The sequence below is a fragment of the Streptosporangium sp. NPDC003464 genome (assembly GCF_053588315.1).
In genome coordinates, this window is sequence record NZ_JBSFPS010000021.1 from 1 (window position 1) to 57,341 (window position 57,341).

Consider the following 57,341-nt stretch of genomic DNA (forward strand, 5'->3'; position numbering starts at 1 on the left):
CAGGGTGAACGGGGGCTCGGGGGCGCAGGGACGGAAGTCCGCGACCCGGTTGAGCGCGCGGGCGGCGGCCTCGCGGATGCGGGCCTGGGCGACGGCCGGCGGCAGGAGCTCGGCGGAGAACTTGTCGACGCCCTTCTTGACCGCGACGGTCTCGACGTCGCCGAGCAGCTCGCGGGCCTCCTCGCAGACGGCCTCGTCCCCCGTCACCAGGGCCACCGGCACGCCGAGCGACCCGGCGAACGACGCCACCAGCCGGGTCTCGCCGCAGACCTCGCCGTTGAGGTAGACGTTCTGGATCTCCTTGCCCATCCAGGTGTGGTTGAGGACTCCGTGCTGGACCCCGGCCCGCGCGTGGTAGCCGGCGAAGCAGGCCGCCCGGTAGCTCGCGTCGAGCCCCTGTCCCATCCGCAGCGGCTTGCCCGGCCCCCGGATCAGCGTGGCCCGCTCGTCGAGCAGGTCGATCCGGAGGTTCTTGACCGACCCGTGCGCGTCGTTGACGCGCACGGCCTCGGCCCCGGCGTCGAAGGCGCCCTGGATGACCGCGTTGGCGTCGCCGGTCATCAGCTCGCAGCCGCGCTCGTAGCCCCGGCCTCCGGCGTGCATCTCCTCGGGGTCCGTCAACCCCGTGACGCCTTCCATGTCCACCGAGAGGTAGACCTTCACGACATCCCCCATGTCTCGACGCGGCGTGCCTCGTCGTCGCTCATGAACCCGACCTCTTCGGCGATGAAGTCACGGACCTGTTCTCGCCACGGCTCGGGGATCTCCTCGATCGCGGGCGGGTAACAGCGCTCCAGCCAGGACGTCGACGCCTCGGTCGCGCCCAGGAACTCCGCGGCCCTGCCGAAGACCGTGTCCTCGACGCCGGGCACCCGCGCGCAGCCGTACTCGATCATCTCCTGCCCGCCGTACGGCGGGGGCTCCTGCCACTTGCGCGCGACCGGGCGGCCCGGGGTGACGGTGGTGCGCAGCGGGCGGCGTTCGACGGCGGCCTGGATGAGCTCCTTGTACAGGCACTTGCCGCAGGTGCCGCAGGGACCGTCCACCCCGCGCAGGCACCAGCGGACCTGCTCGCGCAGGTCCGACTCCAGGGCCAGGCGCATGGTGACGGCCTCGCTCACCCCGCCCACCGGGAGCACGATGTGCACGCCCGCCGCGGCGAAGGCCCGGCCCCAGGCGCCGTGCGGGGACCACATCGGGTTGTCGGGGGTGTAGCGGAGCAGGTAGCGGTCCCCGCCCAGCCAGCGCGAGCCCAGCTCGTAGCCGAAGGCCAGCCCGCCCAGGTCGAGCTCGTCGGCCAGCAGCAGCGCCCCGGCGGCCACCGCGTGGTGCTCGGGGTAGCCGGGCCGGGGCTCGGCGAGCGTGAATTCCAGGTCGGAACGGACGACGGTGAGCTCGCGGCCGGTCCGCGCCGCCAGCGAGGCCAGGACGTCGGCGCGGTAGTGGGTCCAGCGGTTGGGCACGCGCGGGTGGGAGACCCGCTGGAAGTGGACGAACGGCGCGTCGGGCAGCATCGCGGCCACCGCCGCGGAGTCGGCGCCGCCGCTGTAGGAGATCGCCAGTCTGCCGCCGGAGCGCGCCGCCCCGCCGACGGGCCCCGCCTCGATCCCCCAGCCCGACCGGATCGCCGCGGCGAACTCCGGCGAGACCGGCCGGTCGAAGACGATCGCGCGCCGGGTCCACGGCGCGACGACGGTCCACGCGGCCAGGGCCGACAGATCGGGGTGGACGTCGTACGGCTCGCGCGGCAGCTCGACCCGGAAGGAGTTGGTGGCCAGCTTCAGCGGCTGGCCGTCGGCGCAGAACCCGGTGATGGCGTCCTCGGGATCGAGCCGGAAGGTGAGATGCCAGACGCCGCCGTCCGCGGCCCAGGTCGCCCTCATGCGCCGCTCCCGGAGGACCGGTCCGCACGGCTCCCGGAGGACCGGTCCGCGCCGGTCCCGGCGAGGCGGTCCACGGCCTGCCAGAGCAGCACCTCGTTCTGGAGCAGCCGGTCCATCGCGACCGCGGTCTCCTGGGCCAGCCGGTGAGCGTCGTCCCAGCGGCGGGCCCGGGCCTCCTCGACCCCCGCCTTGGCCACCTGCGCCCGGAGCCTGTCGATCTCGGCCCGCAGCGCGGTCACCTCCCGGCTCAGCGTCTGGACCTCCCAGAGCGCGTCCCTGATGTCCTGGCGATGATCGGCCAGGGAGATGTATCGGGAGTCGAACCAGCCGCGCACCGCGCGCCGTAGGCGGGCAGGCACCAGAGCGTGCTTCACTGACCGAACCATAGTCTGGAACGATACCGGCAAAGCCTGATCTACCCGGAGGGTCCTGCCGACATCGGCACCGCCCGGACCGGTGCCCGCGCCGTCCCGCCCGGGAACGCCTCAGCGGCCGGTGAACTTGGCCTGGGACTTCTCCGCGAAGGCGCGCATGCCGGCCTTGGCGTCATCGGTGGCGAACAGGGCCGAGAACTGCAGGCGCTCGATCTCCAGGCCGCTGTCCAGGTCGACCTCCAGGCCGCGGTCGACGGCCTGCTTGGCGGCGCGCAGGGCCAGGGCGGGGCCGCCGGCGAACCTGGCGGCGTAGGCCAGCGCCTCGGTGTAGACGTCGGCGTCGGGGACGACCCTGTCGACCAGCCCGATCTCCAGCGCCTCGGCGGCGGGCACGTGGCGGCCGGTGAAGATGAGGTCCTTGGCCCTGGCGGGGCCGACCAGGCGGGGCAGCCGCTGGGTGCCGCCCGCCCCGGGGATGATGCCCAGCAGGATCTCCGGCTGGCCGAGCTTGGCCGACTCGCCGGCGATCCGGATGTCGGCGCACAGGGCCAGCTCGCAGCCGCCGCCCAGGGCGTAGCCGGTCACGGCGGCGATGACCGGCTTGCCGATCTCCGCCACGGCGGTGAAGCAGCTCTGCAGCACCGCGGAGTGCGCCGACATGTCCGCGTAGGACATGTCGGCCATCTCCTTGATGTCGGCGCCCGCCGCGAAGACCCGCTCCCCGCCGTAGAGGACGACGGCGTAGACGCCGGGGTCGGCGTCCACCTGCCGGGCGCAGGCCGCGATCTCCTCCTGCACCTGCCGGTTGAGCGCGTTCATCTTCGGCCGGTCCAGCCTGATCGTCGCGATCCCCTCGGCCGTCTCCACCCGCACGAACTCACCCATGGCCGTCCCTCCGCCGAAAATTCCGTCACCCCAACATAGAGGCGCGGCCTAGTTGGCGGGCAGTGCCAGGCTCATGGGCTCCTCCGCGGGGCCGGCGGGGCCGGCGATCACCCGGCGATAGACCTTCTCGTACTCCTCCGTCATCACCTCGACGTCGAAGCGGCCCGCGACGTGGGCCCGGCAGGCGTGCGGATCGAGCCCGCCGGCCGCCTCGACGGCCTCGGGCAGCTCCCCGGCGTCGCCGCGGACGAACCCGGTGACCCCGTCCACCACCACCTCGGGAACGGCCCCCCGGCCGAGCGCGACCACGGGCGTCCCGCAGGCCATGGCCTCGATCATGACCATGCCGAACGGCTCCTCCCACAGGACCGGGAAGAGCAGGCAGCGGGCCGCCGCCAGCAGCTCGCGCTTGCCGACGGCGTCGGCCTCGCCGATGTATTCGGCGTCGGCGCCGAGCCGGGGCCTGACCTGCTCCTCGAAGTAGTGGTGCTCCACCTGCTCGGTGAGCTTGCCGGCCAGCAGGATGCGCCGCCCGGCCGCGCGGGCGGCGTCGATGGCCAGGTGCGCGCCCTTGTCCCCGTTGAACCGGCCGAGCCACAGCACCCAGTCCTCCTTGTCCTCCCGGAAGGGGAATGAGGACGTCTCGACGGCGTTGTGGACGGTCCCGGCCCAGTTCAGGTCCGGGGCGGACCGCCGCTGGGCATCGGAGATGCCGACCATCGACACGGTCTCGCCGAGCGCCCGGTAATACTCGCCGAACTCGCCCTCCACGTCGTAGTGGCAGGTCACCACGGTCGGCACGGGCCGCGTGTCGGCGGTCAGCGGCCCCGCCAGCGAGTGGTCGTGGACGATGTCGGCGTCGAGCCCGGCGACGAGGGCCTGCGCCCTGGCCGCGTGCAGCACCTCGGGCATCGCCTCGCCGATCCGCTCGGAGGGCGGCGTGTCGCAGGTGGCCAGGAAACGCGCGGACGTCCCCGGCCGGCCGGCCCCGATCAAGGTGACGTCGTGCCCGCGCCGGGACAGCCCGGCGACCAGCTCGGCGATCATCGACTCGATGCCCCCGTAACCGTGGGGCGGTACGTCGTACCACGGCGGGGCGATCATCACGATGCGCAGCCCGTCGGGCCATTCCGAAAAACCTGTCTCAGAGATCATGCCAACCTCGCCTACGGCCTTCCGGCCGGTCAGAAGCATCCGGATTCAACTGATCGAGCTACCGGGGGCGGGGGGTTGGGGAGGGGGCTTCAGGGGACGTGATGGAGGACCGCCGTCGTGGGATGGCGTGGTTCACGGTGCACGGTGATCCACTCGGGCAGGCCGGTGACGGAGATCTCGCCGCCGGCGACCTCGACGTCGATCCGGGTGCCCGCGATCGGGATCCCGGTGATCCGCAGGTTGTCCAGCCCGACGGGGGCCAGCCAGATGTGGCCGTAGGGGATCCACGGGTCGAACCGGAGCAGGCAGCGGACGAGCTGGATGGGGGTGGCGGCGGCCCAGGCCTGCGGGGAGCAGGAGGTGGGGAAGGGCACCGGCCAGGCGAAGTCGTCCCGGCTGAAGCCGCAGAACAGCTCCGGAAGCTGCCAGCCGAAGACCTCGGCCGCGTCCAGCAGGCCGAACGCGATCCGCTGCGCCTCCTCGGCGAAGCCGTACCGCATCAGGCCTGCGGCGATGATGGCGTTGTCGTGCGGCCAGACCGAGCCGTTGTGGTAGCTCATCGGGTTGTAGGCGCCCATGGTGGAGGCCAGCGTGCGCACGCCGTACCCGGTGAACATCTCCGGGGAGAGCAGGTGCCCGGCGACGGAGGCCGCCCTGTCCTCGTCGATGATGCCGGTCCACAGGCAGTGCCCCATGTTGGAGGCGAGGCTGTCTATGGGACGTCCCGCGGCGTCGAGTCCGATGGCGTAGTAGCCCCGGTCCGGCAGCCAGAACCGCTCGTTGAACGCCTCCCGGAGCAGCGTCGCGCGGTCGCTCCAGTGCTTCTTGAGGACCTGGTCGCCGACCTCCTGGGCGAAGTGGGCGCGCGCGTTGTAGGCGGCGTAGACATATCCCTGCACCTCGGCCAGGGCGATGGGCGGGCGGGCCAGGGTGCCGTCGGCGAAGTTGACGCCGTCGACGGAGTCCTTCCAGCCCTGGTTGAGCAGGCCGTGGTCGGTCTTGCGGCGGTAGAACAGGAAAGGGTCGGCCGACTTGGTGATCCATTCGAGGGCGGCGTCGGCGCTCGGCAGCAGCTCGTCGACCGCTTCCTGGTGCACGCCCCACCGGCGCAGCTCGCCCAGGAGCATCACGAACAGCGGGGTGGAGTCGACCGAGCCGTAGTAGGCGAGGCCGCCGTCCGCCGAGACGCCCGGCTGCGCGCCGAAGCGGAGCTCGTGCAGGATCTTGCCGGGCTCCTCCTCGGTGAGCGGGTCGTCGATCCTGCCCTGCAGCCGGGCCAGCCGCCGCACGGTGCCGAGCGCCAGGGACTGGTCCAGCGGGAGCGCCATCCACGAGGTCAGCAGCGAGTCGCGGCCGAACAGGGTCATGTACCACGGCGCGCCCGCGGCGATGCTCGGCGGCTCCTCGGGCCGGTCGGGCTCGAACAGCCGCAGCGACCCCAGATCCTCCCTGGAGCGGCGCAGGACCTGGGCGAGGGCGCGGTCGGGGGTGCTGACGGAGGGGCTCAGACGCCTCCAGTCGGCGCGGCGCCTGGCCGGTTCGGCGTGCTCCACCGGATGGCGGGTGGAGAACCAGGCGGGCGACTCCTCCCCCTCCAGGATCGGGTTGACCTGGAGGCTGACGGTCCATTCGCCCCGGGCGGGGACGACGGTCCGGAAGATGAGCATGCCCGGGACGGCGAACGGCGCCGGGTCGGCCACCACTCTGGCCCCGCGCGAGCGGCTGGTGGAGAAGACCAGCAGCCCCGCCCCGTCGGGGGTCATCTCCACGTCGGGCACGTAACGGATCCGGCCGGCCTTCACCTCGAACAGGTCCGCCACGTCGGAGCTGAGGTGGATGTCGACCACGCATCCGGCCGGCTCGTCGGACAGGTTGCGCAGGGTCAGGTCCTCGCGGAGGCCCCCGCCGACGTAGCGGTCCCTGACCACCAGCAGCGTGCTCTCCGCGCGTCCCGGCCGCGGCCCCGCCCGGCCGATGAACGTCGCGTGGTACGGCTCGCCCGTGAGCACCCGGAGGGCCTCCACCGGCACGTCGTCCACCCTCAGCTCCCAGCGCGACAGCAGCCGGGTGTCGGCGTGGTAGACGCCCTGCGCCCCTCCTTGCAGGATGTCGCCGCTGCGCGTGCACACGCAGAAGGACCCGCCTTCGACCAGCGTCACCGTGGTGTCGCCCAGCGCGCCGGGCTGGCCTTCGAACGTCCATCCGTTCACTGTCGTCTCCGGGCTGTGAGTGAGGTCTCGGCTCTGTAGCCATTCCCACCCCGGGAGGCGGACAATACTTCGCGCGCGCCCGGAACCGCCCGCGTGGATCGATGAAGTCGCTGGTCACAGCCCTGCGCGAGGCACGGCCGGCCCGCGGGCGTCAGGGGCGGCCGCGGTAGGCGCCGGCGCGCGCCGCGGCTGCGGCCGCCTCGGCGGCGCGGTCGGCGAACGCCTCGTCGAGGGGGCCGCCGCTGGCCAGCAGCCGGTAGTACAGGGGGGCGGAGACGGCGCGGATCACCTCCTGCGCGTCGGTGCCCGGGGGCAGCTCACCGCGGGCCACGGCCTGCTCGACGCAGACGGCCCACTCCTCGACGCGGGTCTCGTAGAAGCGGTGCAGGGCCTCGGCCGTGCGCTCGTCACAGGTGGCGGCGGCGATCACGGCCTTGAAGAGGGCGCCCTGGCGCGGGTCGGTCAGCGTGCGCTGGACGAGGCGGGCATTGGCCTTCAGGTCGCCGATGAGCGAGCCGGTGTCGGTGCGTGGCAGCGACTGCTCGGCCATGTCCACCAGCAGGTCGGCCACCAGGCCGGTGGTGGTGCCCCAGCGGCGGTAGACCGTCGTCTTGCCGACGTCCGCGCGGCGTGCGACGTCGGCGAGGTCGAGATGGGCGAAACCCCGCTCCGCGAGGCAGTCCCCGGCTGCCCGCAGGACCGCCTCCCGCACCCGGGCCGTCCTGCCGCCGGGCCGTACGGTCCCCGGCTCCGCGCCTTCAACGGTCATAACGGTTCTCCAGTTCCATTTACATGCCCATCGGTGCTATGGTCGTCTCATCTTAACGGAACCACAGCCCCGTTAGAACTTCCCCTTTCTCAGGAGGGACTCCCATGTCCGTGCTCGATCACGCTCCACACGCCCCGGAGGCCGGACCGGCGTCCGCGGCCGACCAGCAGCAGAAGACCCGCATGACAGGGCGGCAGAAGCTGGTGCTGACCCTGCTCCTCGGGGCCCAGTTCATGATCGCGGTGGACTTCTCCATCCTGAACGTGGCACTGCCCGTCGTCGGCGCCGGCCTCGGCTTCGCCCTGTCGGACCTGCAGTGGATCGCCACCGCCTTCGCCCTGGCCGCGGCCGGCTTCACCCTGCTGTTCGGCCGGGTGGCCGACCTGTTCGGCCGCAAGCGCCTGTTCCTGGGCGGTATGGCCGTGCTCGGCCTGGCCTCCGTCCTCGGCGGCCTGGCCACCTCGCCCGAGATGCTGCTGGCCGCCCGCGTGCTGCAGGGCCTGGCCACCGCGGCCGTCACCCCGGCCGGGCTCTCCCTGCTGACCACCGCCTTCAAGGAGGGGCCGCTACGGGAGAGGGCCCTGGGCCTGAACGGCGCGCTCATGTCCGCGGGCTTCACCGCCGGCGCCATCCTCGGCGGCCTGCTCACCGACCTGCTCTCATGGCGCTGGGCGTTCTTCGTCAACGTGCCGGTCGCGGCCCTGGTCCTGGCCCTCGCCCCGTCCGTCATCACCGACTCCCGCCCCGCCGAGCGCCCCAAGCTGGACGTCCCCGGCGCGATCGCCGTCACCGGCGGCCTGCTCGCCCTGGTCTACGGCCTCACCCAGGCCGGTGAAGGCGGCTGGACCGCCCCTGCCACCCTGGCCGCGCTGGCCGCCGGCGCCGTGCTGCTGGTCGGCTTCTGGTTCATCGAGAAGCGCTCGGCCGCCCCGCTCGTCCCCGTCCGCATCATGAAGCGCCGCAGCGTGATCTGGGGCAACACCACAGGTCTGATCGCCTTCGTCACCGAGACCTCGCTGGTCTTCCTGCTCACCCTCTACCTGCAGGAGGTGCTGGGCTACTCCCCGCTGGCCACCGGGCTCGCCTTCGGCGTCCTGGGCGTCGGCACCGTCATCGGCGGCACCCTGGGCGGCAAGGCCGTCGGCCGGTTCGGCAACCGCGCCACCATCGTCACCGGCGGCGCCGTCCAGGCCGCCGCCACCCTCGCCCTGGTCGCGCTGGGCACCTCCGGCGCCTGGATCTGGCTGCTGCTGGCCGCCACCTTCATCGGCGGCGTCGGCAACATGCTGATGATCGTCGGCTTCATGGTCACCGCCACCTCCGGCCTGCCCGACTCCGAGCAGGGGCTGGCCACCGGCCTGGCCACGATGACCCAGCAGGTCGGCATCACCATGGGTATCCCGATCATGAGCGCCATCGCCACCGCCCGCATGACCGCCCTGGGCACCACCGGCCCCGACGCCGTCCTGTCCGGTGTCAGCCTCGCCGTCCTGGTCAACTCCGCCCTGGTCCTGGCCGGCGCGCTGCTCGCCGGAGCCTTCCTCTCCCCCCGCCGTGACAGGCGCGCGGCGGTCAAGTGACCCGCCCCGGGGCGTACCGACCCCCCGGCGGCGCCGGGGGGCGCTGGTGGCCGGTCACCCTGCCCGGCCCCGGCCACGACGTGCCCGCCCGGGTCTACCGGCCCGGGCACGCCCCGCACGGCTGGCTGGTGTGGGCCCACGGCGGTAGCTGGCGCGCCGGGTCGGCGGCCGGCTGGCACGCCGCCACCGCCGACCTCGCCCACGCCGCCGGGGCCACCGTCGTCAGCGTCGACTACCGGCTGGCCCCCGCCCACCGCCACCCCGCCGCCCTCACCGACCTGCTGGCCGCCATGGACTGGGCCCAGGAGCACGGCGCCGGCCCGGTCGCGGTCGGCGGTGACAGCGCCGGAGCCACCCTGGCCGCCTCCGCCGCCCTCGTCTGGCGCGACCGGCACCGGCCGCTCGCCGCGCAGGTCCTGGCCTACCCGCCGATCGACCCCGGCTGCCACGCCCCCTCCTATCACCGCCGCCCCCACGCCTTCCCCGGCCCGGCCGAGCTGGCGGCGGCCTGGCGCGACTACCGCGGCGGCGCCGGACGCCATCCGGCCGCCACCGCCCCCACCCCGCTCTACAGCACCCCGGCCGAGGCCACCGACCTCACCGGGGCGGCGCCCGCCGTCCTCGCCGTCGGCACCCTCGATCCCGTGGCCGACGACGTGCTCGCCTACGCCCACCGCCTGCGCGCCGCCGGGACCCCCACCCGCCTCCTCCGGTTCCCCGGCGGCCGGCACGGCGCCTTCCTCACCGACCCCGCTTTCCGTCACCGGCTCGGCACCGCCTACGCCGCCGTCCACTCCCGGGAGACCACATGACCACCGGCGTCCCCGACCACGCCGCGGCGCTCCTGCGCCACTTCGCCGACCTCCGCGACGGCACCCACGGCCACGCCGCTTCCCGCCAGGGCAAGGAGCGGCACTTCCGCGAGGCCGTCGCCCTCCTCGACCCGTACGCCCGCCAGGCGCTCGGCGAGATCGACTCCGGGCTGCTCCTGGGCACCGGCGAGATCATCGCCACCGGCGTACGCCGCACGGCCGACGGCGGGCTTGACGCCGTCTGGGCCCTGGCCTGGCCCGAGCAGCGCGCCGCCGGCATCGAGCCGATCGTCCTGCACGCCTTCTACGGCGCCGGATTCCACCACCCGCATCTGCAGGGCGGCACCGTCGGCCAGTGGCCCATGAACGTCTTCACCCCCGGCGAGGCCGCCGCCGAGCTGCCCACCCTGCGCGCCATCGCCACCGCGGACCTGCACAACCTCGTCTTCCAGCGTGACCACCGCATCATCCCCGCCACCGTGCGGGAGGCCGGCCGGTGACCTCGCGCGCGCCCGCCGCCGCGGGACGGGCGGCCGGTGGCGCCCGCCCCGGCCCCGGCCATCCGCTGGGGACGGTCCGTCGCAGGATCTCCTAGGCTGTTCGACGGAGGTCGATCACATGAGCGCACGGCCAGAACCGGACGGCCCGCCCAGCTCCGCCCGGGCCCGTAGCCTGACCCACGTCCACCCGGCGGACGTCTCCCTGCAGGCCGCGCTGGACGCGGTCGCCGACCCGGTACGCCGGGCGATCCTGCGCGAGCTGGCCGGGGAGCCCGACTGGGCGCGTGCCTGCGGCACCTTCGACCTGCCGGTCAGCAAGGCGACCCGCAGCCACCACTTCACCGTGCTGCGCCAGGCCGGCCTGCTCGAACAGCGCGACGCCGGGCCGCGCCGGGTCAACCGGCTGCGCCGGCCGGAGTTCGACGAGGCCTTCCCCGGCCTGCTGGAGCTCGTGCTGAGGGAGCCGCCGGCGGTGCCGTAGGCAATCGTTCGGCCAGTTCTCCGGCTTTCCACGGGAAGCCCGCACGGCATTCTGCGATCCTCAGGCGTCCGTCGCGGAGCCGCCGCCGGAGGCCGTCGCCGAGGTGCCCGCGCGGAGCCGCTCCCCGGGCGGCCGCCTGACCGGCGGCCCGGCGCCCATCGCGAGGAGAGCGGTCCGGCGCCCGGCGCGAGGAGACCCGCGCGCATCCATGACGGTTCACCCCTTGCCGGACCCGCATGGTGAAGAAACTCTTCTCCAACTGTCACAAATATGAAGAAACTTATTGACATCGCGATCTTAACTTCGCAGTCTGACTTGCATCGGATCCCCCAGCCGAGGAGCACCCCCATGCAACGATCCGCACCGCTCCGCATGGCGGCCGCAGCCGTCATGGCCGTCGGCGGTCTTGCCCTCATACAGCCGGCGTCGGCCGCCCAGGCGGCCCCCGACGACCGGCAGGCGGCCTTCACCGAGGCCGCCAAGGCCTACGACGTCCCCGAGAGCATCCTGCTCGGCGTGTCCTACCTGGAGTCACGCTGGGACGCCAACGCGGGCCGGCCGAGCAACTCCGCGGGCTTCGGCCCCATGCACCTCACCGACGCCGCCGCGCTCGTCACCGAGGGCGCCGCCGAGCACCACGGCCAGGGCGAGGAGGACCCCCGCGGCGACGAGAGCCGGCCGCGCACGGTCACCGGGAAGGCCCCGGCCCCGGCCGAGATCCCCGCCTCGCTCAAGACCCTGGAGAAGGCCGCCGAGCTCACCGGCGCGAGCCGCGAGCAGCTCCGCGCCGACCCGGCCGTGAACATCCGCGGCGGCGCGGCCCTGCTGGCCGACTACCAGAAGCAGCTCGGCGCGCCGCTCAGCGCCGACCCCGCCGAGTGGTACGGCGCGGTGGCCCGCTACTCGGGCGCGGAGGAGGCCGAGGCGGCCAAGTTCTTCGCCGACGAGGTGTACACCACGATCCAGGGCGGCGCCGAGCGGGTCACCGACGACGGGCAGAGGGTCGGCCTGGCCGCGGTGCCCGGCCTGAAGAAGTTCGAGAAGTGGCTGGACAAGCTCGGGCTGCACCGGCCGCGCCGGGACGGCGTCGAGTGCCCGCCCACGGTCTCCTGCGAGTGGGTCCCGGCGCCCTACCAGGCCCTGCCGGACGACGACTACGGCAACCACGACCTGTCCGACCGGCCGCGGAACCAGAAGGTCGACTACATCGTCATCCACGACATGGAGGGCTACTTCGCCCCCTCCCTGAAGCTGGTGCAGGACCCCACCTACGTGAGCTGGCACTACTCGCTGCGCTCCAGCGACGGTCACATCGCCCAGCACGTCAGGACCAAGGACGTCGCCTGGCACGCCGGCAACTGGTACGTCAACGCCAAGTCGATCGGCCTGGAGCACGAGGGCTTCCTCGGCGAGGGCGGCGCCTGGTACACCGAGGCGATGTACCGCACCTCGGCCAAGCTGGTGCGCTACCTGGCCCTGCGGCACGGCGTCCCGCTGGACCGCGCGCACATCATCGGCCACGACAACGTGCCGGGCACCCTGCCGAGCACCGTGCGCGGCATGCACGAGGACCCGGGCCCCTTCTGGGACTGGGCGCACTACTTCGACCTGCTCGGCAAGCCGCTGCACGGCTCGGGCGGCCCGAAGGCGGAGTCGGTCATGATCCTGCCCGACTACGACAAGAACCAGCCCTACTACTACGGCTGCGACCGCAAGAACCCCACGGCCGACTGCGCGCCGCACGGCTCGTCGTCGATCTGGCTGCGCACCGAGCCCCGCCAGGACGCCCCGCTGGTCAAGGACATCGGCAAGCACCCGACCGGTGACTCGCTCTACAGCGTCTACGACCACAGCGCCCGCGCCAACACCGGCCAGCGCTACGCCGTGGCCGAGCGCCAGGGCGACTGGACGGCGATCTGGTATCTCGGTCAGAAGGCCTGGTTCCACAACCCCGCCGCCCAGCCCACCGCGGTCCCCTCGCGCGGCCTGGTGGTGACGCCCAAGCCGGGCCTGGCCAGCGTCCCGGTGTACGGCAGGGCCTATCCGGAGCCGGAGGCCTACCCGGCGAACGTGCCGGTCCAGGCGATCACACCGCTGCAGTACACCTTCGCCGCCGGCCAGCGCTACACCCTCGGCCTCGCCACCCAGGGCGAGTATTACCGGGCGGTGACCTTCGACGCCTCCCAGCACGTGGTGGTCCGCGGGAAGCTGAAGTACTACCAGATCCAGTTCGGCCACCGCGTGATGTTCGTCAAGGCCGACGACGTCGTGGTCTCCGTCGCCTGAGCGTCCCGGGACGGCTCGGCGGGACCGCGGGCCGGCCGGGGGACTTCCGCTCCCCCGGCCGGCCCGCCGGTCTCAGCCGGCCGGTCCCCGGCTCAGCGCAGGGTGCCGTTGGTCATGCCCGCCGGCTCCTCCGGCACGGCCACCAGACCCAGCTCGGAGGGGGCGGCCACGAGAGGGTGGTCGGGGACGACCCGGACGGTGTAGCCGAAGGACCCGGTGCGGTCCAGCGGGATGGTGCCGCTGAAGACCGCCTTGCCGTCGTCGCCGTCCGCCTCCAGCGTCAGGTCCGTGTAGGCCGGGCCGACCAGCTCGTCATGGAGCCCGACCAGGCCGTAGGCGGCCTGGACCCGGATGTCCTGGGGTTGCAGCTCGCCCAGGGCGATGGTCGCCCGCAGCTCCAGTGCCGCCCCCACCTCGGGGGTGTCGCCCAGGTTCGCGGCCTCCACGTGCTCGACCCGGATCCCCGGCCACGCCTGGCTCACCCGCAGCTTCCACGCGGCGAAGCTCTTGGCCGGCTCGTAGCCGTCGGCCACCAGGGCACGGGCAGACCTGGCCGCCGGGGTGTAGAGGTCGACCACGTAGTCGCGGAGCATCCGGCCGGCCAGGACCTTGGGGCCGAGGGAGGTCAGGGTGTGCCGGACCATCTCCAGCCAGCGCAGCGGCAGGCCGTCGGAGGCGCGGTCGTAGAACCGGTCGGCCACCTCGTGCTCGATCAGGTCGTAGAGCGCGCCGGCCTCCAGCTCGTCGCGGCGGTCGGGGTCGGCGACACCGTCGGCGGTGGGGATGGCCCAGCCGTTGGTGCCGTCGTACCACTCGTCCCACCATCCGTCGCGGATGGACAGGTTGAGCCCGCCGTTCAGCGCGGCCTTCATCCCGGAGGTGCCACTCGCCTCCAGCGGCCGGATCGGGTTGTTCATCCACACGTCGGAGCCCTGGACGAGCAGCTGCCCCAGGGCCATGTCGTAGTCGGGCAGGAAGACGATGCGGTGCCGCACGTCCTCCCGGTCGGCGAACTTCACGATCTGCTGGATGAGCTTCTTGCCGCCCTCGTCGGCGGGGTGGGCCTTGCCCGCGATCACGATCTGGACCGGCTTGTCCCGATCGAGCAGCAGCCCGCGCAGCCGCTCGGGATCGCTCAGCATCAGGGTGAGCCGCTTGTAGGAGGGGACCCGGCGGGCGAAGCCGATGGTCAGCACGTCGGGGTCGAGGGCGTCGTCGATCCAGCCGAGCTCGGCGCGGGAGGCGCCCCGGTCGATCCAGGAGCGGCGCAGCCGCTCGCGCGCGGCCTCGACCAGCCGCCCGCGCAGCTGCCCGCGGATCCTCCAGATGTCGGCGTCGGAGATCTTGTTGACGCCCTCCCAGCCCTGGGCCCGTTCGACCAGCGTGGGCAGCTCCCTGCCCGCCAGCTCCATGATCTCCCGGCCGACCCAGCTGGGCGCGTGCACGCCGTTGGTGATCGAGCCGATCGGGATCTCCTCGGCGTCGAAGCCCGGCCACAGCCCCTGGAACATCTCCCGGCTGACCGCGCCGTGCAGCTCCGAGACCCCGTTGACCCGCTGGGCCAGCCGCATGCCCATCGCGGCCATGTTGAACTTGCCCGGCTCCTCCTCGGCGCCGAGCGCCAGGATGCGCTCCACCGGGACCGTGGGCCACGCGTTGTCGCCGCCGAACTGGCGGGCGATCATCTCGGCCGGGAAGCGGTCGATCCCCGCGGGGACGGGTGTGTGGGTGGTGAAGACCGTCCCGGCGCGGACCGCCTCCAGGGCCTCCTCGAAGGAGAGCCTGCTCTCGGTCAGCTCGCGGATGCGCTCCAGGCCCAGGAAGCCCGCGTGCCCCTCGTTGGTGTGGAACACCTCGGGCTCGGGATGGCCGCTCACCCGGCAGTAGGCCCGGATGGCGCGGACGCCGCCGACGCCCAGCAGCAGCTCCTGCAGCAGCCGGTGGTCGGTGCCCCCGCCGTACAGGCGGTCGGTGACGTCACGGGCGGCGGTGTCGTTCTCGGCCACGTCGGAGTCGAGCAGCAGCAGCGGGACCCGCCCCACCTGGGCCACCCAGATCTGGGCGTGCAGGACGCGCCCCTCGGGCAGGCCGAGGGCGATCCGCACCGGCGTGCCGTCCTCCTCCTTCAGGAGGGTCAGCGGCAGTCCGCCGGGGTCGAGGGACGGGTAGTGCTCCAGCTGCCAGCCCTCGGGCGACAGGGACTGGGTGAAGTAGCCGTGCCGGTACAGCAGGCCGACCGCCAGGATCGGCACGCCGAGGTCGCTGGCGGTCTTCAGGTGGTCGCCGGCGAGGATGCCCAGCCCGCCGGAGTATTGCGGCAGGGCCGCGGCGATGCCGTACTCGGGCGAGAAGTAGGCGATGGCCCGGGGCGCGTCGGGGATGGTCTGGTACCACCTCGGCGCGGTCATGTATTCGCGGAGGTCGTCCGCCGCGTCGGCGACCCGTCTCAGGAAACGGCGGTCGGCGGCCAGCTCGCGGAGCCGGCCCGCGTCGACCGCGCCGAGCAGGGCGACGGGGTCATGGCCTACGCGCTCCCAGACGACCGGATCGACCTCGGCGAACAGGTCGATCGTCTCGGGATGCCATGACCAGCGCAGATTGTGCACAAGCTCGCCGAGGGAGGCCAGCTCCGGAGGAAGGACGGTGCGGACGGTGAACCTGCGGATTGCTCTCACGCTGCCAGACCCTAGTTACTCAGCGCCACGAGGGCGACCTAAACACTCACGCGTCTCCCCCTCACCGCTATCAATCACCCCCAAACACATCAAAGCCGGGTTGATCATGTCTTCGGGCAACTCGCCGGAGAGTGAAAGGTCCCGCACTCTTCCGCCTACACGCATGAAGATGGACTATTGGGGCAACGCATCTATGGGCCGCAATACTCCGCCTCCCGGAACCGGCCATCCACGCGGAGGCGGGACGTAGTCCTGCCCCGAGGCCGGTCGCGGGACATTTGAAAAAGCGAAGATCTTTTTTACTGACTTTTTTCCGGCGGTACCGGGCGTGCCGTCGCTACCTTGAGACGCGATGATCGGACGAATCCCAATCCAGGACATCCAGCCCACGGTCGACTGCGGGCGCCGCCCCGCCAAGGCCGCCGCGGGCGAGACCTTCGAGATCACCGCCACCGTGTTCCGGGAGGGACACGACGCGGTGGCCGCCGGAGCCGTGCTGACCGGCCCGGACGGCGTGCGCGGACCGCTGCTGCGCATGAGGGAGCTGGCTCCCGGCACCGACCGCTGGGGCGTGGAGGTGACGCTGCCCGCCGAGGGCGACTGGCACTTCCGCGTCGAGGCGTGGAGCGACCCCATGGCCACCTGGTTCCACGACGCGGGTATCAAGATCCCACGCGACATGGACGCCGAACTCATGTGCGAGGAGGGCGCCCGGCTCTTCGAACGCGCGGCCAAGGCCGTACGGCCCGCCGACTGCGGGGGCGCGGCCCGCAAGCCCGCGGCCGCGAAGGCGGCGGGCGGCGGGACGGCGGGCGGGGCCGGCGGCGCGACGGCGGCGGGCACCCGGACGGCCGGGCGGGAGGCGGTCACGGATTTCCACGTCTGCGGGCACCGGGCCGCGCTGCTGTCGGTGGCGGCCAAGCTGCGCGACAAGGAGCTCGACCCGCGCGCCCGGTTCTCGGTGGCCCAGCTCCCGGACACGGCGGAGCTGCTGCGCGCGCACCCGCTCCGGGATCTGGTGACCAGGTCGGCCAGGCACGTGATCAGGGTCGACCGGCGCAGGGCGCTGTTCGGCTCCTGGTATGAGTTCTTCCCCCGGTCGGAGGGGGCGATCGTCGACCGGGACACCGCCCCTAAATCCGGAAATTTCACGACTGCAGCGAAGCGGCTGCCCGCCGTCGCGAAGATGGGCTTCGACGTCGTCTACCTGCCGCCCATCCACCCGATCGGGCACAGCTACCGCAAGGGCCGCAACAACACCCTGACGCCGGAGCCGTACGATCCGGGCTCCCCCTGGGCGATCGGCTCCGAGGAGGGCGGGCACGACGCCATCCACCCCGACCTCGGCACCTTCGAGGACTTCGACGCCTTCGTGTCCAAGGCCCGCGAGCTGGGCATGGAGGTCGCGCTCGACCTGGCCCTGCAGTGCGCGCCCGACCACCCGTGGGTCAAGGAGCACCCGGAGTGGTTCAACATCCGCGCCGACGGCTCGATCGCCTACGCGGAGAACCCGCCGAAGAAGTATCAGGACATCTACCCCCTGAACTTCGACAAGGACCCGGAGGGCATCTACGCCGAGGTCAAGCGGGTGGTGCGGCTCTGGATGGACCACGGCGTGCGGATCTTCCGGGTGGACAACCCGCACACCAAGCCGGTGGCGTTCTGGGAGCGGCTGCTGGCCGACATCAACTCCACCGACCCGGACGTGCTGTTCCTGGCGGAGGCGTTCACCCGGCCGGCCATGATGCAGGCGCTGGCCAAGGTGGGCTTCCACCAGTCGTACACCTACTTCACGTGGAAGAACTCGCGGCGGGAGGTCGAGGACTACCTGGGCGAGCTCTCCCACGAGACGTCGCACTTCCTGCGGCCGAACGTTTTCGTCAACACCCCTGACATCCTCCACGAATACCTCCAACACGGGGGAGTCCCGGCATTCCGGATCAGAGCGGTCCTCGCGGCGATGGCGATGCCGACCTGGGGGGTGTATGCCGGATATGAACTTGCGGAGAATGTCCCAGTTCGACCGGGCAGCGAAGAATACCTAGATAGCGAGAAATATCAGTACAGACCTCGCGATTGGGTAGAGGCCGAGCGGGAAGGCCGTAGCCTCGCCCCCTTCATCACGCAACTTAATTTGTTCCGAAGAGCACACCCGGCGCTCCAGGAACTGCGTAACCTACGGTTCCATAGCGTCGACCATCCGGACGTGGTCTGCTTCTCCAAGCGGCTGCCCGGCGCCTACGACACGGCCACACGACGGCACGGCCTGGGCGATGTGGTGCTGACGGTCGTGAATCTCGATCCACACAACACCCATGAGGCGACGGTGTCGCTGGACATGCCGTCTCTCGGTCTCGACTGGCATGCCGAGTTCTTCGTCGACGACGAGCTGTCAGGCGAGTCCTATCGCTGGCGACAGAACAACTACGTGCGCCTCGATCCCCATATCCACCCAGCACACATCTTCACTTTGCGTGCCGCGACGGCGAACCAGCGGTGAGCCGGCCGGGTACGCGATACCGGCAGAACAGCGGGGAGTCCACTGGTGAGTCAGCTACCTGAGCCAATCCCGAACACTTTCGACGAGGAGAAGCCGCGCGATCCGTACTGGTTCAAGCGCGCCGTCTTCTACGAGGTGCTCATCCGGGGATTCGCCGACTCCAACGGAGACGGCACCGGAGACATCCGTGGTCTCATCGACAAACTGGACTACCTCCAGTGGCTCGGTGTGGACTGCCTCTGGCTGCTGCCCCTGTACGAGTCACCGCTCCGCGACGGCGGTTACGACATCGCGGATTTCATGAAAATCCTTCCCGAGTTCGGCGATCTCGGAGATTTCGTGAAATTGGTGGACGAGGCTCACAAGCGAGGTATGCGGGTCATCGCCGACCTGGTGATGAACCACACCAGCGACCAGCATCCCTGGTTCCAGTCCTCCCGCCACGACCCCGACGGCCCGTTCGGCGACTTCTACGTCTGGAACGACGACGACGAGCGCTACAAGGACGCCCGGATCATCTTCGTCGACACCGAGACGTCCAACTGGACCTACGACCCGGTGCGGCAGCAGTACTACTGGCACCGGTTCTTCTCCCACCAGCCGGACCTCAACTACGAGAACCCGGACGTCCAGGACGCGATGCTGGAGGTGCTGCGGTTCTGGCTGGACCTCGGCATCGACGGGTTCCGGATGGACGCCATCCCCTACCTGTTCGAGCAGGACGGCACCAACTGCGAGAACCTGCCCAGGACCCACGAATACCTCAAGCGGGTCAGGGCCGAGGTCGACCGCCTCTACCCCGACCGGGTGCTGCTGGCCGAGGCCAACCAGTGGCCGGCCGACGTCGTGGAATACTTCGGCGACCCGGCCACCGGCGGCGACGAGTGCCACATGGCCTTCCACTTCCCGCTGATGCCGCGCATCTTCATGGCCGTCAGGCGGGAGTCCCGCTACCCGATCTCGGAGATCATGGCCCAGACGCCGAAGATCCCCGAGAACTGCCAGTGGGGCATCTTCCTGCGCAACCACGACGAGCTCACGCTCGAGATGGTGACCGACGACGAGCGCGACTACATGTACTCCGAGTACGCCAAGGATCCCCGGATGCGGGCCAACGTCGGCATCCGGCGGCGGCTGGCCCCGCTGCTGGAGAACGACCGCAACCAGATCGAGCTGTTCACCGCGCTGCTGCTGTCGCTGCCCGGGTCCCCGGTGCTCTACTACGGCGACGAGATCGGGATGGGCGACAACATCTGGCTGGGCGACCGCGACGGCGTCCGCACCCCGATGCAGTGGAGCCCGGACCGCAACGCCGGGTTCTCCAACTGCGACCCCGGCCGGCTTTACCTGCCGGTCATCATGGACCCGATCTACGGCTACCAGGCGATCAACGTCGAGGCGCAGCAGAAGAGCTCCGGCTCGCTGCTGCACTGGACCAAGCGGATGATCGACATCCGCAAGCGCCACCCGGTCTTCGGCCTGGGAGCGTTCACCGAGCTGAACTCCTCCAACCCGAGCGTCCTGGCCTACGTGCGCGAGTTCGGCGACGACCGCATCCTGTGCGTCAACAACCTCTCGCGGTTCCCGCAGCCGGTGGAGCTGGACCTGCGCCGGTTCGAGGGATCGGTGCCCGTGGAGACCATGGGCGGAGTTCCGTTCCCACCGATTGGCGAACTTCCGTATCTTTTGACGCTTCCTGGGCATGGGTTCTACTGGTTCACCCTGCCGCCCGTAACCCAGGAGGCGTAAAGCCGTGTTGACGCAGCTCCTTACCGGCTGGATCACCCATCAACGATGGTTCGCCGGTAAGGGGCGGCCGATAGACGAGCTCGGCATCGATTCCGACGTCGAGCTCGCCCCCGGCCTGCGCCATCTGATCATCTCGGTCCACCAGGCCGGGACGCACGACCGCTACCAGCTCCTGCTCGGCACCGACGGGCACACCTCCGGCCGCTACAGCCACGCCCGGATCGGCGAGGGCTACTACGACGCCGCCTACGATCCCGACCTCACCGGCACCCTGCTCACCGGGATGGCCGACGGCCACGACCTCGGCCCGCTCCGCTTCCGCCACCTGGAGGGGGTGGAGATCGACACCTCCCTGCGGAGCCTGGTGCTCGGCGCGGAGCAGTCCAACACCTCCCTGGTGTACGGCGAGACCTACATCTGCAAGCTGTTCCGCCGCCTGATCCCCGGCGTCAACCCCGAACTGGAGATCGTCACCGCCCTGGCCCGGCACGGCGCCCACCACATCGCGCAGCCGTACGGCTGGATCGAGACCGACCTCGACGGTGAGCCCACCACCCTGGCCATGACCCAGGAGTTCCTCGCCACCGCCAACGACGGCTGGGCCCTGGCCCTGGCCAGCGTCCGCGACCTGTACGCCAGCTTCGACCCCTCGGCCTGCGACGCGGGCGGCGACTTCAGCTCCGAGGCCTACCGGCTCGGCGTGGCCACCGCCGAGGTCCACCGCGAGCTGGCCGCCGCCTTCCCCACCGACGTGATGGAGTCGCAGGACGTCAAGCAGATGGTCGAGGACCACCGCCGCCGCCTGGCCGGCGCGATCGCCGAGGTGCCCCAGCTCGCCGCCTACGCGCCGGTGGCCCAGGAGGCCTACCAGCGGGTCGCCGACGTGGTCGCCGAGATCCCCGTCCAGCGCGTCCACGGCGACTACCACCTCGGCCAGGTGATGCGCACGACCACCGACTGGGTCGTCCTCGACTTCGAGGGCGAGCCCGGCCAGCCTCTCGCCGAACGCCGCGCCCTGTCCTCCCCGCTGCGGGACGTGGCCGGCATGCTCCGCTCCTTCGACTACGCCGCCCGCCACCTGCTGGCCGACCATCCCGACGCGGACGAGCTGCGCCCCCGCGCCATCGAATGGGCCGAGCTCAACCGCTCCTCCTTCCTGGCCGGCTACTCCGCCGGCGGCGGCCGCCTGCAGGCCGAGGACGCCGTCCTGCTGCGCGCCCTGGAGCTGGTCAAGGCCGTCTACGAGGTCACCTACGAGGCCCGCAACCGTCCGGCCTGGCTGCCCATCCCGATGGCCGCCTTCCAGGTCGAGCGGTAGCGGGCCGCCGGGGTCCCCCACCGGCGCCGCCTGTCAGGACCTGGCTCCGCGCCCCGGTCCCGGGAGCCGGTCGCGGGACCCGCTTCCGTGACCCGGTCGCGTGACCCGGTCGCATGAGCCGTCCGGAAGGTCCGGTCCCCGGAGCGGGCTTGCACTTGACGTAAGCGTCAAGCTTTAACGTCGTCGGCGACAGCCTTCAAAGCCCGTGCGGGACTGTCCTGCGCGGCGTCCGGCCTGCCGAGGAGCCACCATGACCGTCGCCGTCCCAGCCACCCATCGCGAGGTGCACCTGACCGCTCGCCCGGAAGGGGCGCTCAGCACCGATCACTTCCACGTCGTCGAGGTTCCGGTCCCCGAGCCCGGAGCCGGCCAGGTGCTCGTGCGCAACCGCCTCATGAGCGTCGTCGCCGTGATGCGCACCCTGGTGGGGGACGGCGCCGGCCTGCCCATGCCGCCGTACGGACTGGGCGAAACCCCCTGGGCCCCGGCCCTCGGCGAAGTGGTCGCCGCGCCGGGCGCCGGCCTGAGCGTCGGCGATCTCGTCACGCACACCCAAGGCTGGCGCGAGTACGCGACCGTCGACGCGGCCGCCGCGCAGCGCGTCGACCCCGAGGCGCTGCCCGATGTGGCCGCCCATCTCTCGCAGGGACTGACCGCCTGGCTGGGCATCGTACGGGCTGCCGAGGTGAGGCCCGGCGACACGGTGTTCGTGTCCGGTGCGGCGGGCGGCGTCGGCTCCCTCGCCGGGCAGTTCGCCCGCCTGCGTGGCGCGGCGCGAGTGATCGGCAGCACCGGTTCCCGGCTCAAGGGCCGGTATCTGGTCGAGGAGCTGGGTTACGACGCCGCCGTCATCCGAGGGGAGGGTCCCATCGAGGACCAACTGCGGGAGGCGGCCCCCGACGGCGTCGACGCGGTCTTCGACAACGTCGGCGGCGAGCAGTTGTCGGCCGCGCTGGCGGTGGCCCGCCGCGGCGCCCGCGTCGCGCTTGTCGGCGCGCTGTCCAGCCAGCTGTCCGGTGGCTTCAACGCCCCGGTCGAGATCGACAGCGCCTCTCTCATCCTGCGAGGGATCACGCTGCGCGGAATGTCAGGCAGCGATCATCTGGACGCGATCCCGCAGGCGATGCGGGACTTGGGCCGTGGGCTGCGCGAGGGCACCATCACCTTCCCGCACACCCGTCTGTCGGGCATCGACCAAGCGCCGCGGGCGTTGTGCGAGTTGCTTGAAGGACGTCACATCGGTGCGGTACTGGTGGAGCTGTGACCCAGACCGGAAGGACCTGAAAATGCGCATCGGCGAGGCGGCGGCGTCCGCGGGTCTCACCTCGAGGGCACTGCGCTACTACGAGCAGCGGGGCCTGATCGTGGCACGGCGCACGCCGTCGGGCCACCGCGAATACAGCCATGATGACGTCCACCGGCTGCGGGCCGTACGCGAGCTGCTGGAGGCGGGCCTGACGATCGGCGACGTACAGGACTTCGTCCACGTCCTCGACATGCGGTTCCCGTCGGACGGTGAAGTCTCCGCGACCGTCACGGACGGGTCGAGCCGCTGCCCGGTCGCCGAGGTCACCGGCCGGCGGCTGGCCGATCTCGACAGGCGCATCGAACGGCTGACCGAGCTGCGCGCCCGCCTCACCGAGGCGCTCAACCACCGGTTCGGCGAGCTGTTCCTCGGCCCCGACCAGGCGCGTGACCACAGGCCGGAGCAGGCGGCCTGACGAGCCGCGGGGTGGGGCTGGCGCGGCCGGCCGGAAATCCGCGACGGCCGGCGGGCCCGCCGGGGAGCCGACCGCGACCGCCCGCTCCCCGGCGGGCGTTCCGGGCACGGCGGGCGGCCCCGGGCACGGAGGGTGCCGGGGCCGCCGTGACGCGGGGGTCAGCAGATGACGAGCAGACCTGTGATGGCGGAGCAGGTGGCCGAGGCCGTGTCGTTGGCCGGCTGGGTGTCGGCCGGGGCGCTGTCGAGACGTCCGGCCGTGACGGTGAGGCGGTTGCTGATGGTCAGCAGCTGGGTGTGCAGGCCCAGGGACCTGGTCACCGAGCCGCCCGCGGGCAGGGAGCCGAGGTCACAGGTGACGGTGCGGGCCCCGGTGTCGGCGGCGCAGCCCGGGGCCGCCGGCCGGGCGAAGCCCGCCGGATAGGTGAAGCGCAGCCGCGCCGCGGTGGCGGTGGCCGGCCCCCGGTTGGTGACGGTGGCGGTGAAGGTCGCGTAGACGACGCCCAGCCCCTTGGGGGAGGCCGCCAGCGAGACGGCGAGGTCGGCGGCGGGCGGGGTCTCGTTGATCGTCAGGTCGCCGAGGTCGGTGGTGACGGGGCCGTCGCCGAAGTTCTCGGTCAGGGTGGCGTGCAGGGGGACCTGGCCCGACGCGGTGGTCTTGAAAGGAAGATAGATCAGCGTGCGGTTCGTGTCACCCGGATCGAAGTCACCCCAGTCGACGGTGACGGTGCGGCCCGCGGTGTCGCCGGTGACGGCCCGCGTGTGGCCCTCCACATCGGACGACCACCAGGACAGGTCGCCCGCGTCGAGACTGCCGTCGGCCTCGGGGGCGAAGGTGATGGTCAGCGGGGCCGTCTCGATCCTGCGGTCCGAGGTGTTGGTGTAGACGAGGTCCAGCAGGGCCTCGGCACCGGGGGCGACGGTCCTGGACGTGGTGAGCGTGATGTGTCCGGGCTGCCCGATGGTGATCGTGGTGGCCTCTTCGGCGGCGGCGCGCTGCGGGCCCGCCAGTCCGGCGGCGACCAGGAGCGCCAGCAGGAGGCCCGACACCACGGATGTCCGGTGCGCACGGCCTGGCGCGATGCCTGTCGTCGGGAACATGCCTTCTCCTTCATGCTCATGGCTTCATGCGGCGAAGAACAACACCTGGATGGTCGCCGTGCGGGGCCCCGCCGGTCTCCGCTCGGCACGGGGCCGGAGCGGACAGGCGGGATCGCTCCGTACAGGGCGATATGCAGAGTGTGACGGATCTTCGTGAAACATGAGGTGTTTCCGGCATATCAGATGAGATCAGCATGAATTCCGCTTCAGCCGGAGAAGGCCGGCCGGCCCGCCGTTCAGCCGGCCCCGGCGGTGCCGGAGGCGCTACGGCTCGGGCGACTCCGAGGGCGCTACGGCTCGGGCGACAGGGCCTCGACCAGGTCGCGGATGGTGCTGCGATGATCGCCGGGCCGCCACGCGAGGGCGAGCACGCTCGGGGACAGACCCGTGACCGGGATCGTCATGATCCCCGGCCGCCGGTAGATCTCGGCGTTGCCGGCGGCGAGCAGGACGATGGTGTCGCCGCTCTCAAGCGCCGCGAAGGTCTCCTCGGCGTTCGTCACGGTCGTGCAGACCACCGGTGACCGCCCGCCGCGCTCGTCGGTCGCGAGCCAGTGGTCGCGGAGCGGGCCGGCGCTTTCGGGGAGCGCCAGGAAGTTCTCCTCCAGGAGCTCGGCGAAGGCGACCTCGTCCCGTCCGGCCAGCCAGTGGTCGTGCCGGAACGCGACCCAGCGCGGCTCTCGGGCCACGACCCGGATGTTGAGATCGTCCTGACCGGGGAACGGCAGCCAGACGAACGCCACGTCGACCTCGCCCTCGGCCAGGCCCGCCGTGGGGTCGGTCCAGTTGACCTGGCGCAGCCGCAGGTCGCAGGCCGGACGGCGTTCGGTGAACCGTTCCCGCAGCGTTCCCAGGAGACCGCGTCCGACACTGGTCGACATGCCCACGGTCAGCCGTGAGGCTTCGGCGGCGACGGCGGCGTCGACGGCCTGCTGGGCCTCGTCCCACTGCTGGAGCAGCCGGCGGGCGGCCGGCAGCAGCGCCTCGCCCGGCGCGGTGAGCCGCACCGTGCGCCGGTCGCGGTCGAACAGCCTCACCCGCATCAGCTCTTCGAGCTGGCGTATCTGCTTGCTGAGCGCCGGCTGCGAGATGAACAGGCGCTCGGCCGCGCGGGTGAAGCTGAGCTCCTCCGCCACGGCCACGAAATACCTCATGTCACGCAGATGAGCATCCATAACGGTCGGCTATTACAGCAGATATTGGACATGCGGGGAAGGCCGACGCCACGATTGCGGCATGAGCACCACGGAGGATCGCCACCTGGTGACCGTCGGCGGCGCCACCGCGCTCCGCACGGCGTCGTCCCAGGTCACGCGCCGCCTCACCGATCCGTTCGGCCCGCCGCCGTGGACGCCGGGCGGCACCTGCCGCTTGGCCCCGCACACTGCCCGATGACGGCCCGACCGGCGGGTTCTTCCGCGACGGCCGTCCCCTCCCCTGATGAACACCCGGTAAGGACAATGAAATGATCTTGGTAACGGGTGCGACAGGCAACGTCGGCTCCGAAGTGGTCCGGGCCCTGGCCGCAGCCGGTGAACCCGTCCGGGCGCTGGTGCGGAAGCCGGACACCGTACCGCTGCCGGACGGCGTCGAGGCGGTGACGGGTGATCTCAACCGGCCGGAGAGCATGACCGGAGCGCTGGGCGGGGCCCGCGCGGTGTTCCTGCTCCCCGGGTACGAGGACATGCCGGGCCTGGTGGCCGAGGCCCGGCGTGCGGGAGTGGAACAGGTCGTGCTGCTGTCCGGCGGCTCGGCCGGGAGCGGCGACATGACCAACGCGGTGACCCGTTTCATGGCCTCGTCCGAGTCCGCCGTGCGGGAGTCCGGGCTGCCATGGACGTTCCTGCGGCCGAGCGCGTTCATGTCCAACGCCCTGCGCTGGCTGCCGCAGCTCCGGTCCGGCGATCGGGTGCGGGTCCCGTTCCCGGACGTCCGCGCGGCGAGCGTCGACCCGCACGACATCGGGGCCGTCGCCGCCCGCGCGCTGCTGTCGGACGAGTACCGGGGCGAGATCCTCCGGCCGACCGGTCCGGTCGCGATGCCGCCCGCCGACCAGGTGGCCGTGCTGGCCGAGGTCCTCGGCCGCGATCTGGAGTCCGTGGGCCTGACGGACGAGGAGGCGCGCACCGACCTGCTCGCCACCATGCCCGTCGAGTACGTGGACGCGTTCTTCGACTTCTACGTGAACGGCTCGCTCGACGAGTCGATCGTCCGCCCGACCGTCCGCGAGGTCACCGGCCGCGAGCCCCGCACCTTCGAGCAGTGGGCACAGGCCCACGCGGACGACTTCCGCTGAACCCCCTCGCACCCCAACCTCACCAACCTCACCAACCTCACCAACCTCACCAAGGCTCCAGATGAACCAGAGATTGCGGCGCCTTCTCGCCGCAAGCTCCGCCGCCGCATGCGCGATCGCGTCGGTGGCGGGCTGTTCGAACGACGACAGGCCCGCGGCGCCGACCGCGGCGCCGTCCGCGCAGAAGGCGGAGCCGGGACGCTTCGCCTCGTCCGACCCGGGCTCGGTCAACACCTACTGGATCCAGGCACCGGAGGGCCTGATCCTCATCGACACCCTGCGCACGCCGACCGATGCCCGGAAAGCGGTGGCGGAGATCGAGAAGACCGGAAAGCCGGTCGCCGCCATCCTGCTCACCCACTCCCATCCCGACCATGTGGGCGGGGCGGGCGCCTTCCACGAGGCGTTCCCCGAGGCCCCCATCTACGCGTCCAAGACGACCGACAAGACGATGCGGGAGGACAGCCGGGGCTTCTACCCGCTGGCCCGCTCGGCGAACGCGGACTTCCCCGCCAAGGTCACCTACGCCGACCGGACCTTCGAGGACGGCGCACCGTTGCAGGTCGGCGGCCTCCGCTTCGAGACCGCCACGTTCGCCCACGGCGAGTCCGACACAGCGGACGTGTACTACCGTCCCGACACCGGCGACCTCTTCTCCGGTGACCTGGCGACCGGTAAGGTCACGCCCGCGCTGATCGAGGGGACCAGCTGTGGCTGGCTCCAGATCCTCGATCAGCTCGGTGGGCGCTTCTCCGGGGCCGGGACGATGTACCCGGGACACGGTGCCGCAGGCCCGGCCCGTGCATTGATCGACGAGCAGCGCCGGTATCTCCAGGTGTTCCGCGCCCTGGTCCGGCCGGCCGTCACCCCGGACTCGCCCGAGGGCAGGACGGTCGGCCCCGGCGAGCAGAAGTCGATCATCGCCGAGCTGGACCGCGCCTACCCCGGCTACCCACCGGTCGCGGACCTTCCGACCATCGTGCAGGAGAACATCAAGGCCGTCGCGCGGGAGCTGTCCGCCGAGGACCCCGCGGAGACGCCTGCCGCCTGCACGGACACCCCCCAGGAAGCGACGGACGGGCTGCTCGCGCCGGTGAGCGCCTACGTCACCGCGGTCAACGGCCGGAACCTCGACGCGCTGGCGGGCGCGTTCGCCGCCGACGCGGAGCTCGTCGACGTCGGGCGGCGTTTCAAGGGTCGCGCCGCGATCCGCGACTGGGCCCGGGCCGAGGTCATCGGCGGCAGCCTGACCGTCATCAGGGTCGCCGAGAACCGGCCCGGACACCAGCGCCTCCTGGTGCGCTTCGCCCCCGGCGGCCGGGGAGGCTTCGACGCCTACTACGCCTTCACCGTCGACGGCCCGTCCATCACCGGAGCCGAACTGACCTATGCGAACTGATCGAAGGAGCGAACGTTCATGACCACCGTACAGAAGGTGAAGTTCTCCGCCGGTGACGTGACGCTGACCGGGAACCTGTTCCTGCCCGGCGGCACCGGCCCGGCGCCGGGCATCGTGGTGGCGGGCACCTGGACGAGCGTCAAGGAGCTGATGGCCGACCGGTACGCCGAACGGCTCGCCGACCGCGGGTTCGCCGCCCTGTCCTTCGACTTCACCGGCTACGGCGAGTCCGAGGGCGAGCCTCGCGACCACGAGGTGCCGGAACGGAAGGTCCGCGACATCAACCACGCGGTCACCTTCCTCGCCGGACATCCTGCGGTGAACGCCGCCCGTCTCGGCGCCCTCGGTGTCTGCGCGGCCGCGATGTACATGAGCGGGAACGCCGTCGACGATCCCCGCGTCCGGTCGCTGGCACTCGTCGCGCCCTGGCTGCACGACCCCGAGATCTGCCGGGAGGTGTACGGCGGCGAGGAGGGCGTCGCGGACAAGCTCGCCGAGGCCGCACGGGCACGCGCGAAGTACGAGGCGACCGGCGAGGTCGAGTACGTGCCGGTCGTCAGCGGCTCCGACCCTCGCGCCGCCATGCCGTTCGACATCGACTTCTACCTCAACCCCGACCGCGGCGGCCTCCCGCAGTGGCCCAACCGCTTCTCGGTGATGGCATGGCCGGACTGGCTCGGCTACGACTCGATCTCCCTCGCCTCCCGCATCGCCCAGCCCGTCCTGCTCGTCCACAGCGAGGACGCCGCCATCCCGGACGGGGCGCGGCGCTTCCACGCCGCGCTGGCCGGGCCCAAGGATCTCGTCTGGACCGAGGGCGACCAGTTCGCCTTCTATGACCAGGAACCGCAGGTCACGACGGCGGCGGACGCCGCAGCGGCCCACTTCACCCGCACGCTGCCCCGCGGATAGGGGCTGACGGACAGGGGATCAGCGGGGATCGCCGACCTCCACCCGCTGCCTGCGGTAGCCGTCGCCGTGGCCGTCCGGCCGGTAGCCCCTCTCGACGTTGCCGGCGATGTCCACGGCGAACCAGCGCACCTCGGTGGTCCGGCCGACCGTGAGCTGCTGTGCTCCCTCGCGCATCCCCGCGGCGGCGAGCTTGGGCGAGCTCAGCGTCGGGCGGCTGCCGTCCAGCGTGTAGTGGACGTTGGCGGGCTCGTCGGTCGTGAACGTGAACGTGGCCGACGTGCCGGTCCGGCCGGTCACCTTCAGGTCCGACCGGGGACGGTCCCTGTCGCCGGCGAAAGCCCGGGCGATCTCCAGGATGCCGATCTGGCCGGATGCGAACTCCATCGCCTCCTCGTGTCCCTCGGCGAAGTCCGGCTGGAAGCCGACCGCCCGGAACTGCTTGGTCGCCGGGTCGTAGAGGTCGGCGCCCACCTCGAAGTCCCAGCCGATGACGCCCCGGCCGTACCAGTGCTCGTCGGCGCTGTTACCGGCCGCCGAGTAGAGCACGTCCGGGACCGGACCGGTGCGGCCCGGCCAGATCGCCGTGCCGCGCCAGGACTGGACCGCCGAGAGGATGTGGCCGGAGGCGTCCCAGAAGAAGCTCTCCGTGCCGTAGTCGACCCGCGGCAGCAGCTCGCGTCCGGCGGCCTTGTACGCCCCCGGCGGCCACATGAAGTAGCCGCCGTAGGAGTGCGTGTTCATCGCGAACCGGATGTTGGGATACTGCCGGGTGAGCCAGACCTCGTTGCGCGCCTCCGGCTCCGACAGCTCGGCCGGGCCCGCGAAGGTGTCGCTGGTGCAGTTCGTCGAGGCGCCGCTGTAGCCGTCGAACACCGAACCGACCGAGAAGTTGCGGTTCAGGTCGACGCCCCAGGAGTTGCGCCGTGCCGGGTCGGCCGCCTCGGCCGCGCAGTGGTTGGTCATGTTCCGGCGCTGGAAGTTGTAGTCGTACATCGAGTAGTGGGCGCCGTCGGGGTTGACCGTCGGCATGATGAAGATGTCGAGGTCGTCGACCACCTTCCTGGTCCGCCCGTCGCGGGCGTAGTTGCGCAGGAGCCGCTCGGCGGTCTCCACGCAGACCAGCGGGGTCACCCACTCGCGGGCGTGCTCCTGGCAGTAGAGGAAGACGCCGGTCTTCGAACCGTCCCGCTTCTTGCCGATGCGCAGCGCCTTCACCTGGAACGGGTCGCGCGAGACGCTGTCGGGCGCCTTCAGGCTGTCGGTCAGCCTGGTCGCCGGTGCCGCCGCGACCACGCCGCCGCCGGCGTCGCCCCGGTAGGTGGCGGCGCTCAGCAGCGCCGACGCCGCGGCGTCGGCGTTGAGCGCCGCCACCACCTGGCGGGCGGTGCTGCTGACCGCGGCGGACCCGTCGGTGGCCAGGGTGACCACGACGTCCTTGCCGTTCACCGACACGCTCAGCGCGCCGGAGGCGGTCTCGGGCCTCACCAGGGCCAGGCTGACGTCGTTGCCGCCCTCGGACCCGTACGCCTTGGACGACACGTGGAACGTGCTCGCCGGGGCGGTGCCGAACTGCGCCTGCGCCGCCCGGCGGTAGCCGTTCGTCCGGTACGGCAGGTCGACGATCTGCGAGATCCTCGGGAACTCCCGGGCCAGCGCGGTGATCCGGCCGGTCACCTCGGTCGGGTCCATGTAGTGGTCGACGAAGTCCGCGACGTAGTGCCTGCCCGGCGCCTTGCGCGGGGCGCCCAGCCACTTGGTCACCGGCACCGTGACCGAGCCGCCCCGGCTGCTGGTGACCGTGGCCCGGGTGGGGGCCGCGGTGACGGACAGCGGCGAGTTGAACCGGTGGTACATGTACTGGCCGGCGTCGGTGAAGCGGGACATCGTCGCGGTGCCGCCGGAGTCGGGGTCCGTCCCCTCGCCGCTGTCCCAGGTGACGGTGAGCACCGTCTGCGCGTCGGTGGCGCTCGACTTCACCTCCACCGACAGGAAGCGCTGCCCGTCGAGGCTGGTGAACCACTCGGCGCGGAGCGGGGTCAGCCGGTCGGTCTCCTCCGCCGCCCCGGCCGCCAGCGCGATCGCGGTCCGCCGTTCGGTCGCGTTCTCGGCGACGTCCGCCTGGTCGGAGATGGCACCGCCCACGTCGAATCCGAGGTCGCGCAGCCCCTGGGCCTCCCGGGGACTCAGTACGGCGTGCACCTCGAAACCGCCGTCGACGGGTTTCTTGTACTCCGCGAGGTCGACGCCCATGGAGTTGAGCCGGTCGACGCCGGCCTGGTCGGGGACGACGACGCGGAGCAGGGCCACGCCGTCCTGCCCGGGGCCGGACAGCCGGTCGGGCGCGACCTCGCCGGGTGGCGGGGACGGGTCGGCCAGGACGGGGACCGAGCTGAGACCGAGGGCGGCGGGCAGGAGGAGCAGGGCCGCGACGCGGCCGGCTCTCCTGCCGTTGCGAGAGTTCCCCATAAGAGATTCCTCCAGTTGGCGCACGGCCCCGGACAGCAGGTCACCCGGCAGGAAATGCGCAATCGGCAAGAATCTTCACAAAATGGTGGATCACCGTCAAGGACCGGAGTAAGTGCGTCCGATATCGTGTGCCGCCCCGCTCCCGGCACCCGTACGGCGGGCGGCGGCCTTCCGCCCGTCACCCGGATCCGCAGTTTATCCGCCACCGTGATCAATACAGCGGAAAATCGCCGATGCCGCAGCTCGGACCGGCCGGCTCCGTTATCCGGCGGCGATCGCCCGGCTCGGGGGGTAATTTCCGACCCACCACCGGATTTCCTGGGAAACTATTCAAAGCCAGGACGGATCGGCAAAATGGATCTTCTGGCCCCCCGCACGGTCCTGTCGGCTCCAGAAGAAGGCACGGTCCCGCATGTCTCCCACCCGCAGCGAGAATCCGCCGGACGGCCACCCCGAGACCTCCCCCGGCGACACCCGGGCGGCGGCCCCGTCGAGGCCGGACCGCGTCACCACCTGGATCACCGTCGTGGGGACGGTCGTCGGCACACTGATCACCGCCTCGGGGGCGATCTACGTCGCCGCCGTCAACAACCCCGGCAGGGCCGCCGAGGTGGCGGCCGGCGTGATCGGCGAGAAGGCGGTCGTGACGCGGAGCGTCACCGCGACGGTGACGGCCACGGCGACGGTCACCGCCCCGGCGGACGGGAGGCCGCAGGCGCAGAGCAGCCCGGCACCGGGAGGCACCCCGCTCAAGACCGGCGACGCCGCGGCCACCAAGGAGTGCGCCCCGGAGCACTACGGCCGCGGCTACTGGGGGGACGGGTCAGCGGCCCTCGCCGGGGCCGAGGAGAAGTTCCCCGCGATGATCTGCACCGTGGAGGACCCGGGAGCGATCATCGGATGGCTCGACTACCCGGTGCCGGACGGGGCGACCGGACTGACCGCCCGCGTGGGCATCGACCGCCAGTCGCCGAACCCCACGGTGCGCCTGCAGTTCAGCGTCCTCACTCTGGACGGCAAGGCCCTGACCAGGAAGGACGTCGACTACCGGACCCCGACGACGATCGAGGCCGACGTGTCGGGACAGCCGCGCGTGCGGCTCCAGGTCTCCCTGCTGGGCGGCGATGACATCGACGAGGGCAACGGCGCGACGGCCGCCTGGATCGACGCCCAGTTCGTCTCCTGACGGGAGCCGGACGGCGGGGCCCACCGGTGAGAGGCCGGGCGACGGGAGGCCGCCGGTGAGAGGCCGGGCGACGGGAGGCCGCTCCCGGCCACCCCCGCCCAGGCGGCTCGGCGCCCGGCCGGTCACCCCCGGGGAGCGGCCCTCCGCGATCACGGTCATCCCCTGCGGGCCGATGCGACATGAACTTCTCCTCACAACGCGCCCGGAGCACCTGTTGGATCCGAATCATCGAATTCGACCGCAGGAGAACCATTCCCGCAGACAGGGGACCGGGAACGCCGCCACCCGAATTACTCCGGACCGGTAAAACGCAGCCCCCAATCCCGCCATACGGCAATGTTTAATATCGCCTTACTTTCTGTGAAGTAATCTGTCAAGATATTGATTACCCCATAACACCATGAAATACCGGGTTCCTCACCTCAACCCCCGCAAGGAGGAAATCCCGGTGGAAACTCCCCCCACCATCGAAAGGGCGAGCCGGTTCACCCGCCGTCTCGCGATCGCGCTGGGAGCCACCCTGGTGGCCACGGCGATCGGTGGCGCTCAGGCCGCCGTCGCGCAGGAGCCCGCCAAGGACACCCGCACGCAGGCCATCGAGCAGGGCGGTCCGGTACCGGGCGGCTTCGCCTCGTGGAAGGAGCTTCTGGCCACCCAGGAACGGCTGGTCCGCGCCGCCGACCGCATCTCCGCGGCGGCCCGGGAGCCGGGCGCCGACGGCTACGCCGGCATCATCGCCGCACCGGAGAACCACGGACTACGCCTTTACTGGAAGGGCGACATTCCCGAAGCGGTCGACGCCCTCCTCGGCGAGCTCCGCGGCGACGTCGCCGTCAGCGTCCTGCCGGCGCGCCACTCCGCGCGCGAGCTGGCACGCGAGACCGCCCGGATCACCCGGAAGGCCGGCGGTGTGATCACATCGGTCGCACCCCGGCCCGACGGCTCCGGCCTGACCGTGACCGGTCTGAGCGCCAGGTCGGCCCGCTCCGCGCTCACCGACGTGACGGTGCCGGTCACCGTGGAGGTCGGCGTCCGCCCGACCCTGGCGACCCGCTGGGACGACTCGCCGCCGTGGTGGGGCGGGGGCGCCTGGCGCAACACCAGCGGCGGCGGCTGCTCCACCGGCTTCGCCGTCTCGCACGGAGGCGTGACCAAGATGCTCTCCGCCGGTCACTGCGGGGCGGTGGGCAACACGGCCACCGATCCGACCGGCCAGGTCATCGGGAACATCTCCGAGGACGACAACGGCCGCGACGTGCTGCTGATCAACGCGGGATCACAGGGCCGGGTCTTCAACAACGTCGTCGGCAACACCGCCAGCGAGTTCAGCAACCCGGTGATCGGCACCTTCGGCAGCTACGTCGGCCTGTGGGTGTGCACCTCCGGGGCCTACTCGGGCACCAACTGCAGCATCCAGGTCCAGCAGACCGGCGTGAGCATCAACGTCGGATACTGGATCACCGGCACCGTCCGGGCGGAGCAGTCCGCGCACACCAACGCCGTCGGGCAGGGCGACAGCGGCGGCTCGGTCGAGGTCATCAACTCCGCCAACACCGCCCAGGTGTACGCGGCGGGCGTCAACACCGCCATCGACGGCGGCACCGCGGTGCCGTGCACCGGCTACGTCACCAGCGGCCGGACCTGCGCCTGGCGGATGTACTACACCCCGTGGAGCAACGCGGTGGCCTCCTTCCCCGGAATATCGATCGTCCTGGGATGAGCCCCCGGCACACCCGGTACGGCTGAGAGCGGGCGGGGCCGGTGCGGCTCGCACCGGCCCCCCTGCGCCCGCGGCCCGGCGTCCTCGTCCTCAGCAAAAAGGCCCCGCCCAAGAAAGACCTCACTACCGGGCAACATTTCGAATTTCTCGGGCCGCACCGGTCAGGGCGCCATGAATATCTCGCCGAAATGCCGTTCGAGAGCCTATGGCCGGCACCCCGGGCCGTGCCGTCCATGGTTCAGGGACCCGCTCCGGAAACGAGAGCGGGGCCCGCCACGGCAGGGAACGCCGGGGCGGACCCCTTGACCGGACGCAGGAGGTCCGATCCGATGCAGACCCTAGCCGAAGACCCGGGCCGATCCGGGTCCGTTGGTCCGCTGACCAGCCACCGACACCGCTCGGCCGCCGCCGGCGCGGGCACCCGCCGTACGCACACGAGACCGCGAGCCTGCCGCTCCTGGGCGGACATCCTGGCCAGTCTGTGCATGAGTCTCATCTCCTCGGTGGTGCTCCCTCGTCGGGCGACCGACCGCAGCACCGCGCGCCGCAGATGCAGGACGCGGATCACCGCGTCCAGGACATCGGCGTGCGCTCCGGCGATCTCGGCGACGGTGCCCTGCCTGCGCAGGATCCGCCGGACCGTCTCCAGGTCCAGGCCCGGCTCGCGGAGCGTCCGCACCAGGTCCAGCCGGGCCACCGCCGCCACGTCGTAGAGCCGGTAACCACCGGCCGAACGGCACGTCGGCGGGACGATCCCCAGGTCGGACCAGAAGCGGACGGTGCGCACCGGCAGCGCGGTACGGCGGGCGAGCTGCCCGATGGTGAACAGCCCGGTGCGGTCGTCCATGGGACCACCTTCGACCTTCCAGCCGCTGGAGACTCAAGTCCTGAGGCCGACCTCACTCGGTCACCGCGGTCGCGACGGACTCATGGGGAGGGGCCGCGGGGCCACGGCCGGACGGCCGGGACGCTCACGGACCGGTTTGGCCGGCCAGCGCGCGCAGGGCGTCGGCGGTGAATCTGTCGAGGGGGTAGAACAGCTCGATCGCCAGCTCCGACAGCGTCACATCGGCCGGAGCGCCGAACGTGGCCATGGTGCCGAACATCGACAGCTCGCCGTACGGGGTGCGGATTCTCAACGGCACCTGCACCGGGCTCGGCCGCTGTCCCGGGCCGCCGGTCTCCCCCGCCTCCTCGTCCGCGGGGACGGGGTAGCGGCACACCTCCTCGTAGAGCGCGCGCAGTTGCGCGTCTCCGGTGGCGCTGACCTGGCGGCGCAGCCGTTCGAGGGAGAGGGATCGGACCTCGCCCAGGTTGGCCAGGTGCGCGGCCAGCCCATCGGGGTGCAGCAGCAGCCGGAACACGTTCGGCCGCGGCTCCAGCAGATGCGGCGGTATGCCGTCCATCAGGACGGACATGGCCCGGTTGCCGATCAGCACGTTCCAGAGCCGGTCGACCACGACGGCGGGATACGGCTCGTGCGCCGTCAGCATGGTGTCCAGAGCCGAGCGGATCGACGCCATGTACTCGTCGTCGAGGCTGCTCTCCCGGTAGGCCGGCGCGTAGTCGGCGGCCAGCAGCAAGGTGTTGCGCTCACGCAAGGGGACGTCCAGGGCGGCGGACAGGCGCAGCACCATCGCCCGGCTCGGGCGCGCCCGGCCGGTCTCCACATATGACAGGTGCCGCGCGGAGGTGTCGGCCAGGAGGGCGAGGTCGAGCTGGCTGAGCCTGCGGCGCTGCCGCCACTCCCTCAGCAGGGCACCCACCCGGGACGGTCGCTCCGCATCCATGCCCGGGAGACTAGCCACCGTGAGGTCACCGCTGCCATCACCTCGGAGGTCATTGAGCCCATGACCGGGGTGATGGCAACGTCTCTCCGGCCAGGGCCCGACCGGGTCCGTCCACGGAAGGAGACCTGTATGAGCAGCGTGACCAGGGCCGCCCGGCCCCCGGCGGCCGGCGGCGGCGGGTCGGACCTGCTGCGCACGGTCCTGCGGATCGACGGCTGGAGCACCGCCGTCTTCGGCGTCGTCATGCTCGCCGGCAGCGGGCCGCTCAGCGGTCCGCTCGGCCTGCCGACCACCTGGTCCGTCCCGTTCGGGGTCGCCATGCTGGGTGGGGCCGCCGCTCTCGGCCTCATCGCCGGCTATCCGCGGATCCCCCCGCGCCACGCCGCCTCCGTCGTCGCGGGCAACGCGCTGTCGTGCGTGGCGCTCCTGCTGCTCACCTTCGCGGACGTGATACCGCTCACCGGCCTGGGGGTCGCCTTCATGCTCGTCGGAGCGCTGGTGGTCGCGGTCTACGCCGGGCTCGAGTTCATCGGCCTGCGACGCTCCATGAGCGCCGGCGCCCGGGAAGCCACGGCCTGAGAGCCCCACCGGCGCGGGGCTGGACGTCTTCGAGACCGAGCCGACCGCCTTCCGGACCCGGCCTGACCCGGCAATATGGATCAACAGCGCAATACGCCTTTCGAACCGACCAGACGCCCCGGCGCGACTACACTGTGCGACTACAGGTCAACAATCGGTAAAGAAGGTGCTCGTGGGGCGACGGCGGATCATGATGACGCTCGCGGGAGCGGGGGTGGCGGCCGTCGCGGGGACGGCGCTCCTGCTGTCCGGCGGGCAGGGGTCGCAGGCGGCCGGGGCCGCACCGGCGGTGCCCGCCGCGGGAGATCCGCTGACCGGCGAGGAGGTCACCCGGGCGGGCGACATCGCCTTGGCCGTCTCCCGGGCGCACCTGGCCGCCGGACGGGTCAAGCTGCTCTACGTCGAGCGCGACGACGGCAAGGACGCCGAGGAGCGGCGGCGGGCCGACGCCTACCTGTACGACTACGCCACCGACAGGCTGATCGTGCGGACCGTGGACCTCGGCCAGGGCAGGGTCGTGGCGGAGAGCGTGACGCAGGGCGTGCAGCCGCCGCCGTCCGGGGCGGAGGAGCTCAGAGCCGCCGAGCTGCTGCTGGCCGACCCGGAGTACGGCAGGGGCGTGCGCGAGTCCTACGCCAGGGCGGCCGGCCGGCCGCTGCGGTCCGCCTCCGACCTGGGGCTCCGAGGGCTGATCTTCACCCCCGGCCAGGAGGGCGGGGCCCGCCGGTGTGAGACCCACCGCTGCGTGCGGCTGTTCGTCCGGCTCCCCGGCAACACCTGGCTGGACACCAGCCGGATCGTCGTCGACCTGTCCGCCAAGCAGATCTACACCCTGGAGTGGTGACCTTGTCCCTGCGTCCGGCCCTCTCCCGGTCCCCGCGCCTGGCCCTCGCCTGCGCCGTGCTGCTCGCCTGCGGTCTCGGTCCGGCGCCGGCCGCGCGGGCCGCGCCGGGCCCCCCACTCCGCCGCCGCCCGCTCCGGGCCCGTCGCGCGGGCCTCCGCCGCGCCCGCCGCGCCGGCCGCGCAGCCCCCGTGCAGCGCGCCGTACCGGATCGACAGGACCCTGCCGAACGGCGCGCGCTGGCAGCTCTGCTGGGAGATGCGCAACATCGAAGGGCTGGTCCTCACCAAGGTCGTCTACACCCCCAGGGGCAACAGCCCGGTCAGCGTGCTGCGCAGCACTGCGCTGGCCCAGATCCACGTCCCCTACGACAGCGGCAGCCCCCGCTACCACGACATCGGGGCCCTCGGCGACTCCGCCATCCCGTTGCAGGCCGCCGACTGCCCGGCCGGCGAGCGCCGCCTGCAGTACGTCTGCGTGACGACGCGGGCGCGCGGCCACGCCTACCTGAAGCCCGGTTACGAGGAGCCGAACATCTCGGCCCAGGGGCAGGATCTGGTGGTGTTCGCCGCCTTCCAGGTCGGCTGGTACACCTATCTGGCCGAGTGGGCCTTCTCCGACGACGGGGCGATCACCCCCCGGGTGGGCGCGACCGGCTCGCTGGCCGGGTCCACCACCACGCCCGAGCACGGCTGGCCGATCGGCGTGGGCAGCGCGGACTTCGAGGAGAGCCACAGCCACAACATCTTCTGGCGTCTCGACTTCGACATCCAGGGCGAGAGCGGCGACGTCGTCGAGCAGTACGACTTCTCGGGGTCCGGCACGGCCAAGCGGAGTCTCACACGCACGGCCTTCGCCCGGGAGGGCAAGGCCGTCAACGGCCGGATGCGCTGGTGGCGCGTGGTCGACCGCGGGGTCCGCAACGCCGACGGGCACCCCGTCTCCTGGGAGCTGAACAACTCCGACAGCGCCGAATACCGCGGCCCGGCCGGCGAGGCGTTCACCCGCGCCGACCTCTACGTCACCGACTACCGCTCCTGCGAGCGCCTGGCGACCACCAACCCCGCGCCCAGGTGCGCGGAGTCCGTCGACCGTTACGTCAACGGCGAGACGGTCACCGACCCCGTGCTCTGGGTCAACGTCGGCTTCCACCACGTCGCCCGCGACGAGGACGCCGACCCCATGCCGACCCACTGGCAGGGCTTCCGCATCACCCCCCGCGACGTCACGGCCAAGAACCCCCGTTGAGCCGCGCGCCTCATGGCGCTCCCGTGGATCCGGCCGCGGCCGTGCCCGCTCGGCCCGCCGCGGCCTCGCGCGCTCGACCGTGTCCGGCTCAGGCGTGAGCGCGTCCGTACGCCGCGTGGCGGGATTCCCGGCCGAGCGCTCCCGTGGAAGCGGGTCCTACGACGCAGGCGGCCGGTCGGGCTCCCCGGAGCTCCCGCCCGGCCCGTCGGCGGGGAGGCCGAAGCGGGCTCGCCGGTCCGGGGGCACCAGGTCGAGGTAGCCGGGGTGTCGCTCGATGTAGCCACGGATGAACGGGCAGAACGGCAGGACCGACATCCCGGCGGCGCGGGCGGCGTCGAGCGCGCCGCGCGCGAGGATCGAGCCGAGTCCGCGGCCTTCGAAACGCGGATCTATCTCCGTGTGGGTGAACGACAGCTTCTTACCTGCCCGCCTGTACACGGCGGACCCGGCGGTCTCCCCGTCGACGAGGATCTCGAACCGGCCGGCCCGAGCGTTGTCGACGACCTGTGGTTCCGTCTGGCCCATGCTCGCTGCTCCCGAGGTCGACATGTGTCCGTGCTCTCCTTCTCGCGCTTTCTCGCGGCGGGGTCAGGCGGCGATGGCCGCGTGCATCTCCCACACCAGGATCTCGGCGGGTTCGGTGGCGGTGACCCGCTGGCCGCCGGTGGCGGTGAAGCGGACGGCGTCACCGGTGCCCAGCGCCCCGGCGCCTTCGAGGGTGACCGCACCGCGGGGCACGAACAGGTGCAGGAACGGCGCCTCGGGAAGCTCGACGCTCTGGCCGGGCCGCAGGCGGGCGGCGTGCAGGGCGGCGTAGCGGTTCTTGATGCGGATGGCGGAGGCTCCGTCATGCTTGGCCATCCCGGACGCGACCGGCACCAGGCCGCCGGCCAGCAGTTCGCCCTCGATCTCCAACTGCTCGTAGCCGGGGGCGATCCCGGGCTCGTCCGGCACCACCCACATCTGCACGAAGTGCACCGGCTCGTCGTGGGGCGCGTCGCCCCGCAGCCGCCAGGAGTCGTTCTTCTCCGAGTGCATGATGCCGGTGCCGGCGCTCATGCGCTGGGCCAGTCCCGGATAGATGACGCCGTTGTGGCCCTCGGAGTCCTGGTGCACGAGGGAGCCCTGGAGCACCCAGGTGACGATCTCCATGTCGCGGTGCGGGTGGGTGTCGAACCCGCTGCCGGGGCGCACGATGTCGTCGTTGTTGACCAGCAGCACCCCGTGATGGGTGTTGCCCGCGTCGTAGTGGCCTCCGAACGAGAAGGAGTGCTTGGAGTCCAGCCAGGCGATGTCGGTGACAGACCGCTCGTCGGCGCGGCGGACGTCCACGGTCGGGGTCGGCGGGAACACGGTCATGAGATTGATCCCCTTTCGGGTCCGGAAAGGCGCACGGGCGTGGAGGGCGCGGGTGCCTGCGCGGGTCGCGCGGACGGCCTGCGCGGGTCGCACGGACGGCCTGTGCCGGTCGCGCGGACGGCCTGCGCGGGTCCTGTGGTCCCGTGGGTCCATAGTCCCGCGGGACGCGGGCCGGCAGTGCGGCGGTGCGGCGGTGCGGCGGCCGGGTGTGGCCCGGTGGCGACGCGGCGGCCGGACGTGGCCGGTGACGGCCGCGTCAGGCGTTCTTGACGGCGGAGACCTCGAACTCCAGCACGATCTTTTCGCTGACCAGGACGCCGCCGGTCTCGAGCGCGGCGTTCCAGGTGACGCCGTAGTCCTTACGGTTGATCGTCACAGCGCCCTCGAAGCCGACGCGCACGTTGCCGAACGGGTCGGTCGCCGCGCCCTCGTAGGTGAAGGGGATCGTCACCGTGTTGGTGACGCCCTTGATGGTCAGGTCACCGGTCACCTCGAAGTCGGCGTCGCCGCTCTGGCGGACGGCGGTGGAGACGAAGGTGATCTCCGGGTAGGACTCCATCGCCAGGAAGTCGTTGCTGCGCAGGTGCTCGTCACGCTGGGCGTTGCGGGTGTCGATGCTCGCGGCGCTGATGGTCACCGTGGCGGTCGAGTTGGCCGGGTTGTCGCCGTCGAGCACGGCGGTGCCCTCGAACTCGTTGAACGCGCCGCGAACCTTCGTCACCATCGCGTGCCGGGCGACGAACCCGATGCGGGTGTGAGCCGGGTCGATGGTGTAGGTGCCGGTGAGCTTGGCGAAGTCGGTGGCGGTGGTCGTCATGGTGGTCTCCTCCTGCGGTTCGGCCATCCAGTGGATGACGTGTCATCTATGCGCCTCAACTTACATGACGCATCATCTATTCCGCAATCTCCATGACACGTCATCCAGAATGGGTAGAGTGGAGGACATGAACAGCCCTCGATGGCTCGACGACGACGAGCAGCGCGCCTGGCGGGCCTACATACGGCTCCAGGGGCGGCTGACCGCCCGGCTCAACCGGCAGCTCCAGGCCGATTCCGGCCTGTCCCTGGCCGACTACGAGGTGCTGGTGCAGCTCACCGACGTCCCGGACGGGCGCCTACGCCCCTTTGAGCTCCAGCGGGAAATACAGTGGGAGCAGAGCCGCCTGTCACACCACCTGAGCCGGATGCAACGCCGCGGTCTGATCGACCGCGAGGAGTGCCCCGACGACGGCCGGGGAGCGTTCATCGTGATCACCGCCGCCGGCCGCCACGCCATCACCGCCGCCGCGCCCGGACATGTGGAGACCGTTCAGCGACTGTTCTTCGAGGGGCTCACCCGCGACCAGATCGCCGCGCTGGAGCGGCTGTCGACTCAGGTGCTCGCCCGGCTCGACGCCGTCTCCGAGGACGTCCCCCGAGGGTGATCCGTCCCGTCCCCCGGCGTCGCGGAGATCGGTTCCCGGGAACGGGCCGGAGGCCACTCCCGGCGCCACGGCACCGGCGGGGCCTCGCACCGGCCTTCCCGCGATGTCACGGCGGAGAGCCCGCGCCGGCCCAGGCCCGGCGGCCCTCCTGACATCTGGTGATCCGCAGCACCACCGCGACCGCCAGGGCCGCCGCGACCAGCATGACAGCGAGGCCGTAGGCATCGAACCCGAACCCGGACCCGGACCCGGCCCCGGACCCGGAGGCGAGCGAGTCCGGGGCCCCCATCGCGAGGAGCAGCCCGGCGGCCAGCGGCAGCACCCAGAACCCGAGCAGCCACGACACCCACCAGGCCCAGATCAGCCACGAGTGCACCTCTTTGCCGATGTGCTCGCCGCGCACGCCGCCGGGCCGGGAGACCGCCCAGACGTCGTCCACGATCTGCTTGGGGATCCACCAGTTGAGGACCGGCAGGAACCAGCCCAGCACGGCGAGGATCCGGGGCCAGCGGTGCGGGACCCGGCTCAGGGAATCGGCGTTCGCGCGGGCCAGCAGGAGCCAGACCACGAAGGCGACCGCCGCGACGGCATGGGCCAGATACCGCAGCAGGAGGAACGTCGCGGCCACGGCCAGGCCGTCCGGCCCCTGCGGGCCCGCCTCCTCCACCAGCCTGCTCACCGTCGGGGCGAGATGGGGCCCGCCGAGCACCCAGAAGATCTCGGCCGCGGCGGCGGCCGCCAGCGTCGCCACCGCCGCCGTGGCCGGTCCCCGCAGGGGGCGCAGGGAGTGGGGGTGCATCGCCGTCCTCTGTGTGATCAACCGGATCGGCGGACAGTATTTCCATAAGCGACATGCGATGACAATCAGGGTTTTCCTCACGGGCGGCTTCGCACGTTTTCGCAACACGCATGGTGATAGCGGACAGGGGCATGGGTTGGAGCGCCCCGATAGGGCAGGGTTAGGGGATACCGATCTACGGGAGTGAGCCATGAACGCGCACTTGGACCTGGAGCGCCTGGCAGGTGGGGCGCACCACGATCCGCACTCGATCCTCGGGGCGCACCCGGGGCCGGGGGGCGTGACCGTCAGGGCGCTGCGGCCACTCGCCGAGAAGGTCCAGGTCGTCACCGACGGCCAGGTCCACGACATGGAGCACCTCGCCCACGGGGTGTTCGCGGTGACGATCCCCGGGCTGGACAAGGTCCCCGACTACCGCCTCCGGGTCACCTACACCGGGGCCGAGCCGTACGAGACGGGCGACCCCTACCGGCACTGGCCCACGCTGGGCGAGGTGGACCTGCACCTGATCGGCGAGGGGCGCCACGAGCGGCTGTGGGAGGTGCTCGGCGCGCGGGTCATGCGGCACGAGGACATGGACGGCACCGCCTTCGCCGTGTGGGCGCCGAACGCGCGCGGGGTCCGGGTGATGGGTGACTTCAACCACTGGGACGGCACCGCCTATCCCATGCGCTCACTGGGCAGGTCCGGGGTCTGGGAGCTGTTCGTCCCCGGGCTGGGCGAGGGCGACCGCTACAAGTTCGGCGTCCTCGGCGCCGACGGGGTCTGGCGGGCCAAGGCCGACCCGATGGCCCGGCGCACCGAGACCCCGCCCGCCACCGCGTCGGTGATCGACAGGTCGGAGTACGGCTGGCAGGACGGCGAGTGGATGCGGCGGCGCGCGGAGCACAGCGCGGCGGCGGAGCCGATGAGCACCTACGAGGTGCACCTGGGCTCGTGGCGGCCGGGGCTGTCCTACCGGGAGCTGGCCACCGAGCTGGTCGACTACGTGGTGGACATGGGGTTCACGCACGTCGAGTTCATGCCGGTGGCCGAGCATCCGTTCGGCGGCTCCTGGGGTTACCAGGTGACGTCCTACTACGCGCCGACGGCCCGGTTCGGCACCCCGGACGAGTTCCGCCACCTGGTGGACCGCCTGCACGGGGCGGGCATCGGGGTGGTGGTCGACTGGGTGCCCGCGCACTTCCCGATGGACGACTGGGCGCTGGCCCGCTTCGACGGGACGCCACTGTACGAGCACGCCGACCCGGCGCGGGGCGAGCACCCCGAATGGGGCACCTACATCTTCGACTTCGGCCGCAGGGAGGTGCGCAACTTCCTGGTCGCCAACGCGCTCTACTGGCTGCGTGAGTTCCACATCGACGGGCTGCGGGTGGACGCGGTCGCCTCGATGCTCTACCTCGACTACTCGCGGCGTGAGGGTGAGTGGACGCCCAACGAGTACGGCGGGCGGGAGAACCTCGACGCGGTGGAGTTCCTCAAGGAGATGAACGCGGTCGCCTACCGGGACCAGCCGGGGATCGTCACCATCGCCGAGGAGTCGACCGCCTGGCCCGGGGTCTCCCGGCCGGTGCACCTGGGCGGGCTCGGCTTCGGGTTCAAGTGGAACATGGGCTGGATGCACGACACCCTCGCCTACCTCAGACACGAGCCGATCTTCCGCCAGTACCACCACCACCAGATGACCTTCTCCCTGATGTACGCCTACTCGGAGAACTTCGTGCTGCCGCTGTCGCACGACGAGGTGGTGCACGGCAAGGGGTCGCTGCTCGGCAAGATGCCCGGGGACGAGTGGCAGCGCTTCGCGAACCTGCGCGCGCTGTACGCCTTCATGTGGGCCCACCCGGGCAAGCAACTGCTGTTCATGGGCGGGGAGTTCGGCCAGGGCTCGGAGTGGTCGGAGTCGCGCGGGCTCGACTGGTGGGTGCTCGACTTCGACGGGCACAAGGGGGTCCAGCGGCTGGTCCGCGACCTCAACCGGATCTACCGGGAGACCCCCGCCCTCTGGAGCCTCGACACCTCCCCCGACGGCTTCCGGTGGATCGACGCCGACGACGCGCAGGGCAACGTCTTCTCCTTCCTGCGGCTGGCCCCGGACGGCTCGGCCGTCGCCTGCGTGGCCAACTTCTCCGGCTCGCCGCATGAGGACTACCGCCTCGGCCTGCCCGCCGCGGGCCCGTGGGAGGAGATGCTCAACACCGACGCCTACGACTACGCGGGCAGCGGGGTGGGCAACCTCGGCGCCGTGGAGGCGACGGAGGAGCCGTGGCACGGCCTGCCGTACTCGGCCCGCCTGCGCGTCCCGCCCCTGGGGACGGTCTGGCTGCGCCACTCCGGCGAGCGCGTCGAGGAGGAGCCCGTCGCGGAGGCCGCGGCCGTGGCGGCGGTGATCGGGGAGACCGTGGACGAGACCGCGACCGCGGACGCCCCGGACGAGAGCGTGGCCGGGGGCGCCCCGGACGGGGCCGTGGCCAGGAGCGTCACCGCGGGAGACCTCAGCTAGATCACAAATCAACTCAAACCTCAATAATTTCCTTAAGCTCCCCTTAAGCTGGCGCCTCACAGTGCGCGCGAGCCTCGGCTTGCGCGCGCTTGTCGGCTGGTCAGCGGGTGGGGGCGAGCGGGCCGTGACGAGCTCCCGGGTGAGCTCGGGGCCGCTGTCCGTCGTGCCCGGCGACCACGACGACCCGGTCCCGTCCGGCTGAGGCCGGCCGGGGCCGTCTAGCTCGCCCCTGGCCGCGCCGTCGTCGGCGCGGTCCCTTCCCCCGGAGGACCAGTGAGACTTCGACGTCTCATGGCGGGAGCGGCCGTCCTGGCCGTGACCGCCACCACATTCGCCATCACGCCGGGGACCGCCTCGGCCGTCTCCGCGTCGTCCCCGCAGGCGCTTCCTGGAACGTTCCCGCAGGCGCTCTCCGGAACGTCGCAGACAGCGCCGGAGGCCGACGAGCCCACCCAGGCCGAGACCAGGAAGGCCCTTGAGGCCTTCGAGAACAAGGTCCGCGTCATCATCGACACCAAGACCTCCTCCCAGGTCGGCGGCGTCGCCAAGGACCTGAAGGCCGAGGGCGACAAGGTCCTCCTGCAGGAGGCGGCGGAGTCCTTCCTGGTGGCGGTCGTCGACAAGACGGACGTCGCCCAGCTCAAGAAGGAGCCGGAGGTCGAGTCGGTCAAGGTCGACACCCTCACCTTCCCCTCACTGCTGACGAGCACCAAGGTGATCGGCGCGGACAAGGTCCACGCCTCCGGCGTCACCGGCGGCGGCCAGGCGGTCGCGGTCATCGACACCGGCGTCGACCGCGACCATCCCTTCCTCGCGGGCCGGATCACCGCCGAGGCGTGCTTCTCCACCTCCACCATCAAGGACATCGCGATCTCGCTCTGTCCCAACTTCGGCTCCAAGCAGATCGGACCGGGCGCGGCCGACGCCGAGACGCCCAACTGCTACAGCCTGATCCAGCGCGGCAACCTCTGCTCCCACGGCACCCACGTGGCCGGCATCGCGGCGGGCAAGCTCACCCCGGGCGCCCCGGCCGACGGCGTCGCGCCGGGCGCGGGCGTCATCGCGATCCAGGTGTTCAGCAAGATCTACGACGGAGGGCCCAACGGCTGCGGCAGCTGGGCCGAGGTCCCCTGCATCGGGGCCTACCAGTCCAACATCCGCCAGGCGCTCGCGCACGTCGAGACGCTGACCGCGACGCACAAGATCGCCGCGGCCAACATGAGCCTGGGCGGCGGCAGCTCCGCCACGGACTGCGACCGCCTGCCGAACGGCCAGGAGACCCTCCCGGAGGCGGCCTCGCTCCGCGCCAGGGGCGTGGCGACCGTCGTCGCCGCGGGCAACGAGCACACCGTGGGCGCCGTCTCCTGGCCCGCCTGCGTCTCCAGCGTGGTCACCGTCGGCGCCACCGACGACAACGACGCGGTCGCGCCGTTCTCCAACCAGGGCAAGCAGCTCGAGCTGTTCGCGCCGGGCGTGGGGATCGAATCCTCGGTCCCCAGCGACAAGTGGTCGGGCCGGGGCCGCAACAACACCTACGACGTCTACAGCGGCACCTCGATGGCCGCCCCCCACGTCGCCGGCGCCTTCGCCCTGCTCCGCCAGAAGCGGCCGGACGCCTCGGTGGAGGAGCTGCTCACGCTGCTGCGGCGGACCGGTAAGCCGATCACCTACGACAGCGTCGAGATCGTCGACCGTGAGCCGGTCGAGGTCAAGGTCGTCACGCCGCGGATCGACCTCTGGGCCGCGCTGAACCCGGCGCCGACCACCCCGACCCCGACGCCGACGCCGACCGCCACACCCACCGCGACACCCACGGTCACGCCCACCGCGACGCCCACCGCGACGCCGACGGTCACGCCGACGAGGGGGCCGTCCGCCACACCCAAGCCGACCCCGACCCCGACCCCGACTCCGACCCCGACCGCCACCGGCCGGGGCTTGGGCGACGTGAGCCCGATCCCGGTGCCCGACCTGTGCGGGCGCGGCCGGGGCAGCACCGCGCTGACCGCCGCCCAGTGGGCCGCGGAGTTCCGCAAGGGCTCCGGCAAGCTCTCCGACAAGACCCTGATCTGCTACCTGAGCCTCGCCCAGAACGGCAGCAAGGTCTTCCCCGAGGCCACCGACTCCAACTCGCTGGGCAAGGCCTACAAGGTGCTCCGGGGCAAGGGCGCCAGGGCCACGCTGGACCGCGAGCTGCTGGCCGCCTGGCTGAACTGGGCCCACGGCGTCTACGACGGCTCCGCCAAGGTCCACCGCACCACCACGCTCAAGAGCGCCGTCGCCGTCGCCGAGAGGCACCGCCTCAACGGCAAGGCGACCGCGGCGCAGCTCGCCGGCGCCGCCAAGTATCTGCGCACGTACGTCAACAAGGCGAAGTAAGTTTTCCCAACTGTAATCCCAACCGATCGGGCCGGTCACGTGGGACGTGACCGGCCCTTTCGCGTCCGGAGGCGGTACGGCGGGCGTCTGGCGGACCTTAAATCGGCCTTATGTCGCCCGGCAGGGCATTGACCACCCGGGAACGAGAACTTACGCTCTGGAAACTAATAGGAAACTTTCCTATGAATTCGGGGGCTAGGAACTCTCTGACCTGGAGCGACCCTTGCGACGAATCACCATCGGCTCCCTAATCGCAGCGGCGGCGCTGCTCGTCCCCCTGGGGTTGAGCGCCGCGACGGCCGCCACTCCGGCCACCGCCACCTATTCGACCGACTCCGACTGGGGCTCAGGCTTCCAGGGCAAGGTCACCGTGAAGGCGGGGACGAGCGCGCTGACGAGCTGGAAGGTCGAGTTCGACCTCCCGGCGGGCAACTCGATCGCCTCCGCCTGGGACGCCGACCTCACCAAGAGCGGCAACCACTACACCTTCGTCAACAAGTCCTGGAACGGGGCGCTGGCGGCGGGGGCCTCGGTGAGCTTCGGTTTCACCGGCTCGCCCGGCGGGCTGTCCGGCGTGCTCAACTGCAAGCTCAACGGCGGCGCCTGCGACGGCAGCGGCAACCCGGACCCGACGCCCACCCCCACCCCGACCCCCACCCCGACGGTCACTCCCACGGTCGACCCGACACCCACCCCCACCCCGACGGTCACCCCTGACCCCTCGGGCAAGAAGGTCGTCGGCTACTTCACCGAATGGGGCGTCTACGGCCGCAACTACCACGTGAAGAACCTGGTCACGAGCGGTTCGGCGGCGAAGCTGACGCACATCCTGTACGCCTTCGGCAACTCCGCCGGCGGCAGGTGCTCGATCGGCGACTCCTACGCCGACTACGAGAAGGCCTACACCGCCGACCAGAGCGTCGACGGCGTCGCCGACACCTGGGACCAGCCGCTGCGCGGCAACTTCAACCAGCTCCGCAAGCTGAAGAAGGCCTACCCGAACATCAAGGTCATCTACTCCATCGGCGGCTGGACCTGGTCCGGTGGCTTCACCCAGGCCGCGGCCAACCCGGCCGCGTTCGCCGACTCCTGCTACAAGATGGTCGAGGACCCGCGCTGGGCCGATGTCTTCGACGGCATCGACATCGACTGGGAGTACCCCAACGCCTGCGGCCTGACCTGTGACACCAGCGGCCCGGCCGCGTACAAGAACGTCCTGTCCGCGCTGCGCGCCAAGTTCGGCCCCACCGCTCTGATCACCTCGGCGATCACCGCCGACGGCTCCACCGGCGGCAAGATGGACGTCGCCGACTACGCCGGCGGGGCTCAGTACCTCGACTGGATCATGCCGATGACGTACGACTTCTTCGGCAGCTGGGACGCGAAGGGCCCGACGGCTCCGCACTCGCCCCTGACCGCCTACCCCGGCATTCCGAAGGACGGCTACAACTCCGACGCCGCGGTCCAGAAGCTCAAGGGCAAGGGCGTGCCCGCCAACAAGATCCTTCTCGGCATCGGCTTCTACGGCCGCGGCTGGACCGGCGTGACCCAGGCGGCGCCGGGCGGCACCGCCACCGGCGCCGCCCCTGGCACCTACGAGGCGGGCAACGAGGACTACAAGGTCCTCAAGACCAAGTGCCCCGCCACCGGCACCATCGGTGGCACGGCCTACGGCTTCTGCAACGGCCAGTGGTGGGGATACGACACTCCGGCCACCATCACGGGCAAGATGACCTACGCCAAGAACCAGGGTCTGGGCGGCGCGTTCTTCTGGGAGACCAGCGGCGACACCGCCAACGGTGAACTCATCAGCGCGATCGCCAACGGACTCAAGTAGCATTTCGAGCACTCGGCCCTCCGTGCGCGTCACGCCGCGGGGGGCCGAGCCGTTTCTGAAAGATTCCTCAGAATCCGGATCAAGGTATTCACTCGGGATAAATGGCTGCTTAGACTCCCAATCGCCCGTTTGATCCCCCCGGAGGACGTGTGCGACTTCGAGCCCTCGTGGCCCTGGCGATCGTGCTCACTGTCGCCCCTGGCGTTCCCGCGCTCGCCGAGGAGGTGCCGGCACCACCTCCGGCGGCCGCCCAGGACTCTCCGGCACCCGCCGCGGAGACACCACCACCCGGCGGGGAGACACCGGCACCCGGCGGGGAGACACCACCACCCGGCGGGGAGACACCGGCACCGGACGAGGGGACGCCCGTCCCGCCGCCCGCCGAGCAGCCGCCGGCCCCCAAGCTGGAGCCCGGGCTGGCCGCCGACGGCGACGGAGCCCGTGTCATCGTCGAGGTGACCGCCCCGGCGGAGGCCGCGCCGGTCGCCGGCGAGGCTCGGACGCTGTCCGGCACCGAGGTCGTCCTCCAGCCACCGGACACCTCGTTCATCGTGGTCGAGGGCACGGGCGAGTCCCTGGCCGCGCTGGCCGATGACCCCCGGGTGGTGTCGGTCCGCCGGGACCGCACCTACTCCCCCAGCGACCTGGGCACCGGCCTCAGCGTGATCGGGGCGGACCAGGCCCACGCCGCGGGCTTCACCGGCAAGGGCCAGATGATCGCGGTCATCGACACCGGGATCGACCGGGACCACCCCGCGTTCCACGGCAAGGTTGTGGAGGAGGCGTGCTTCTCCGCCACGGACGACGGCGCGAAGTCCCTGTGCCCCGGCGGGAGCGACACGCAGATCGGCACGGGATCCGCCGACGCGGAGACCGCCATGTGCGTGAAGGACTCGGTCAACCTCTGCGACCACGGCACCCACGTGGCGGGGATCGCCTCCGCCGTCGCCCCCGACGCCGACATCATGGCGATCCAGGTCTTCAGCCGGATCGACGACGCCGAGTCCTGCGGCGAGGAGTCCTGCCTGACCGCCTACGAGTCCTCGATCCTGCTGGCCCTCGACCACGTCGCCAGGAGCACCCGCGACATCGCGGCGGTGAACCTCAGCCTCGGCGGCGGCCTCTTCAACGGGGCGTGCGACGCCGAACCCGCCCTTCAGGAGATGAAGGAGAGGATCGAGGCCCTGCGCGCCAAGGGTGTGGCCACCGTCGCCGCCGCCGGCAACGAGTACGAGACCGGCGCCGGGGCGCCCGGGTGCATCTCCAGCGCGGTGACCGTGGGGGCCACCGACGGTGGCGACGTCATCCCCGACTGGTCCAACCGCGGCTCGATCCTCGACCTCTTCGCCCCCGGCGTGGACATCGACTCCTCGGTGCCCGGTGGCGGCCGGCAGGTCTACAGCGGGACCTCGATGGCGACCCCGCACGTGGCGGGCGCCTTCGCGCTGCTGGCCCAGAAGTCGGCGGAGGCCACCCCGGACGCGCTCCTGGAGCAGTTGCGGAAGGCCGGCCGCCCGATCGTCTACGACGGGGTGACCACTCCCCGCCTCGACGTCTACGGCGCGCTCACCGACCGGGCCCCCTCGCCGCCGGCGACCCAGTCGCCGGGCTCGGGCGACTCCACTCCGGACGGTCCCGACGACGGCTCCGATGACGACCCGAGCCCCGACCCGAGCTCCGGCCCGGTGCCGGCCCCCGGCCCGGCGGACCCGCCCGCCCCCAGCCCGGTCCCGCTGCCGACGGTGACGGTCACGGTGACCGTCACCGCCTCACCCGCCACCGCGCCGGCGGTGTGCACCCGGGGCAAGGCCACCAAGACCCTGACCGCCGCCGGGTGGGCCACGGAGATGACCCGGGGCAAGGGAACGCTGACGGACGAGACGCTCGGCTGCTACCTGCGCCTGGTCGCGAAGGCTAGTGACGTCTTCCCCGAGCTCACCCGCGCCTCCACGCCGGGCGCGGCCTACCGGGTCCTCAAGCCCGCCAAGAAGACGAAGCTCACCAAGAAGGTCAAGCTGGAGAGCGAGCTGCTGGCCGCCTGGCTGAACTGGGCGCACGGCGGGGTCAACTTCACCGCGAAGGTCAACGGGTCGACCACCGTCAAGGAGGCTCTCGCCTCGGCGGAGAGGCAGCGGCTGAAGGGTACGTCCTCCGCTACATACACCTCAATGCTGAAAAAGCAGGTGAACGAACGCCGTATCGCTTAAGTCCGAGATAGGTCGCTTAGGGTGATAGCCATGGACGCGACCAAGGTGATCATCGACACCGTCGACCGGTTCCGGCAGCGGCGCACCGCTCCACTGGTCCTTGAACTCGACCTCACCGAGGGCCTGACAGAGGGCCCTCCAGCCGATCCGCTGGGCGCGATCCTGTCCATGCGCAAGACGAGCCTGACCGACGTGCTGTCGGGGCTGAAGCGCGCCAGGAAGGACGACCGGGTCAAGGCGTTGATCGTCAAGATCGGCACCCAGCCGATGGGGCTGGCGATGGTGCAGGACCTGCGCGAGGCCGTGACCCGGTTCCGGGCCTCCGGCAAGCTGACCGTCGCCTTCGCCGAGACGTTCGGCGAGTTCGGCGCCGGCACCGTGCCCTACTACCTCGGCAGCGCCTTCGAGCGGGTCTACCTGCAGCCGTCGGGCGACGTCGGGCTGACCGGCGTCGCGATGGAGCAGCGCTTCCTGCGGGGGGCGCTCGGCAAGCTCGGCGTCGAGTACCAGATGGGCCAGCGGCACGAGTACAAGACCGCGGCCAACACCTTCACCCAGGACCACATGACCGACGCCCATCGCGAGTCGATGGGCCGCATCACCGAGTCGGTCACCGAGCAGGTCGTCGCGGGCGTCGCCGACGGGCGCGGGCTGGACCCCGCCAAGGTCCGCGAGCTCATCGACCGGGGCCCGTTCATCGGCGCCGAGTCGGTCGAGGCGGGGCTCGTGGACCGGCTGGCCTACCGCGACGAGGTCTACGACGAGGTGAAGCAGGCCGTCGGCGACGACGCCCTGCTGCTCTACGTGAGCCGCTACGCCAAGGGCCCGATCGCCAAGAAGCTCCCGCGCCCCGGCGAGCAGACCGTCGCGCTGGTCCACGGCCACGGCGCGATCCGGCTCGGCCGCAGCGGGCGGAGTCCGCTGGGCGGCGGCAGCGCGATGGGCTCCGACACCGTCTGCGCCGCCCTGCGCGCGGCCCGCCGCGACGAGCACGTCAAGGCCGTCGTCTTCCGGGTGGACAGCCCCGGCGGTTCGTACGTGGCCTCCGACGCCATCTGGCGCGAGGTGGTCCTCACCCGCAAGGCGGGCAAGCCGATCGTGGTCTCGATGGGCGACATGGCGGCCTCCGGCGGCTACATGGTCTCGATGGCCGCCGACACGATCGTGGCCCAGCCCGGCACGCTCACCGGCTCCATCGGCGTGTTCGGCGGCAAGGCGGTCATCAGCGGTCTGCTGGAGAAGATCGGCGTGTCCTCCGAGACGGTCGGCGAGGGCGCCAACGCCGGGATGTTCTCCTCCACCAACGCCTTCTCCGAGGCCCAGTGGGCGCGGGTCAACGCCTGGCTGGACCGGGTCTACGACGACTTCGTGAACAAGGTGGCCGAGGGCCGGGGCCTGTCCCGGGAGCGGGCCCACGAGCTGGCCAGGGGCCGGGTCTGGACCGGCGCCGACGCCCACGCCGGCGGGCTCGTCGACGAGCTCGGCGGCTTGGAGGACGCCCTCATCCTGGCCCGCAGGCAGGCCGGCCTGGCCGCCGACGCCCCGGTGCGCGTCTATCCCAGGCTGAGCCCGCTGGAGCGCCTGCGCCCGGCGGAGTCCAGCGAGGACAGGACCGCCGCCATGGCACGGCTCCGCCTGGAGGCCTGGGGACCGCTCGCCCAGCTGGCCGCCGAGCTGGGCCTGCCGTCCTACGGCCCGCTGATGCTCCCCGGCGGGTGGACGGTCCGCTAGAACGATCTCGGCGACGGTCGGCCGAGGGTCTCCCCGGCGGGCGGGTCTTCCCGCCGGCCGGTGGGGACGGGCAGGTCCGCGCACAGCCGCTGGAACGTCCGGCACCGGGTGAAGTCCTCCTCCCGGCAGTCCAGCGCGTGCTCGACCAGCTGCTTGGACATCTGGGTCTGCTGGATCCGCAGCTCCAGCTCCGCCCGGTGCCGGCTGAGCAGCTCGCGCCGCTCGGCGGAGGTGGCGGCGTTGAGGATCTCGCGGAGCTGCTCCAGGCTGAGACCGCCGGCCTTGCCTCGGACGATCATCGTCACCCGTGACAGGTGGTCGTCGGTGTAACGGCGCCGCCCGTTCGCCCTCCTCGCCGGGGTCAGCAGCCCCATCGCCTCCCAGTGCCGCAGCACGTGCGGGGCGAGGTCGAACCGCGCGGCGAGCTCCCCGATGGTCATCTCGGCCCCGGCGCTTGACTTCATGTTCACATTAACTTGCAGAGTTTGTCCCGCTGTCAAGGAGCGGGGATCCGTCCCCGCCGCAGAGGAGACGACATGCTTGATGTGATCATCATTGGCGGCGGCCCGGCCGGGCTCGCCGCGGCCCTGACCCTGGGCCGCGCCCACCGCACCGTGCTGCTGCTGGACGCCGGAGAGGGGCGCAACGCGCCCGCCGGGGCCGTGCACAACTTCTTCACCCGGGACGGGACGCCGCCGGCCGAGGTGCGCCGGATCGGGCACGAGCAGCTCGGGGCCTACCCCTCGGTCCGGATCCGGAACGTCTCTGTGGACGAGGTGGGCCGCCTGCCCGATGACGGGTTCGAGGTCCGGCCGGCCGGCGGCGGCGCCGAGCGGGGCCGGCGGCTGCTGCTGGCCACCGGCCTGGCCGATGAGCTGCCCCCGATCAGCGGCGTCGAGGAGCTGTGGGGCCGCTCGGCCTTCCACTGCCCCTACTGCCACGGGTACGAGGTCAGCGGCGGGCGCGTCGCCGTGATCGGCGCGGGACCGGACCGGGTACGGCTGGCACTGCACCTGAGCCGGTTCACCGACGACGTCGTGCTGTGCACCGGCGGCGCCCCGCCGGAGCCGGCCATGCGGGACCTGCTGGCCTGCAACGGGATCCCGGCGCGCTGCGAGCCGATCACCCGTCTGGAGGGCGAGGACGGCAGGATCAGGCAGATCGTGTTCGAGGGCGCCCAGCCGCTGGCCCGCGACGCGCTGTTCGTCAAGACCACGCTCCGGCAGCGCTCCGGCATCGCCGGGAGGCTGGGGTGCGCCGGCTTCCCCGACTCCACCGTCGAGGTCGACGAGTTCGGCCGGACCAGCGTGCCCGGCGTCTACGCGGCGGGGGACATGGCCCGGCGGGCCACCGTGCCGATGCCGTTGGCCGCCGTCGTCGCCGCCGCGGCCTCCGGCACCGTCGCGGCCGGCGTGCTGGACCAGGACCTGCTCAGCGTGGACTTCGCGCTGCCCGCACCGTTCCCCGCCGGTAAGGACCAGGCATGACATCCGACCGGACCGCCTCCCCCGGCACCGGCACCGGCACCGGCACCGGCCAGAGCGTCCCGGCGGGCGGCCACGGGGCCGGGACCGGGAGGCTCCCCTTCGCCGTGGCGGGGCTCGTGCTGGGCATCCTGATGTCCGTCCTGGACCAGACGGTGGTCGCCATCGCCCTGCCGGACATCGCCGCCGACCTCGGCGAGGCGGGCTCCATCGGCTGGGTCGTCACCGCCTACGTGCTCGCCTCCACCGCCACCGGCGCGGTCTACGGGCGGCTGAGCGACCGTTTCGGACGGCGTGCCGTCTTCCTGTCCGCGATCACCGTCTTCACCGTCGCCTCCGTCCTGTGCGGCCTCGCCCAGTCCATGCCCCAGCTCATCGCCGCCCGGACGCTGCAGGGCGTCGGGGCGGGGGCGCTGTTCACCGTCCCCAGCATCGCGCTCGCCGAGCTCTTCCCCCTCCGCCTGCGGGCCCGGGTGCAGGGCTACGTGGGCGGCGTCTTCGCCCTGGCCAGCGTGGGCGGCCCGCTCGTCGGCGGCTCCCTCACCGACGCCGCGGGCTGGCGCTGGATCTTCTACGTCAACCTGCCGATCGGTCTGCTGTCGATCATTCTGGTCGCCACCTCGCTCCGGCTGCCCAGGAGCGGGGACGGCGCCCGCATGGACGTCGCGGGCGCGGTGCTGCTCGCCGGGGCCACGGTGAGCCTGCTGCTGGCCACCGAGTGGGGCGGGCGCACCCATTCCTGGACCTCGCCGGCCGTCCTGGGGCTCGTCGTGGCCGCCCTGGCGCTGGCAGCGGCCTTCTGGTGGCAGGAACGGCGTGCCGCCGCCCCGCTGATCCCGCCGAGGCTGTTCGCCGGCCGTACGCTGCGCGTCGTGTTCCCGGCCACGGCGCTGCTCGGCGCCCTGCTGTACGGCTCGATCGTGTTCCTGCCCACCTACCTGCAGGTCGCCTTCGACCTCAGCGCCACCCAGGCCGGACTCGCCGGCAATCCGTACTTCATCACCTTCATCGTGGTCTCCGCGATCGCCGGCGGCCGGGCCGGGAGAAGCGGGCGTTTCACGCCGTATCTGCTCTCCGGCGCGGTCATCGTGGTGCCGGGGCTGCTGCTGCTGAGCCGGGCGGACCTGGACAGCCCCTACGCGCTCGTGGCCACGGGGATGGCGGTGCTCGGCGTCGGCTTCGGCCTGATCATGCAGAACCTCATGACCGTCGCGCAGAACGCGGTACGGCCCGCCGACCTCGGGGCCGTCACCTCGGCGGTGGTGACGGTCCGCGGGTTCGGCATGGCCGTGGGGGTCGCCCTGTTCAACAACCTCCTCATCCGCCACGTGGGGGACGACCAGCGGCCGGAGGCGATCGCCGGAGCGGTCCCCGAGGTCCTGGTCTGGGGAGTGGCGCCGGCGGCCGCCCTCGTCGCCCTCATGGCCGCCATGCCCAGGACGGAGGCGTCCGAGAGGGCCGGGGCCGCTCCGGAGACCGGCCGGCCGTCGTGACACCGGTTACCGAGTGCGCGCCGTGACAGCGGTCAGCCGGCCGGTCGGTACCGGCCGCGGAGCCGTACGAGCGGGAGGACTCCCGCGTCGACGTAGCTCACGTCGAGCACCCGGGCGATGTAGAGGGTGTGGTCCCCGGCCGGGACGACCTGGGCCGTCTCGGCCTCCAGGGCGGTCACACCGCCGTCCACGACGAGCGCCTCGCTCAGCTCCCCCCGGTGGTGGGGCACGCCCGCGAGCAGCAGCCGGGCACCGGGCCGGCCGGCGGTGGCGAAGCGGCTGGCGATCGCCTTCTGCCCGGCGGACAGCACGCTGGCGGCCCAGCGGTCCCGGCGCAGCAGCAGCTCATTGAGGTAACCGGTGTTCTCCAGGCTCACCATCACCAGCCGGGGGTCGAGCGAGACGGAGACAAGGGTGCCCACCGTCGCCCCCACGTCATCGCGCCCATCCTTCACGGTGATGACCGTCACGGCGGTGGGCACCTGCGCCATGGCCTCGATGAACTCGTTCATACGGCAATCATTCCGGAAGGCCGCCGGCTCCAGGGTCCGGCGGCCGCCGGGGCCGGCCCCGGGAGCTCCGTCCCGGACCGGCCCGCCGCACCGTCACCCCCGGTTACGGCCGTTCCCGCGGCCCCAGCCGTCCCAGCCGTTCCCCCGGTCCCGGCCGTTCCGGAGGTCCCAGCCGTTCCCCCGGCCGCCCTCGTCGTCGGTGTTACGTCCCCTGTCCCAGGGCTCGTTCCGGACTTCCCGGCTGTCGCCGTCCGACCGGTCGGGAGCGCAGTCCTGGCCGCAGCCGCCGAAGCGGGCGGAGTTGATCGGGTGGAAGGAGGTGGCCCTGACGCCCTTCAGCGCCGCCATCATGGTGTCCTTCCAGATCGGGCCGGGGAGGCTGGCGCCGGCGACGATGCCGTAGTACCTGCCGCCGATGGTGACGCCGGTGAGCTTGTGCTTCGTCGAGCCGCGGGGGTCGCCGATGCTCACCGCGCCGGCCAGGTCGGGGGTGAACCCGGCGAACCACGCGGTGGCGTACGCGTCCGTGGTGCCGGTCTTGCCCGCCGCGGGGCGGCCGATGCCGCCCACGCCGCGCATGGTGCCCTTGGTGAACACCCCGGACAGGACGTCGGCCGTCGCGTCGGCGATCTCGGGGTCCAGCGCCTGGCGGCACTGCGGCGTGTAACGGGTCACCTTGCCGTCGCGGTCGGTGATCTGAGTGATGGCCATCGGCGCGCAGTACTTGCCGCGCGCGCCGATCGCGGCGTAGGCGTTGGCCACCGTCACCGGGTCCATCTCGTTGATGCCGAGAGTGAAGGTCTCGTACTCCTGCAGCGCCTGCCCGTCGGACCGCTTGATGCCCAGCGACTTGGCGGTCTCCACCGTGTCACACAGCCCCACGCGCTGCTCCAGGGCGACGAAGAAGGTGTTGACCGATCCCCAGGTGCCGGTCTGCAGCGTCTTGAACCCGGGCGAGCCCTCGTCGTTGGTGACGGTGTGGGTCGGGTCGCCGATGCTCTCGCCCTTGCAGTTCTTGAAGGCCGCGTAGCCGGGGGCGCGGTAGCCGGCACCGGTGGTGATGCCGTCGCTGACCTTCATGCCCTTCTTCAGCGCGGTGATCAGTGTGAAGGTCTTGAACGTCGAGCCCGCCTGGAACCCCACCCCGCCGCCGTGCGCCGCGTCGGCCACCACGTTGT

At 71.8% G+C, this 57,341-nt stretch carries 49 protein-coding genes (1 of these 49 running past the window's edge); 28 read left to right on the top strand and 21 right to left on the bottom strand.

What is annotated here, in order from left to right; all coding sequences use genetic code 11:
• From ACWDS7_RS07440 to ACWDS7_RS07470, 7 genes are all read right to left on the bottom strand, one after another.
• On the bottom strand, positions 1-675 hold a 675-nt coding region (locus ACWDS7_RS07440), incomplete at its 3' end, for a M55 family metallopeptidase (RefSeq protein ID WP_451928549.1).
• Entirely contained in the window at positions 660-1,883 is a 1,224-nt protein-coding gene (locus ACWDS7_RS07445) for a DUF6395 domain-containing protein (protein WP_306864737.1), read from the bottom strand. The genes ACWDS7_RS07440 and ACWDS7_RS07445, both read right to left, overlap by 16 nt.
• Complete coding sequence (locus ACWDS7_RS07450) at positions 1,880-2,257, bottom strand: hypothetical protein (RefSeq protein WP_451928550.1); 378 nt, start codon at positions 2,255-2,257, stop codon at positions 1,880-1,882. The genes ACWDS7_RS07445 and ACWDS7_RS07450 overlap by 4 nt, the downstream gene beginning before the upstream one ends.
• 111 nt (positions 2,258-2,368) lie before the next feature.
• Positions 2,369-3,142: an enoyl-CoA hydratase/isomerase family protein gene (locus ACWDS7_RS07455; RefSeq protein WP_306864731.1), complete on the bottom strand. Its 774-nt coding sequence runs from the start codon at positions 3,140-3,142 to the stop codon at positions 2,369-2,371.
• 48 nt (positions 3,143-3,190) lie between these two features.
• Positions 3,191-4,297 carry a glycosyltransferase family 4 protein gene (locus ACWDS7_RS07460; RefSeq protein WP_451928551.1) on the bottom strand — a complete coding sequence of 369 codons (1,107 nt, stop codon included), beginning with the start codon at positions 4,295-4,297 and terminating at the stop codon, positions 3,191-3,193.
• 89 nt (positions 4,298-4,386) lie between these two features.
• A complete protein-coding gene (locus ACWDS7_RS07465) occupies positions 4,387-6,507 on the bottom strand; it encodes an amylo-alpha-1,6-glucosidase (protein WP_451928552.1) in 2,121 nt (706 codons plus the stop codon).
• 151 nt (positions 6,508-6,658) lie between these two features.
• Positions 6,659-7,276: a TetR/AcrR family transcriptional regulator gene (locus tag ACWDS7_RS07470; RefSeq protein WP_451928553.1), complete on the bottom strand. Its 618-nt coding sequence runs from the start codon at positions 7,274-7,276 to the stop codon at positions 6,659-6,661.
• A gap of 104 nt (positions 7,277-7,380) precedes the next feature.
• On the opposite strand from ACWDS7_RS07470, the gene ACWDS7_RS07475 reads away from it, so the two are divergent.
• From ACWDS7_RS07475 to ACWDS7_RS07495, 5 genes are all read left to right on the top strand, one after another.
• Positions 7,381-8,856 (top strand): MFS transporter, encoded by a 1,476-nt coding sequence (locus ACWDS7_RS07475; RefSeq protein WP_451928554.1) that lies wholly within the window; start codon positions 7,381-7,383, stop codon positions 8,854-8,856.
• Positions 8,853-9,668 (top strand): alpha/beta hydrolase fold domain-containing protein, encoded by an 816-nt coding sequence (locus ACWDS7_RS07480; RefSeq protein WP_451928555.1) that lies wholly within the window; start codon positions 8,853-8,855, stop codon positions 9,666-9,668. The genes ACWDS7_RS07475 and ACWDS7_RS07480 overlap by 4 nt, the downstream gene beginning before the upstream one ends.
• The gene (locus tag ACWDS7_RS07485; RefSeq protein WP_451928556.1) at positions 9,665-10,168 is read left to right on the top strand and encodes a hypothetical protein; all 504 of its coding nucleotides are present in this window, start codon (positions 9,665-9,667) and stop codon (positions 10,166-10,168) included. Before ACWDS7_RS07480 ends, ACWDS7_RS07485 begins: the two co-directional genes overlap by 4 nt.
• A 118-nt stretch (positions 10,169-10,286) precedes the next feature.
• A complete protein-coding gene (locus ACWDS7_RS07490; RefSeq protein WP_451928557.1) occupies positions 10,287-10,649 on the top strand; it encodes an ArsR/SmtB family transcription factor in 363 nt (120 codons plus the stop codon).
• A gap of 348 nt (positions 10,650-10,997) precedes the next feature.
• Entirely contained in the window at positions 10,998-12,935 is a 1,938-nt protein-coding gene (locus ACWDS7_RS07495; RefSeq protein WP_451928558.1) for an N-acetylmuramoyl-L-alanine amidase, read from the top strand.
• Between the two features lie 92 nt (positions 12,936-13,027).
• Here ACWDS7_RS07495 and glgP read toward each other — a convergent pair whose 3' ends face one another.
• On the bottom strand, positions 13,028-15,610 hold the full coding sequence (gene glgP / locus ACWDS7_RS07500; RefSeq protein WP_451928559.1) for an alpha-glucan family phosphorylase: 2,583 nt from the start codon (positions 15,608-15,610) through the stop codon (positions 13,028-13,030).
• A 352-nt stretch (positions 15,611-15,962) separates the two neighbouring features.
• On the opposite strand from glgP, the gene ACWDS7_RS07505 reads away from it, so the two are divergent.
• The 5 genes from ACWDS7_RS07505 (at position 15,963) to ACWDS7_RS07525 (ending at position 22,898) form a co-directional block, all read left to right on the top strand.
• Entirely contained in the window at positions 15,963-18,110 is a 2,148-nt protein-coding gene (locus ACWDS7_RS07505; protein ID WP_451928560.1) for an alpha-1,4-glucan--maltose-1-phosphate maltosyltransferase, read from the top strand.
• Positions 18,111-18,155: 45 nt separating this feature from the next.
• On the top strand, positions 18,156-19,859 hold the full coding sequence (gene treS, locus ACWDS7_RS07510) for a maltose alpha-D-glucosyltransferase (protein WP_306864703.1): 1,704 nt from the start codon (positions 18,156-18,158) through the stop codon (positions 19,857-19,859).
• A gap of 4 nt (positions 19,860-19,863) precedes the next feature.
• Positions 19,864-21,177 (top strand): maltokinase N-terminal cap-like domain-containing protein, encoded by a 1,314-nt coding sequence (locus ACWDS7_RS07515; RefSeq protein WP_451928561.1) that lies wholly within the window; start codon positions 19,864-19,866, stop codon positions 21,175-21,177.
• A gap of 250 nt (positions 21,178-21,427) precedes the next feature.
• On the top strand, positions 21,428-22,441 hold the full coding sequence (locus tag ACWDS7_RS07520) for an MDR family NADP-dependent oxidoreductase (protein ID WP_451928562.1): 1,014 nt from the start codon (positions 21,428-21,430) through the stop codon (positions 22,439-22,441).
• A 22-nt stretch (positions 22,442-22,463) separates the two neighbouring features.
• Positions 22,464-22,898 carry a MerR family transcriptional regulator gene (locus ACWDS7_RS07525; RefSeq protein WP_451928563.1) on the top strand — a complete coding sequence of 145 codons (435 nt, stop codon included), beginning with the start codon at positions 22,464-22,466 and terminating at the stop codon, positions 22,896-22,898.
• 158 nt (positions 22,899-23,056) lie between these two features.
• On the opposite strand, the gene ACWDS7_RS07530 is transcribed toward ACWDS7_RS07525, so the two are convergent.
• Entirely contained in the window at positions 23,057-23,998 is a 942-nt protein-coding gene (locus ACWDS7_RS07530; protein WP_451928564.1) for a hypothetical protein, read from the bottom strand.
• A gap of 290 nt (positions 23,999-24,288) precedes the next feature.
• Positions 24,289-25,152: a LysR family transcriptional regulator gene (locus ACWDS7_RS07535; protein WP_451928565.1), complete on the bottom strand. Its 864-nt coding sequence runs from the start codon at positions 25,150-25,152 to the stop codon at positions 24,289-24,291.
• An 82-nt stretch (positions 25,153-25,234) separates the two neighbouring features.
• On the opposite strand from ACWDS7_RS07535, the gene ACWDS7_RS07540 reads away from it, so the two are divergent.
• The 4 genes from ACWDS7_RS07540 to ACWDS7_RS07555 all read left to right on the top strand — a co-directional run bounded on the left by ACWDS7_RS07540 (position 25,235) and on the right by ACWDS7_RS07555 (position 28,605).
• Entirely contained in the window at positions 25,235-25,393 is a 159-nt protein-coding gene (locus ACWDS7_RS07540) for a hypothetical protein (RefSeq protein WP_451928566.1), read from the top strand.
• Between the two features lie 70 nt (positions 25,394-25,463).
• On the top strand, positions 25,464-26,294 hold the full coding sequence (locus tag ACWDS7_RS07545; RefSeq protein WP_451928567.1) for an NAD(P)H-binding protein: 831 nt from the start codon (positions 25,464-25,466) through the stop codon (positions 26,292-26,294).
• 61 nt (positions 26,295-26,355) lie between these two features.
• The gene (locus ACWDS7_RS07550) at positions 26,356-27,693 is read left to right on the top strand and encodes an MBL fold metallo-hydrolase (RefSeq protein ID WP_451928568.1); all 1,338 of its coding nucleotides are present in this window, start codon (positions 26,356-26,358) and stop codon (positions 27,691-27,693) included.
• A gap of 18 nt (positions 27,694-27,711) precedes the next feature.
• A complete protein-coding gene (locus tag ACWDS7_RS07555; RefSeq protein WP_451928569.1) occupies positions 27,712-28,605 on the top strand; it encodes an alpha/beta hydrolase in 894 nt (297 codons plus the stop codon).
• 18 nt (positions 28,606-28,623) lie between these two features.
• Here the strand turns inward: ACWDS7_RS07555 and ACWDS7_RS07560 are convergent, their stop codons facing one another.
• Positions 28,624-31,071 carry a M14 family zinc carboxypeptidase gene (locus ACWDS7_RS07560; protein ID WP_451928570.1) on the bottom strand — a complete coding sequence of 816 codons (2,448 nt, stop codon included), beginning with the start codon at positions 31,069-31,071 and terminating at the stop codon, positions 28,624-28,626.
• 412 nt (positions 31,072-31,483) lie between these two features.
• Between ACWDS7_RS07560 and ACWDS7_RS07565 the strand changes: the two genes are divergently transcribed.
• Together ACWDS7_RS07565 and ACWDS7_RS07570 are read left to right on the top strand one after the other, a co-directional pair.
• Entirely contained in the window at positions 31,484-32,257 is a 774-nt protein-coding gene (locus ACWDS7_RS07565; protein WP_451928571.1) for an NPCBM/NEW2 domain-containing protein, read from the top strand.
• A gap of 448 nt (positions 32,258-32,705) precedes the next feature.
• Positions 32,706-33,977: a hypothetical protein gene (locus ACWDS7_RS07570; RefSeq protein WP_451928572.1), complete on the top strand. Its 1,272-nt coding sequence runs from the start codon at positions 32,706-32,708 to the stop codon at positions 33,975-33,977.
• Between the two features lie 238 nt (positions 33,978-34,215).
• Here the strand turns inward: ACWDS7_RS07570 and ACWDS7_RS07575 are convergent, their stop codons facing one another.
• Complete coding sequence (locus ACWDS7_RS07575; RefSeq protein WP_451928573.1) at positions 34,216-34,824, bottom strand: helix-turn-helix domain-containing protein; 609 nt, start codon at positions 34,822-34,824, stop codon at positions 34,216-34,218.
• 124 nt (positions 34,825-34,948) lie between these two features.
• On the bottom strand, positions 34,949-35,767 hold the full coding sequence (locus ACWDS7_RS07580; protein ID WP_451928574.1) for a helix-turn-helix domain-containing protein: 819 nt from the start codon (positions 35,765-35,767) through the stop codon (positions 34,949-34,951).
• A gap of 129 nt (positions 35,768-35,896) precedes the next feature.
• Here ACWDS7_RS07580 and ACWDS7_RS07585 point away from each other — a divergent pair, with 129 nt between their 5' ends.
• Together ACWDS7_RS07585 and ACWDS7_RS07590 are read left to right on the top strand one after the other, a co-directional pair.
• Entirely contained in the window at positions 35,897-36,346 is a 450-nt protein-coding gene (locus tag ACWDS7_RS07585) for a hypothetical protein (protein ID WP_451928575.1), read from the top strand.
• Between the two features lie 172 nt (positions 36,347-36,518).
• Entirely contained in the window at positions 36,519-37,190 is a 672-nt protein-coding gene (locus ACWDS7_RS07590; protein WP_451928576.1) for a hypothetical protein, read from the top strand.
• On the opposite strand, the gene ACWDS7_RS07595 is transcribed toward ACWDS7_RS07590, so the two are convergent.
• Positions 37,172-37,456 (bottom strand): hypothetical protein, encoded by a 285-nt coding sequence (locus tag ACWDS7_RS07595; RefSeq protein ID WP_451928577.1) that lies wholly within the window; start codon positions 37,454-37,456, stop codon positions 37,172-37,174. The two genes, ACWDS7_RS07590 and ACWDS7_RS07595, sit on opposite strands and share 19 nt — an antisense overlap.
• Here ACWDS7_RS07595 and ACWDS7_RS07600 point away from each other — a divergent pair.
• Positions 37,446-38,435, top strand: a complete 990-nt coding sequence (locus tag ACWDS7_RS07600; RefSeq protein WP_451928578.1) for a copper amine oxidase — start codon at positions 37,446-37,448, stop codon at positions 38,433-38,435. The genes ACWDS7_RS07595 and ACWDS7_RS07600 overlap by 11 nt on opposite strands.
• A 156-nt stretch (positions 38,436-38,591) precedes the next feature.
• Here ACWDS7_RS07600 and ACWDS7_RS07605 read toward each other — a convergent pair whose 3' ends face one another.
• The 3 genes from ACWDS7_RS07605 to ACWDS7_RS07615 all read right to left on the bottom strand — a co-directional run bounded on the left by ACWDS7_RS07605 (position 38,592) and on the right by ACWDS7_RS07615 (position 40,638).
• Entirely contained in the window at positions 38,592-38,984 is a 393-nt protein-coding gene (locus tag ACWDS7_RS07605) for a GNAT family N-acetyltransferase (RefSeq protein ID WP_451928579.1), read from the bottom strand.
• A gap of 39 nt (positions 38,985-39,023) precedes the next feature.
• Positions 39,024-39,794 (bottom strand): pirin family protein, encoded by a 771-nt coding sequence (locus tag ACWDS7_RS07610; RefSeq protein ID WP_306864659.1) that lies wholly within the window; start codon positions 39,792-39,794, stop codon positions 39,024-39,026.
• Between the two features lie 256 nt (positions 39,795-40,050).
• Positions 40,051-40,638, bottom strand: a complete 588-nt coding sequence (locus ACWDS7_RS07615; RefSeq protein ID WP_451928580.1) for a YceI family protein — start codon at positions 40,636-40,638, stop codon at positions 40,051-40,053.
• A gap of 100 nt (positions 40,639-40,738) precedes the next feature.
• Here ACWDS7_RS07615 and ACWDS7_RS07620 point away from each other — a divergent pair, with 100 nt between their 5' ends.
• The gene (locus ACWDS7_RS07620; protein WP_451928581.1) at positions 40,739-41,218 is read left to right on the top strand and encodes a MarR family winged helix-turn-helix transcriptional regulator; all 480 of its coding nucleotides are present in this window, start codon (positions 40,739-40,741) and stop codon (positions 41,216-41,218) included.
• A 106-nt stretch (positions 41,219-41,324) separates the two neighbouring features.
• Here the strand turns inward: ACWDS7_RS07620 and ACWDS7_RS07625 are convergent, their stop codons facing one another.
• On the bottom strand, positions 41,325-42,017 hold the full coding sequence (locus ACWDS7_RS07625) for a DUF4328 domain-containing protein (protein ID WP_451928582.1): 693 nt from the start codon (positions 42,015-42,017) through the stop codon (positions 41,325-41,327).
• Between the two features lie 190 nt (positions 42,018-42,207).
• On the opposite strand from ACWDS7_RS07625, the gene glgB reads away from it, so the two are divergent.
• The 6 genes from glgB (at position 42,208) to sppA (ending at position 52,674) form a co-directional block, all read left to right on the top strand.
• Positions 42,208-44,520 carry a 1,4-alpha-glucan branching protein GlgB gene (glgB, locus tag ACWDS7_RS07630; protein ID WP_451928583.1) on the top strand — a complete coding sequence of 771 codons (2,313 nt, stop codon included), beginning with the start codon at positions 42,208-42,210 and terminating at the stop codon, positions 44,518-44,520.
• Between the two features lie 79 nt (positions 44,521-44,599).
• A complete protein-coding gene (locus tag ACWDS7_RS07635) occupies positions 44,600-44,722 on the top strand; it encodes a hypothetical protein (RefSeq protein ID WP_451928584.1) in 123 nt (40 codons plus the stop codon).
• A 71-nt stretch (positions 44,723-44,793) separates the two neighbouring features.
• Positions 44,794-46,899: a S8 family peptidase gene (locus ACWDS7_RS07640; RefSeq protein ID WP_451928585.1), complete on the top strand. Its 2,106-nt coding sequence runs from the start codon at positions 44,794-44,796 to the stop codon at positions 46,897-46,899.
• Positions 46,900-47,122: 223 nt separating this feature from the next.
• The gene (locus ACWDS7_RS07645; protein WP_451928586.1) at positions 47,123-48,736 is read left to right on the top strand and encodes a glycosyl hydrolase family 18 protein; all 1,614 of its coding nucleotides are present in this window, start codon (positions 47,123-47,125) and stop codon (positions 48,734-48,736) included.
• Positions 48,737-48,885: 149 nt separating this feature from the next.
• Positions 48,886-50,943 (top strand): S8 family peptidase, encoded by a 2,058-nt coding sequence (locus tag ACWDS7_RS07650; RefSeq protein ID WP_451928587.1) that lies wholly within the window; start codon positions 48,886-48,888, stop codon positions 50,941-50,943.
• Between the two features lie 30 nt (positions 50,944-50,973).
• Positions 50,974-52,674: a signal peptide peptidase SppA gene (gene sppA / locus ACWDS7_RS07655; protein ID WP_451928588.1), complete on the top strand. Its 1,701-nt coding sequence runs from the start codon at positions 50,974-50,976 to the stop codon at positions 52,672-52,674.
• Here sppA and ACWDS7_RS07660 read toward each other — a convergent pair.
• Positions 52,671-53,138, bottom strand: coding sequence for a MerR family transcriptional regulator (locus ACWDS7_RS07660; protein WP_306864644.1), 468 nt, complete (start codon positions 53,136-53,138; stop codon positions 52,671-52,673). The genes sppA and ACWDS7_RS07660 overlap by 4 nt on opposite strands.
• Positions 53,139-53,210: 72 nt before the next feature.
• Here ACWDS7_RS07660 and ACWDS7_RS07665 point away from each other — a divergent pair, with 72 nt between their 5' ends.
• Together ACWDS7_RS07665 and ACWDS7_RS07670 are read left to right on the top strand one after the other, a co-directional pair.
• Positions 53,211-54,161, top strand: coding sequence for an NAD(P)/FAD-dependent oxidoreductase (locus tag ACWDS7_RS07665; protein ID WP_451928589.1), 951 nt, complete (start codon positions 53,211-53,213; stop codon positions 54,159-54,161).
• The gene (locus tag ACWDS7_RS07670; protein WP_451928590.1) at positions 54,158-55,651 is read left to right on the top strand and encodes an MDR family MFS transporter; all 1,494 of its coding nucleotides are present in this window, start codon (positions 54,158-54,160) and stop codon (positions 55,649-55,651) included. The genes ACWDS7_RS07665 and ACWDS7_RS07670 overlap by 4 nt, the downstream gene beginning before the upstream one ends.
• A gap of 32 nt (positions 55,652-55,683) precedes the next feature.
• On the opposite strand, the gene ACWDS7_RS07675 is transcribed toward ACWDS7_RS07670, so the two are convergent.
• Positions 55,684-56,163 (bottom strand): flavin reductase family protein, encoded by a 480-nt coding sequence (locus tag ACWDS7_RS07675; RefSeq protein WP_451928591.1) that lies wholly within the window; start codon positions 56,161-56,163, stop codon positions 55,684-55,686.
• 93 nt (positions 56,164-56,256) lie between these two features.
• Positions 56,257-57,341 carry the 3' portion of a transglycosylase domain-containing protein gene (locus ACWDS7_RS07680; protein WP_451928592.1) on the bottom strand. The gene runs 1,042 nt beyond the window's last position, so the window shows 1,085 of its 2,127 coding nt (coding positions 1,043-2,127); its start codon lies beyond the right edge, outside the window; its stop codon occupies positions 56,257-56,259.

Bases quoted from the DNA above. Each gene is read 5' to 3' on its own strand.
- ACWDS7_RS07620 (WP_451928581.1), top strand. From the start codon at position 40,739: ATGAACAGCCCTCGATGGCTCGACGACGACGAGCAGCGCGCCTGGCGG.
- ACWDS7_RS07615 (WP_451928580.1), bottom strand. From the start codon at position 40,638: ATGGCCGAACCGCAGGAGGAGACCACCATGACGACCACCGCCACCGAC.
- ACWDS7_RS07505 (WP_451928560.1), top strand. From the start codon at position 15,963: ATGATCGGACGAATCCCAATCCAGGACATCCAGCCCACGGTCGACTGC.
- sppA (WP_451928588.1), top strand. From the start codon at position 50,974: ATGGACGCGACCAAGGTGATCATCGACACCGTCGACCGGTTCCGGCAG.
- ACWDS7_RS07535 (WP_451928565.1), bottom strand. From the start codon at position 25,152: ATGAGGTATTTCGTGGCCGTGGCGGAGGAGCTCAGCTTCACCCGCGCG.
- ACWDS7_RS07675 (WP_451928591.1), bottom strand. From the start codon at position 56,163: ATGAACGAGTTCATCGAGGCCATGGCGCAGGTGCCCACCGCCGTGACG.
- ACWDS7_RS07540 (WP_451928566.1), top strand. From the start codon at position 25,235: ATGAGCACCACGGAGGATCGCCACCTGGTGACCGTCGGCGGCGCCACC.
- ACWDS7_RS07545 (WP_451928567.1), top strand. From the start codon at position 25,464: ATGATCTTGGTAACGGGTGCGACAGGCAACGTCGGCTCCGAAGTGGTC.
- ACWDS7_RS07530 (WP_451928564.1), bottom strand. From the start codon at position 23,998: ATGTTCCCGACGACAGGCATCGCGCCAGGCCGTGCGCACCGGACATCC.
- ACWDS7_RS07670 (WP_451928590.1), top strand. From the start codon at position 54,158: ATGACATCCGACCGGACCGCCTCCCCCGGCACCGGCACCGGCACCGGC.
- ACWDS7_RS07585 (WP_451928575.1), top strand. From the start codon at position 35,897: ATGAGCAGCGTGACCAGGGCCGCCCGGCCCCCGGCGGCCGGCGGCGGC.
- ACWDS7_RS07605 (WP_451928579.1), bottom strand. From the start codon at position 38,984: ATGTCGACCTCGGGAGCAGCGAGCATGGGCCAGACGGAACCACAGGTC.
- ACWDS7_RS07470 (WP_451928553.1), bottom strand. From the start codon at position 7,276: ATGACCGTTGAAGGCGCGGAGCCGGGGACCGTACGGCCCGGCGGCAGG.
- ACWDS7_RS07595 (WP_451928577.1), bottom strand. From the start codon at position 37,456: ATGTTGCGCATCTCCCAGCAGAGCTGCCAGCGCGCGCCGTTCGGCAGG.
- ACWDS7_RS07520 (WP_451928562.1), top strand. From the start codon at position 21,428: ATGACCGTCGCCGTCCCAGCCACCCATCGCGAGGTGCACCTGACCGCT.
- ACWDS7_RS07455 (WP_306864731.1), bottom strand. From the start codon at position 3,142: ATGGGTGAGTTCGTGCGGGTGGAGACGGCCGAGGGGATCGCGACGATC.
- ACWDS7_RS07485 (WP_451928556.1), top strand. From the start codon at position 9,665: ATGACCACCGGCGTCCCCGACCACGCCGCGGCGCTCCTGCGCCACTTC.
- ACWDS7_RS07660 (WP_306864644.1), bottom strand. From the start codon at position 53,138: ATGAAGTCAAGCGCCGGGGCCGAGATGACCATCGGGGAGCTCGCCGCG.
- glgB (WP_451928583.1), top strand. From the start codon at position 42,208: ATGAACGCGCACTTGGACCTGGAGCGCCTGGCAGGTGGGGCGCACCAC.
- ACWDS7_RS07610 (WP_306864659.1), bottom strand. From the start codon at position 39,794: ATGACCGTGTTCCCGCCGACCCCGACCGTGGACGTCCGCCGCGCCGAC.
- ACWDS7_RS07445 (WP_306864737.1), bottom strand. From the start codon at position 1,883: ATGAGGGCGACCTGGGCCGCGGACGGCGGCGTCTGGCATCTCACCTTC.
- ACWDS7_RS07475 (WP_451928554.1), top strand. From the start codon at position 7,381: ATGTCCGTGCTCGATCACGCTCCACACGCCCCGGAGGCCGGACCGGCG.
- ACWDS7_RS07460 (WP_451928551.1), bottom strand. From the start codon at position 4,297: ATGATCTCTGAGACAGGTTTTTCGGAATGGCCCGACGGGCTGCGCATC.
- ACWDS7_RS07495 (WP_451928558.1), top strand. From the start codon at position 10,998: ATGCAACGATCCGCACCGCTCCGCATGGCGGCCGCAGCCGTCATGGCC.
- ACWDS7_RS07555 (WP_451928569.1), top strand. From the start codon at position 27,712: ATGACCACCGTACAGAAGGTGAAGTTCTCCGCCGGTGACGTGACGCTG.
- ACWDS7_RS07490 (WP_451928557.1), top strand. From the start codon at position 10,287: ATGAGCGCACGGCCAGAACCGGACGGCCCGCCCAGCTCCGCCCGGGCC.
- ACWDS7_RS07565 (WP_451928571.1), top strand. From the start codon at position 31,484: ATGTCTCCCACCCGCAGCGAGAATCCGCCGGACGGCCACCCCGAGACC.
- ACWDS7_RS07625 (WP_451928582.1), bottom strand. From the start codon at position 42,017: ATGCACCCCCACTCCCTGCGCCCCCTGCGGGGACCGGCCACGGCGGCG.
- ACWDS7_RS07575 (WP_451928573.1), bottom strand. From the start codon at position 34,824: ATGGACGACCGCACCGGGCTGTTCACCATCGGGCAGCTCGCCCGCCGT.
- ACWDS7_RS07600 (WP_451928578.1), top strand. From the start codon at position 37,446: ATGCGCAACATCGAAGGGCTGGTCCTCACCAAGGTCGTCTACACCCCC.
- ACWDS7_RS07665 (WP_451928589.1), top strand. From the start codon at position 53,211: ATGCTTGATGTGATCATCATTGGCGGCGGCCCGGCCGGGCTCGCCGCG.
- ACWDS7_RS07525 (WP_451928563.1), top strand. From the start codon at position 22,464: ATGCGCATCGGCGAGGCGGCGGCGTCCGCGGGTCTCACCTCGAGGGCA.
- ACWDS7_RS07550 (WP_451928568.1), top strand. From the start codon at position 26,356: ATGAACCAGAGATTGCGGCGCCTTCTCGCCGCAAGCTCCGCCGCCGCA.
- ACWDS7_RS07580 (WP_451928574.1), bottom strand. From the start codon at position 35,767: ATGGATGCGGAGCGACCGTCCCGGGTGGGTGCCCTGCTGAGGGAGTGG.
- ACWDS7_RS07560 (WP_451928570.1), bottom strand. From the start codon at position 31,071: ATGGGGAACTCTCGCAACGGCAGGAGAGCCGGCCGCGTCGCGGCCCTG.